This is a genomic window from Dictyoglomus sp. GBS, assembly GCF_055179815.1.
Window position 1 is genome coordinate 1,496,995 of record NZ_CM143687.1, and the last position, 57,671, is coordinate 1,554,665.

Consider the following 57,671-nt stretch of genomic DNA (forward strand, 5'->3'; position numbering starts at 1 on the left):
GCGAAGTTCTATTTGAGAATAATCTAAAGAAACAAAGTAATATCCTTCTTCAGAAATAAAAGCTGATCTAATTTTTCTTCCTTCTTCGCTCTTTACTGGAATATTTTGAAGATTAGGCTCACTACTACTTATTCTACCCGTAGCAGTACCTGTTGGATTAAATTTAGTATGAACCCTACCTGTTATAGGATTAACCAGATTGGGGATAGTATCTATATAAGTGCTTTTTAATTTGTATAATTCTCTATATTCTAAAATTTTCCTCACGATAGGATGAGTATTTATCAAATTCTGGAGAATAGAAGAAGAGGTTGAATATCCTTTCTTACCTTTCTTTCCCGTAGGAAGCTTTAACCTATCAAATAAAACTCCAGAAAGCTGTTTGGGAGAATTAAGATTAAATCTCATTCCTGCCAATGAATAAATATCCTCTTCTATCTTTTTAATTCTCCCACAGAACTCTTCAGAAAGCCTTCTTAAATAATCTATATCAACCTTTATTCCCCATCTTTCCATAGAATGTAAAACGGGAATCAAAGGAATTTCAATTTCATATAACACCTTCTCCAATTCTTCCTCTTCAATTCTTTTTTCAAGGATCCTCTTTAGATCAAATAAATATCCTGCAAATTTTTGAGGGATAAAATTAGTTTTACCAAGATACTCTCCTATAAGAATATCTAAAGAATGATTTTGTCTCTCAGGATTTAAAAGATAAGATGCAATACTCACATCAAAAACATTACCTGATATATTACCTTCAAAAAAATGCAGATCTCTCTGAACATACGAGCCTATTTTTTCTACCTCATTTGATATAAGAACTTTTTCAAATTTAGATCTTATATCATTATTAAAATCAAAAGATGTTATAAAATACCCTTCCCCCTCTCTAAAAGATATGGATATACCTTCTAAAGCTTTTTCCCCAAGACATTTAAAAGCAATTTTCTTCTCTCTTTTAGCAATATCCTCTAAATCAAAATCTATATCCTTAAATTCTATATTCTCTTCATCTTGAAGATCTGGAAATAACTTTTGAATAATACTTTTTAACTCATACTTTTTAAGAAACTCAACTACTTTCTCTTCCCTTTTTATTTCAAAAGGTTTAAGTTCAAAATTTTTACCAATATCTTTAAGAGTAACAAGCTCCATGTTCCTTTCAATAAGTTCCCAATTATCCTCTAATACCCTCCTAATATCGCTATCAATCATAGGTAAATTTATTTTTAGTTCTTCTATATTTGAAATCTTTTCTAAAATTTTTGTGGCCTTTTTAGGTCCTATCCCTGGCAATCCCGGAATATTATCCGATTCATCTCCTACAAGAACTTTATACAAAGGTATTTTATATGGCTCAATTCCATATCTCTCTTTAACTTTTTGAGGATCATATATGATAAATTCTGTTATACCCTTCTGGGGGTGAATAAGATAACAATTATCAGAAATCAACTGAATTAGGTCCAAATCTCCAGATAAAATATATTTCAAAGATCTTTCATTTCTCTTTACAATTGTAGCTATAACATCATCAGCTTCATATCCAGGCTCTTCTAAAATTGGTAGATTATTAATTCTCAAAAATTCTCTAATCCACGGAATTTGTGCTTTCAAATCGTCCTTCATAGGGGGTCTTTTAGCTTTATACTCTTTATAAATAAAATGCCTAAAAGTTGGCTCTGGTCTATCAAAAGCTATACCAATAAGATTTGGCTTAAAATCCTCAACAGCTTTTAAAAGAATCCTTATAAAACCATAGAGAGCATTAGTAATTTCTCCATTTTTTGTTTTTAAAGGAGGTAGAGCATAATAAACCCTATAAATGATACTTGAAGCATCAATTAAAAGAATTCTATCTTCTATGGTTTTTCTCTTATCCTCTTGAAATAGATCCCAAAGAGATTTTTGCTCCATGATATTAGAAATAATTTTTGGCTTTTAAGCTTAAATAGCTATCATTGTATATTATAAGGTGATCTAAAATCTCAAGTCCAATAATTTTTCCCGCCTCAGCAATCCTTTTTGTAAAAATTATATCATCTTCACTGGGAGAAATATCACCAGAGGGATGATTATGAGCTAATATAATTTTGGCCGAATTTTCCTGAAGAGCATATTTTAATATTTCTCTCGGAGTTGCATATACCAAATTCAGATTACCTTTTGCAATCAATATTTTATTAAGACAACGATTTTTAACATCCAAATATGCACAAAAAAGATGCTCCTCTTTTAAATCCCAAAAATCATTTTTAAAGAGATTAAAGGCATCTTCAGGTTTAGTTATACTTTCATTAAAAAAGTTCTTCTTCTCTGAATATATCCTTCTTCCAAGCTCTATACTCGCCTTTATTTGAATAGCCTTTGTAATACCAACTCCAGGATATTTTATTAACTCTCCTATTCCAACCTCTGAAATCTTTTTTAAACTTCCAAAATCAATTAAAAGTTTCTGAGATAGCTCATATACTGTATTATTCTTATCCCCTGTCCTCAATATAATGGCAAGAAGTTCTGCATCCGAAAGAGCTTTCTCGCCATAGTTTAATAACCTTTCTCTCGGTCTTTCCAATGGGGGAAGATCTTTAATCTTTCTTTTCTTCATCTTTTAATGTAGGAATTTTTTCCACATCTTCAGGCTCAAGTTTTTCTTCTTCGGCAATTTTCTTGATTTCCTTTTGCTTCTCAATTATGGTACTTTCAATTTTTTCAACCTCTTTTAAAAGATCCTCAAATTTATCATTTTTAATCTCTTCTCCCTTTTTGTGAAGATCATAAAGTCTTTCCCCAAGCTTTCTAAAAATATCATTCCTATTTAATTCGAGAGAGACTATTTCCGCCTTCAATTTACCAATCTTAGCAAGCTTTGCTGATTCCTTTCCCAGGGTCTTTGCCATATCTGATATTGTATCTCCTGCTTTTTTAGCTACCTCTCCTGCCTTTTGAGCAAGATCTGATATTTGTGGTTTTAAATTTTCCCATAGTTTTTTCCAACGGTCCTCCATCTCAGTTACCCCCTTTTATCACAATTTTATTTGAGAGCAATATAAGCCTCTTTATATTATACCTGTCCCATACCGTTAATGTATAGGCATTTTCCAAAGGATCGTATGTATAGGTAATTCTATAATAGCTGTTGTTTTCATCAGAATAAGGTTGATCATTATAAGGATTTGCTGGAAGATTTCCTCCAGGAAGAAATTTTTTTATTTTTTCTCTTAACTCGTTTAATCCACTTGCCAAAGGATAACTCCCTTCATTTTCCGTAGCATACATTTCTAAGGACATTTGAATTACTTTTAATGCTTGAGTTGCCACACTTTCTCTTGTCTTTTCCAAAGCCCTGTAATAACTTCCTATTCCTACACTAAAAAGTATAGCTATGACAACAATAACTATCATAATCTCAATAAGAGTAAATCCCCTATCTTTTCTCATGATAGTTCTTCACCTCTTTTAAAGTTAAAAAAAGGGGGCAAGATATGATATCTTGCCCCCTTTAAAGATTATATCAGCCAATATTTTTACTTAATTGTACCAGCACTTGAGACTGATATTACAACCTTAGTATTATCTTTACCATATCCTGTGATAGTATAAGCTGTATTATCAGAAGTAACAGAATAAACAATCTTGTATGCAGACTCTCCACTATCATTGCTACTTTCTGTGAAATTATAAGGCTGATTTGTTGCTGGATTGTTTGGGAATTTTCCACCTGGTAAGTAGTTACCTTGTGTTAGAGAGTAAACAAAAGAAGGATAATAACCATTGTTGTCTGTCGCATACATCTCAAGAGCTGTTTGAATAGTTTTTACTGCAGATCTTACTGCAGACTCTCTTGCTCTTTCTGTTGCTCCCATAAAGTTTGGTAATGCTACCGCGGCTAAAATGGCAATGATCACAATAACTACCATCAACTCAATTAATGTAAAACCTCTCTCTTTACGCATAATCTAACCTCCTTTTTAATTAGTCTTTCTAACAAATATTATACCCTAAAAAAATTTTTTTATTCATAAAAAATAAGTTTTTTTAACAATATTTTTAATATTATTACAAATAAAAAATAAAGGGGGAACCATATATAAAGGACTGTTCCCCCTTTGTAATTATTGATTTTTAAACAATTAAGTCTACTTCATAGTACCAGCACTTGAGACTTGTATTACAATCTTAGTATTATTTTTACCATATCCTGTGATAGTATAGGATGTATTATCAGTAGAAACAGAATAAACAATCTTGTATGCAGACTCACCACTATCATTGCTATTTGATGTAAAGCCATAAGGTGCATTTGTTGCTGGATTGTTTGGAAACTTTCCACCTGGTAAGTAATTCCCTTGTGTTAATGAATAAATATAGGCAGGATAATAACCATTGTTGTCTGTTGCATATATTTCAAGAGCTGTTTGAATACTTTTTACTGCAGATCTTACTGCAGACTCCCTTGCTCTTTCTGTTGCTCCCATAAAGTTTGGTAATGCTACCGCGGCTAAAATGGCAATGATCACAATAACCACCATCAACTCAATTAATGTAAAACCTCTCTCTTTACGCATATTAATGTCCTCCTTCCCCCAATTTTACTTTCACTATAGATTATACCCTACTCTATTTATAAATTATGCATAAATTTACTTTAAAAAATTTAAAACATTTCTCTTAATCTTTTTAAAGCTATCTTCAAAAGCCTTGAAACTTGAGACTGAGATATTTTTAAAATCTTTGCTACTTCCATTTGAGTTAAATCTTGATAGAATATAAACTCAATAATTTTTCTTTGTATCTCTGGAAGTTTTGAGAGAGCCTGTTCAAGAGCAATTTTATCCTCTATAGGTAATTTAAAAGATTCTAATTTTTCTGCCCTAATCTTATCCATTTCAATTTCCATATCTTCCAAAGATATGGCCATTATAGATTCTTTTATCCTAAAAAGTTCCTCAACAGCTTCTTTTTTTACATTCAAATACTGAGCTATTTCTTCCGTAGTAGGAGATCTATTTTCCTTTTCCCATACCTCATTTATATACTTATCCATTTTATTGATTAATGTTTTTACGCTCCTTGGAATTTTTACCTTATCTATTTTATCTCTTAAATAATGTCTAATTTCACCCAATACAAAATGGGATATATAGGTAGATAATTCACCTTTTTCTGGATCATAATTCTCTATAGCTTTAAGAAATCCTAAATAGCCTATCTGCACTAAATCCTCTAATGGTTCACCATAAGATACAAACTTAGATGCCCAGTAATAAATGAGATCATCATATAGTTCAAGAAGAGCTTCTAAAGCCTTTTCATCCTTTTCCTTTTTATATCTTTCCCAGAGTATAATAGCAGAATTCTTCATTTTATGTATTGGAACATGGTAAATATAGGTAGATACAAAGCTATAAGCATACCACCTACTATTCCACCTATAACTACCATCATGAGAGGCTCAATTAAAGATGTTAAACTTTCAACAGCAGCAGCAACTTCAGCCTCGTAAAATTCAGCTATCTTATTCAACATAGTCTCTAAGGAACCCGATTCTTCTCCCACTGAGATCATATGTATTACCATTGTTGGAAATACTTTTGTCTCTTTAAGAACAGGAGCTATTCTCTCACCTTCTCTTACCCTTACTCTAACTAAATCAATGGCTTTCCTATAGACACTATTTCCTGCTGTTTGTCCTGCTAATTGAAGAGCTTGTAGTATGGGAACCCCTGTTCTTACTTGGGCAGAGAGGGTAGTTGCAAAATTAGCTATTGCTGTTTTTTGTATTAAACCGCCTAACACAGGTATTTTTAATAATATTTCATCTATTTTTTCTTTTATTTTAGGATTTTTCCATGCCCTAATAGCTGTCAAAACTAAAATCACAGTTGCCAAGAAAATAAGCAAGAAATTTTTCCTTATCATTTGGCTTAATCTAAGTAATACAGCTGTAGGTAAGGGCAACTGTGCACCCATACTTTCAAACATACCAGCAAAAATAGGCACCAAAAAAGTAAGCATTCCAAACCCTGCCCCTATAGCTATTATTAATACAATAACAGGATAGGTCATAGCTGATTTTATCTTTCTTCTTAATTCTTGCTGCTTTTCTAAGGTTATTGCCAATCTTTCTAAGGTCTCATCTAATGTTCCAGCTGATTCTGCAGCTCTTATCATATTTACATAAAGTGGAGAAAATACATTTGGAAAATTCCCAAAGGCATCAGATAAAGAACTTCCTTCGTCTACCATTTTTTGTACTTCTTTTAGTATTTGTCTCAAAGCTTTACTTTCACTTTGTTCTGATAATATATTCAAACAAGTAGAAAGAGAAAGACCTGCATTAATCATGGTAGCAAATTGTCGAGTAAAGATTGTAATATCTTTTAGTTTTACTTTTCCTCCTTTTTTTTCTTTTGGAGAAGTTAGGGAAAGAGTTAAAAAGGAGGATGTTCTTTTTTCTTCAATCCTAATAGGATATAAATTCATTCCTCTCAATTTCATAGCTAATTCTCTCATACTTTCTGCTTCTGATTCTCCAGTTACAAGCTCTCCCTTCATATTTCTTGCATGATAAACATATACCTTTGCCATCTACCCCTCACCTCCTAATTTCTCCCCCCAAAAGACGCATTAATTCCTCTCTATTAACAGCCCTTTCAAAGGCTACTTCTTGAGTTATAAGACCTTTTTTAACAAGATCAGCGAGACTTTGATCCATAGTCATCATTCCATATCTTCCACCTGTTTGTATTACACTATATATTTGAGGAGTTTTTCCTTCTCTAATGAGACTCCTCACTGCAGGGATACCAATAAGTACTTCAGTAGCAACTATTCTTCCAGTACCATCTTTTCTTGGGAGAAGCTGTTGAGAGATAATTCCTTGAATAACTCCAGAAAGTTGAAGCCTTATTTGTTGTTGTTGATGAGAAGGGAACTGGTCAACTATTCTTTCAATACTTTGAACCGCATCAACAGTATGTAAAGTTGCCATAACTAAGTGACCAGTTTCTGCTGCTGTGATAGCTATAGCTGTGGTTTCCAAATCCCTCATCTCACCTACTAATATGACATCTGGATCTTCTCTTAAAGCTGATCTTAAAGCATTAGCAAAGGAATAGGTATCACTTCCTACTTCTCTTTGATTCACAATAGATTTTTTATGAGTATGCAAATACTCTATAGGATCTTCTATTGTTATGATATGCCTGCTGAAATTTGAATTGATATAGTCTATCATAGAAGCAAGATTAGTAGATTTACCACTTCCTGTTGGACCCGTTACAAGTATTAATCCTCTGGGAAGGGCTGCAAGATCTTTTAAAATTAAAGGTAATCTAAGTTCTTCAATAGAAGGAATCTTCCAAGGAATTAATCTAAATACAGCAGCTAAGCTCCCCCTCTGCCAAAAAGCATTTACTCTAAATCTTCCTTCACCACTTATACCAACTGAAAAATCCAACTCTTTGTTTTCTTGAAGCTTCTGCTTTTGTTCTTCTGTTAAAAGACTAAAAACAAGATTATAAGTAAGTTGGGGAGTTAAAACAGGATATTGAGTTTGAGGTATTAAATGCCCCTTAATACGGAAAACAGGTGGTACTCCAGAAGTTATATGTACATCTGAGGCTTCTTTCTGTAAAGCATTTTGTAGTATTTCAATAATAGAAATACTTTCTTTCATTTTTTATTACCTCCCTCTTAATCTGCAGCTGTGACCCTCATAACTTCTTCCACAGTAGTAAAACCTCTAAGAACTTTACGCATTCCATCTTCCCTTAACGTTACCATTCCATATTTTCTTGCAGCCTCTTTTATAGTCTCACGAGAAGCCTTTTTTAATACCAAATCTCTAATTTCATCATTCATAAGCATAATTTCATGAATAGCTGTTCTTCCCTTATAACCTTTGTTGTTACATCTGGGGCAACCCTGACCTTTATAAAAAGTAGCATTAGATAAATCTATGTCTCCTAAGGTTGCTTTTATAGCTTCTATTTCCTCCTTTGTAGGTTCATAAGGAGCCTTACAATAAGGACATACTGTCCTCACCAATCTTTGTGCTACCGCTCCAAGTAAAGAGGAACTAATCAAGAACGGTTCGATACCCATATCAATTAAACGGGTAACAGCCGATGGTGCATCGTTGGTGTGAAGGGTGGATAATACTAAGTGTCCTGTTAGAGCAGCCTGTATAGCAATTCTTGCTGTTTCTTCATCACGAATCTCACCTACGAGCACCACATCTGGGTCTTGACGTAAAATAGATCTCAAGGCACTGGCAAAAGTAAGACCCGCTTTTGGGTTCACCTGCACTTGATGTATCCCTGGAAGCTGATACTCCACTGGATCTTCTACTGTTACTATATTAATATCAGGAGAATTTATCATATTTAAAGATGCATAAAGGGTTGTGGACTTACCACTTCCTGTTGGACCTGTTACAAGTATAATACCATATGGTGTCTTTAACATTTTTAAATATCTTTCGTAATTATCTTCAGAAAAACCTAGACTCTCAAGAGATAAAGATATAGCTCCTCTTCCTAAGATTCTCAATACCACCTTCTCACCAAAAACTCCAGGTAATGTAGAGACACGGAAATCATACACTTCTCCTTTTATATTTGCTTTAATACGTCCATCTTGAGGTATTCTCCTCTCAGAAATATCCATATCACTCATAATCTTTATTCTTGAAACAACAGCTGCCTGAAATCTTTTTTGAATATACATAATTTCATGTAATACACCGTCTATTCTAAATCTTACCCTTACATTTCTTTCCAGAGGCTCTATATGGATATCACTAGCTCCTCTTTTAACTGCATCAACTAAAATACTATTTACGAGCTTTGCTATAGGACCTTCCTCAGATGAAACTTCTTCTAAAGAAACCTCTTGATATTGAGTCTCTTCCTCTTCCTTCTGAACTATAATCTCTTCAAGTACTTTCTCTACCTCTTCACTACCCCAAATCTGATTAATAGCATCAATAAGTTCATTTCGTGGTACTATTACTGGTATAACTTCATTTCTAGTTACCATTTTTAAATCATCGAGGGCTATTATATTTGCTGGATCTACAATTCCTACTATGATCCTCCCATCCTCCTTATAAAGAGGAAGTATTAAATTATCTCTCGCTTTTTTAGCTGTTATAAGTTTTGATAGATCTGGATCAATTTTTATCTCCTTTATTGATTTAAAAGGAATCCCTAATTGTTCACTTAATAACTTTGCAAGATCCATATCACTTAGAAGCTTTAGTTCTAAAAGTGCTTCTCCAAGCCTTATACCCTTTTTAGATGCAAGCATCAAAGCTTCATCTAATTGCTCTTTTGTAATTAAATTCTTTTCTAATAATATCTCACCAAGAGGCTTTCTTTTTGCAGGGGTTGATGTTTTCCTTAATGTTTTTTTCTCAGTAGTGGTTAAACTACTTTTAATACTTTCAATTATCTTATTGGCAAGATCCTTTTCTTTTTTCCTCTCTTCTTTCTCCTCGGTTTTTATCTCCTCTTTAATTTCCTGTTGTATATTTTCTTCTTTAGTCTCTTCTTTGATCTCTTCCACAATTCCTATGCCTTCTAACTCAGAGAGCACATCAGTTATTGATTCTTCTTTAACATTAATCTCTTTAATATCTTCTTTAGGTATTTCTTCCTCAGATTTAGAAGGCATCTCTTCAATAATCTCTTCCTTGACATCCTCTCCCTTTAGCTTCTCTAACAATCCACCTTCAGGAACTAATTCTTCTACAAGCTTAGAAATTTCTATATCATTTATTGTTTCTATACCTATCTTTGATTCTTCCTTTACCTTAGTTTCAGAAACATCAGTTCTAGGAATCATTGACGATGTCAAAATTGAAGTTGTAGAACCTATTTCTTTCTTCTCAAATATATCTTCTGAAGATTCCTTATCCACAACCTTTAAAAGATAAGGTTCTACTGAAAATCCTGTAAGCAATCTTATATCCTCAAGTGCTGTAGCTTTTACTGGTGGGAAGAAACCCACATGAAGCATTCTTTCTTCTAATTTAAGAGGAATAAAATTATGAAATTTCACTAAAAAAGGAGGAATAATCTTTAATGCGTCTTCATCAGGTTTAAATTCTTTTCCTTCAATAATTTTCCACCCTAAAATTTCTGATAATAAATCAGTAAGTTTATCTTTCGATATTAATCCCTCTTCCAAAAGAATTTCTTGTAGTTCTTTACCTTTTACTGAAGAAAGTAAGTTATCTAATAACCCCTTAGGGATAAGATTTCTCTCTCTAATAATCTCTAAAAGTTTCTCATTAATATTAGGAGAATCCATCTTACTCCTCCTTTATTAACTCCTTTTTAGACAACCATCTCTTAATTAAATAATTTTCAATAAGCCTTACAGTCCATCTTTTAATCCACAATTCTTTCTTATTTAAAGGAGATACTAGTATGGTAAACATCCCCAATTTATTACCACCATATATATCTGTTAATATTCTATCACCAATTACCAAAGTTGTCTCGGGGGTAGTACCCATTATCTCTAAAGCTCTTTTAAAAGATCTACTTCTTGGTTTTAATGCATATCCTAATGCAGGAAGCCGTATAAGCTTAGAAAAATGTTTTACCCTTCTCTGAGACCAATTATTTGATAAAATAACAACTTTAAAGCCTAAATTTTTGATATCTTCTATTAATTTTTTTGTTCTCTCATCCAATTTGTTTTCATCCCAAGGAACAATAGTATTATCAAGGTCAAAAATAATACCCCTGTATCCTAATTTATATAATTCTTCAAAATTAATTTTAAATATTGTTCCCACATATCTATTTGGTTTTAAAATTTTGCACATCATAATCACCTTTTATAACCTTGAGCTTTTAAATGCTCTTCATAGGTTTTCGAAAAGGTATGAGTTCCATCATTATTTGAAACAAAAAAAAGATAATCTCCTTTAGGTTGTAATATTGCCTCCAAAGATTTTAAAGATGGAGAACAAATAGGAGTAGGAGGAAGACCATAATATTTATACGTATTATAAGGAGAATCAATCTCCAGATCTTTGTATAAAAGAGGATTTTTCTTAAAATCATATAAATACTCTACTGTAGCACAAGATTGAAGCATATATCCTTTCTTCAAACGATTAATAAAGACACCAGCAATTAAAGGTCTCTCTCTGTCTATCTTGGCTTCTTTTTCCACAATAGATGCCAATATTATCCATTCATTAAAACTTAAACCAATTTTTTTAAGATCTTCTTTATAATCAGGAAAATTAGATAGGATCTGCTTAAAAAATTCTTTCAAAAGAATTTCTATAATCTCTTTCTCTTTAATGTCTTTTGGTAAAAAATAAGTAGAAGGAAATAAATAACCTTCTAATGACATGGGTATTTTACCCCCAAAAAATTCTTTATACTCTTTTAAAAAAGACGAAACATAATTAGAATCAGTACAATATTTAAGAAAAAGATCTTTTGAAATATTTAAGCGTTCTTCAAGAATTGCCCCTATCTCTTTTAAAGATACTCCTTCAGGTATTGTTATCTTTATACTTAAATTTTCTCCATTTACTAATTTATTCACCACATGAACAAGTGAATAGGATGGAGATAATTTATAGTACCCTTTTTTAATGTTCCTCTCTCTCCCAATAAGCTTTGTATACAATATAAATATTTCTTTAGATTTTATAATCCCTTTTTCATATAATATATCAGCTACTTGGGAGAGTGAGGAACCCTCTTGAATATATACTTCTACATCACTATTAGTCTTAAACTTTGGGACGAAAAGTATTACAAAAACAAATAATAAAAATAAAATTAGAGAAAAGGAAAAGAATATAAGAATTTTTTCTAATTTACTATTCCTCTTCTCCTTTTTCTCAATCTTCTTCTTCCAAATCCTCTTCTTCCCAATCTTCGTCTTCCCATTCTTCCTCTTCTTCCAGAGCTTCCACAACTTTTTCAAATTCATCATCATCTTCTATTTCTTCCAAAGCATCTATATAGAGTTCACCATCTTTTTCTGAAAGCCTGCAACGATATACATAAATTTCATCCATATCTTCCGCATCTTTTGGTGTTAGAAGAACATACGTCTTATCATCTACCTCCACAAAATCTCTAATCAAATACTCATAAGTATTTCCATCCTCGTCTTCTAAAATTATAACTTCCTCGTCAAACATTTTATCTGACATTATGAACACCTCTTTTTTAAAATTTAAAGAGGGGCTAAGGATTGGTGCCGGAGGCCGGACTCGAACCGGCACGGGGATTGCTCCCCACTGGATTTTAAGTCCAGTGCGTCTGCCATTCCGCCACTCCGGCGGTAATTCCTCATACCTCTCTTTGGTTAAAAAGTGTATCATAAGTTTTTATATTAGTAAAGTATTGTCTAAAACAAAATTTTTTATTATAATTTAAAGCAAGGAATATCGGCGGTGTAGCTCAGCGGTTAGAGCACACGGTTCATAACCGTGGTGTCCAGGGTTCGAATCCCTGCACCGCCACCATGAAAAGTGAAAGATAAATTTATTGAGAACTTAGAAAAAAAAGTATTAAATTTTATTAACACTGAGTCCCTCATTAATGAGAGGGACTCTATTCTTATATGTATTTCAGGAGGAAGTGATTCTTTTGCATTAGCTGAAGTACTTAGCACTCTCTCACCTCATTATAATTCTAATATTCATCTTTTATATGTTGATCATCATGTAAGACAAAATACAGAAGAAGAAAAGTCGTTAATAAAGGAATATGCAGATAGGAAAAATATTCCTTTTACTATTTTAAATATATATCCTGATAATCTTACAGAAAAAACCTTAAGAGAAGAAAGATACAAAATAATAGAAGAATTTGCTCAAAAAAATGGATTTACCAGAATAGCTCTTGGACATACCTTAGATGATAATATAGAGACAATACTTATGAATTTCCTAAGAGGATATGGGCTTGAAGGACTTATTGGTATACCCCCAAAGAGAGATAAAATAATAAGACCAATTTTGGTTCTTACCAAAAAAGAAACGGCAGAGTATTGTAACAAAAAAGAAATAAAGTACAAAGAAGATTTTACAAATTATTTACCAATTACTCTAAGAAATAGAGTAAGATATCAATTAATTCCATTTTTAAGAGATATCATAGAACAATTTCCTCAAAGTTTAATGAATCAAAAAATAATACTAAATTGGGATCAAGAATTAATAAAAAACATATCAAAGGAGTATTCGAACAAATACATAAAAAGTAATATGGATGGTTTTGAAGTAAATTACAATGACTGGAACAATATTCCAGACGCAATAAAAGTAAGGATTTTAAAAAATATATTTAATAACATGGGTGAGATTATCACAATTGAAGGTTTAATATATTTAATGAATAAACTTTCCAAAATAAGAAAAACAGGTAATATAGCTACAATGAATACTATTAAAATATATAAACACGAGAATACTGTCTATTTTATCAAGAAAACCTTGGAAGAAAACTACGAATATACATTACCTATCCCTGGTTCTTTAAAGCTTCCATCAGGTTACGAAATCATTACTGAAATAATTGAAGATAATAAAGAGTCTATAAATTTTAATGATCTTTGGCATGTATATTTTGACTATGATAAAATAGAAGTAGATAAATTAAAAGTTAGAAACTGGAGAGAAGGAGATAAAATTAAACCATTTGGTCTAAAAGGTAAATCCAAAAAGCTTCAAGATCTATTTATTGATAAAAAAATTCCTAAATGGAAAAGACTTGAAATTCCAATTATTTTTTGGGAAAATGAAATTTTGTGGGTAGTAGGAATAGCAAGAAGTAACATAGCGCCTATTACTGAAAATACAAAAAGAATATTACATATAATGGTAAAGAAGGAGGTTTAAATAATTGAACTTTAAAAATATAATCTCAAGATTAATAATTATTTTCTTTATAGGCTTTCTTATTTTTACATTCCTTAATCCCAATATACTTGATAACTCTGCAAAGGAAAGAGTGATTCCATATTCAGAATTTATAAAATCTGTAGAAAACAAGGAAGTATTTAAAGTAGAAATTGGAGAAAAAGAGATCAATGGTCTATTTCGAGATGGATCAAGATTTAAAACCTATTCACCAACTCAGGATGCTAACTTAATTCCTACTTTAATTAAAAATGATGTTGTGGTAGAAGTAAAACCACCAGATAACACTTCATTATGGATAAGTTTCATCTTAGGATTTGCTCCTTATCTTATACTTATATTTTTCTTTTGGATGATGTTTCGTCAAGTACAAGGAAGTAATAGTCAAGCCTTTTCTTTTGGAAGAAGCAGAGCAAGATTATTCTTAGATAATAAGCCTAAAGTAACCTTTGCTGATGTTGCTGGCGTGGAAGAGGCAAAACAAGAATTAAGAGAAGTAGTAGACTTTTTAAAGAATCCCCAAAAATATAGAAGACTCGGTGCTAAAATTCCAAGAGGAATACTACTAGTAGGACCTCCAGGCACTGGGAAAACTCTTTTGGCAAGAGCTGTTGCAGGAGAAGCAAATGTACCTTTCTTCTCTATAAGTGGATCAGAATTTGTAGAGATGTTTGTAGGTGTAGGAGCAGCAAGGGTTAGAGATCTATTTACTCAAGCAAAAAAACTAAGTCCATCTATAGTTTTTATTGACGAATTAGATGCAGTAGGAAGACATCGTGGGGCAGGGCTTGGTGGGGGCCATGACGAAAGAGAACAAACATTAAACCAGCTTTTAGTAGAGATGGATGGATTTGATGAGAATACTAATGTGATTGTACTTGCTGCTACTAATAGACCTGATATCTTAGATCCAGCATTATTGAGACCAGGAAGATTTGATAGGCGTGTGATTGTAGATAGACCAGATTTTGAGGGAAGAAAAAAGATATTAGAGGTACATCTGAGAGGTAAACCAATTGGTAAAGATGTTAATATAGATATAATCGCCAAAAGTACTCCAGGATTTGTAGGAGCAGATATTGCAAATCTTGTAAATGAAGCTGCTATTTTAGCTGCAAGAAAAAATAAAAACGAGATAAATATGGAGGAATTTGAAGAAGCAATAGAGAAAGTAATTGCAGGACCAGAGAAAAAAAATAGAATACTAAGACCCCAAGAAAAGGAAATGGTAGCTTTTCATGAACTTGGACATGCTTTAGTAGCAAAATTAATTCCTGAAGCAACTCCTGTACATAAAGTGACTATAATCCCAAGGGGACTTGCTTTAGGCTATACCTTGCAACTTCCTGAAGAAGACAGATATTTACTCTCTAAAAAAGAATTAGAAGCTGAAATAGCAGTACTTCTTGGGGGAAGAGCAGCAGAAGAACTTATCTTTGGTCAACCAACATCTGGTGCTGCAGATGATTTAAGAAGAGCCACTGATCTTGCAAGGAAAATGGTGTGTGAATATGGTATGAGTGAAAAATTAAGAAATTTAACTCTTGGAGAAAATCATTCTGAAGTATTTCTTGGAAAAGACCTGATGCAGATCAAAAATTATAGTGAGGACACTGCAAAAATAATAGATGAAGAAATAAAAAATATAGTAGACAAAGCTTATAATAGAGCATTATCATTATTAAAAGATCATGAAGATGTATTAAAAGAATTGTCTAAGATATTAATAGAGAAAGAAACTCTTGATGGTAGTGAAATTGATAAATTCTTACAAAAAACTACAGAAACAGAGGGAATATCATAGTTTCCCTCTGTTTCTTTTAATTTCCCTTTGTTTATTTCTTAATTCTTGGACTCTGTAAAGAATCTGCCAATCCTTAGGATCCTTTTCTCTAAATTTTTCTATCTCTAATTTTGCTTCTTCAAGCTTCCCAGTTTTTATTAAAAGTTCAATTAAATTATCCAAAGCTGCACTATTTTCAGGGTCCTTATTTAACACTTCTCTAAATAAATTTTCTGCTTCTTCATAATTGCCCTTCAAAAACTCAACCCAAGCTAAACCTCTTAAGTATTCGGAGTTATCAGGGTCTAATTTTAGTGCAATCTCAAAATATTTTTCTGCCTTGATTAGATCTCCTCTTCCTATCATTATAAATCCCATATAGTAATAATTAAATGAATCATTAGAATTAGACTCTATATTTTCTAAAATAAGTTTCTCTGCTTTATCAAAATCTTTAACCCAAAAATAAAGATCAGCAAGTGTTAATCTCAACCAATATAAAAGATTTTCATCAATTACTTCATTATAAAGGGTTTCATATAAGGTAATAGCTTTATAAAGTTTACCCCTCTGTTTTAGATCATCTGCTCTTATAAGAATTTCATCTACTCTTAAACTCATAGTTAATTAAGTATAATATAATCATAAGAAAAATTAAAGCTGGAGGAAATAATGATTTTAATAGTAAATCTAAATCCCAGTTTGGATGTTATATTCTATACAGAAAAATTTTTAAAAAACAAAGTTAACAGATCTATCAGAGAATATATTATGCCAGGTGGAAAAGGTATAAACGTAGCTAAAACCCTAAAAATTTTTAATGAAAAATTAAAAGTTATTGGCTTTTGTGGAGGAAATACAGGAATAATACTTAAACAGGAATTAAAGAAAAGAGATATTGATTTCAATTTTGTAGAAGTACAAAATAACACTAGATTCGCTATAGGAATAAAGAATTTATATAAAAAAGAGCTTACTATTCTAAATGGTGCAGGATCAGAAATTCCAGACTATAAAATAGAAGAATTTTTTAAGATATATAGAATCATTATTAAAGATGCAGATACCTTGATAGTTTCAGGAAGTATTCCACCTAATATTCCATATGATATATATTTTAAAATATTTAAAGAAGCAGAAAGAATTAATATAATCAGAGTATTAGATGCTAAAGGAAAAGAATTTATAGAAGCCCTTAAAGCCCAACCTGACATAATAAAACCAAATAAAGAGGAAATGGAAGATATTTTGAATAAAACCATCAAATCAAAAAGAGATATTATAAGAGCCTTTAAGTTTATTGAAAAATTCCAAATAAAATACCCAATAATTTCTCTTGGAAAAAAGGGAGCTGTAATATCTATAGATAGCAAACTATATCATTCCTTTTTACCACCAATAGATGGAATACACTGGGGAGCTGGAGATGCATTTCTTGCAGGTTTTATTTATGGTTTAAGAAAAACTAATGATCCACTATATTCATTGAAAATTGCCTGTGCTACAGGTTATGTAAAAGTCAAAAAAGAAGAACTTAATATGAACGATAAAGAAGAAATTTTAAAATATGTAGATAGAGTAAGTGTTAAAGAAATAAAATAATACCTCTTGACCTTTTAGCATAATTATGCTAATTTTATGGAAAAATTTAGGAGAGTGGCGAAAATGGGGAAGAGAAATTTCTCTAAAAGAGCATCCTACAGAACTTCCGATGCTATGTCAAAATTTGTTTTAGCTCAAGACCCAGAAACTATCTCTTTCGCTGGTGGTCTGCCTGATAATAATCTCTTTCCTGTTGAAGAATTAAAACATGCATATGAAGAGGTTTTAAGAACGGAAGGAAACCTTGCCTTTCAATATACATCAACTTGTGGAGATATAAAACTAAGAGAATTAGTAGGTAAAAATCTTTTCAAGAGATGGGATAAGACAATCCCTGCAGACAATATAGTACTTACCGAAGGCTCTCAACAAGCACTTGATCTCTTAGGAAAGTTATTTCTCGATGATGGTGATATAGCACTAATTGAAGAACCAGGTTATTTAGGTACTATTCAAGCTTGGAGTATGTACTCTGATAATCTAATAGGGATACCTCAAGATGAATATGGAATTGATATAGACTACTTGGAAGAAAAACTAAAAGAGCTGAAAGATTCTGTTAAAGTTCTTTATGTGGTACCAGATTTTTCAAATCCTGCTGGGACATGCCTTGAAATTAAGAGAAGATTGAAACTAGTAGAACTATCTGAAAAATATAATTTTTACATAGTAGAAGATTTAGCCTATAGTCTTCTTTCCTATGATCATGAAACATATCCTCCATTAATTACTTTCTCTGATAGCCACAAAATCATAACTATAGGGAGCTTCTCAAAAATACTTTCTCCAGGACTTAGAACTGGATTCATAATTGCACCAAAGGAAATTACTCAAATGATTATACGGCTTAAAGAAGGCACAGATTTATGTTCTGGTACTTTAAATCAAAAATTAATATATCAATTTTATAGGTTAGGATATTTAGAAAAACATATTGAAAAATTAAAAATTGCATATAGAACTAAAAGAGACTCACTGAAGAAAGCCTTGGATGAAAAATTTAAAGACATTGCAAAGTGGAATTTTCCACAAGGGGGTTTCTTCTTTTTCCTTGTTTTTCCTGAATGGGTAGATGCATATAAGCTTGCAGAAACTGCTTTAGAACAAAAAACCAGTTTTGTCCCTGGAGAAGAATTTTTCGTCTCTAAAAGAGGGAAAAATACTGCAAGAATATCATTTTCACAAGTATCTCCAGAAAAAATGGCAGAGGGAATAAAAAGACTTTATATTGCATGGGAATTATATAAGGAAAAAGAAGAAGTTTTTCTATGATATGGGATTTAGTTATAATTGGTGGAGGTCCTGTAGGAAGTTACGCTGGATATTTATCAGCAAAAAATAATATAAAAACTCTAATCTTAGAAGAACATGACAAAATAGGAGAACCAATACACTGTCTTGGAAAATTAAGTGTCCATGCTTTTGAGGAATTTCATCTACCTAAGGAAACTATAGTAAATAATCTAAAAGGTGGATACTTTTTTTCTCCTTCAGGAGAATATTTAAAACTTAAAAAGGATTCCTCTGATTCTTTTATCTTGGATAGAATCTTATTTGATAAAATAATTGCAGAAAAAGCAGAAAAAAGTGGCTGTTTTTACTCATTCAATTCAAAAGCAATAGGAGTAAATCATTATGAAAATCACTCTACCTTGATAGTAGAAGAAAAAGGTAAAACAAAATATATTAACACGAAGGTTATATTAGTAGCAGAAGGTGCCAAAAGACAATTTCTTAGAAAGATAGGACTTAAAATAAGACCTTACTTAGTATCTTTACAATATGAGATTTCAGGATTAAATCCATTAGATAGAGAATGCGTAGAAGTTTATCTTGGAAGTACTTATTCACAAGGTTTTTTTCTTTGGATTTCACCATTTAAAAACATAGCCAAATTGGGTGTTGCTGTAAATCCTTCATATAATCCTAAAGTATTCCTTGATAATTTTATAAGGAATAAATTAAAGGAAAGATCTGAAAAAATATATATAGAAAAAGCTTATGGGGGAATAATTCCTATTTTTGGACCTTATGAGGAATTTATTCCTCCAAATATCTTAATAGTTGGAGATGCTGCAGGTTACAATAAATCAACAACAGGTGGTGGTATATACTTTGGATTAAAAGGTGCTGAAATAGCAGTTAATCAAATAAAAAAATATCTTGAAGATTATAATAAAGCATATTTATCAGATTATCCAAAATTAACCCATAGATCCTTTGGAAAAGAATTAACTTTTACAAAAGTTGCTAGAAAGTTTTTAAATTCCCTATGTGACGATGATTTTAATCTAATATGGTCAGTTTTAAAAGAAAATGATAAAATTGTAAAGACAATGGAAAAATATGGTGATACCGCTTATCAAACATCTATTATAAAAATATTCCCTAATCTCATTACCTCAAAAAGTTTTGTTAAATTATTGCCATTAATAAAAACACTTATAAAATCTCTTTTATAAATAAAAAAAGGGTGGGGATAATTATCCCCACCCACTGATTCTATTTTTTAGAATGTAATTGTTGTTCCAAAGTTTACACTATCTGGATATGGGTTACTTGTAAATGCTGGTAAGTTAGTTTTTTCAACACCAAGTGTAAGATTTACATTATCTACTGGAACATAGCTTATTCCAAGACTTAATTTAGATACATTATTAATTCCAGAATTGTTAGTAACTGATCCTGATAATGTTAATCTCTCATTAACTTTATATGATCCAAATACTGTTACTGTTACAGTTTTCATACTAATATCTGAGAGATCAGCCATATCAACTGATACACCAGCATCAAAGCCTTTCATCAATGTTGTACTTACTCCTGCATATGCTCCAAATTTTTTATCAACATATTTAGCTTCTAAAGTTACAGATGTATCTTTTAATAATCCATCAAGGGATACACCAGCAAGACCTGCAAAAGATGCGTCATTATAGTAAGCATCTGCAAACACTGTTAACCCTTGTGAAACAGGCATACTTATATCTGCTCCAACTGGACCAAAGTCATATGCTTGAGATTCTATACTCAACATTCCATATACATTCCAATTTATATTACCCATACTTCCAGAAACTTTTCCACCTACAGCATTAGCACCAGCACCCACAGAAACTTTTACTCCTGCAACATTTACACATGCAGATAATGGTGCACCAAATCCTACCAAACCATAGTCATCCATAGCAAAGTATCCAGAATTGTTATATGTCAAAACAAGTTTATTGATACCGAAATCTAAATTGTTCAAAGTTAATACCACTTTACTTATAGATACAGGTGTTGTAGATATGGTCTTATTTACAAAGTCCCATGTTGCCCCAAATGTTAATGTTAATGTGAATGGTTTTACACCTTTGTTCTCAAGATCAGCCACTTTGCTCTCTAAGTCAGAAAGTCTATTTATTGCTTCGTCAAGTCTTGTAGAAACTCCATCATTCAATACATAGAGATCGTCAACACTGGTAGATAATGCATCTATACTGGAATTGATGTTGTCTAAGGATGCCATTAATTCATCTACTCTTGCATTAATATCATCAATTTGAGATTGTAAATCGGATGCAAGAGTATTCAGATCTTCCATAGCTACTGCAAGATCAGAAACCTTAGCATCTAAATCTGTAACAAAACTCTCGATATCTTCTAATTCAGCAGGAACTTCAATACCAGGTATTGCTTCAACCATTTTAATTATTTCATCCAATTTATCTTTTAATGCTAATACTTCTTCTACTCTATCAGAAAGATCTACAAGATTAGCATTAACTTCATCTATAGTGCCCATTAAATCAGATATTGCAAAGTCAAAATCATCAAGTCTTGTCTCTACTGCGGATACTCTATCCTCAAGATCTGATACTCTACCAGTTAATTCCTCAACATCTGGTACGGAAATCTCAGCTATCTTCTCCTCTATCATTGCTTGCACTTCATCAAGAGATGGCTTATCTACTAACGCTGTCTCTACATCTGCTAATCTGCTGTCAAGATCAGTCACAAACCCCTCAAGATCTGATACTCTACTTTCAAGATCTCCAATTTTCTCTTCCACTTTTTCACTAACAGCCTCTTCTAATTTATCTCCAACTACAGCTTCAATCTGCTCTGGAGTAACTTCTACTTTTTCAATAGATAATACAGCTTCTTGTATCATTGCTTCTACATCTTGAACGCTTACTTTCTCTTGCACTGCTGACTCAAGATCTGATATTCTACTCTCTACGTCATCAAGTCTTGAAACAACATCAGAAAGTGATTCTTGTATCATTGCTTCTACATCTTCAACACTTACCTTCTCTTGCACTGCTGACTCAAGATCTGACACTCTTGTATCAAGATCTTGCAATGCAGACACCAAATCTTCAACATTAGCTCCAATAAGATTTAATTCATCTTGAAGCTGACTTACAAGATCTTTTAGCTCTTCAACATCTGCTGTAGGTAATGCTATTTTTCCAGCTTGTAAAGCTTGAATTAATTTATAAAGTAATACTGCAACCTGATACCTTGTAACGTAAAGATCACCACCAAAAGTATCTGGTCTTATACCTGAAATAATCCCCAAATCTGTTAGATACTTTACTGCAGACGCTGCCCAGTGATTACTTGGAACATCTTTAAAATTTGCTGTTTGAGCAAAAGAAACACTTAAAAGTAAAAACAATGTGAGTAATACTGCTAATAACCTCCTACTCATACGACCCTCCCATCATATAATATTTTAGAGAGAGCTTCTTTTATCCCAAAAGGGATAAAAAGCTTCCTCTCTAATTTTCCTAAATCACTCCATAAAAATCTAAATATCATGGTTAAATGGGTTTTCCTCACCACCTCCCTTTCCAAAAAAGCTTCAAATAAGATTATACTTCTTACTAAGAAATATGTCAACCTGACAAGGGAATATTCTAAAACTTCATAGATAAGAAAAGAAAATGTTTTTATATTCTTTCAAGTTTCTTTCTTATATTTTTCTAGTAAGATAATGTGTATAATCAGGCACTAATCTTTTGTATTCTCTATCCATAAGAGGTGAGGAAATCAAAAAATCAGCTGTAGATCTATTTGATGCTATAGGAATATTCCATACTACTGCTATCCTCAAAAGAGCTTTAACATCAGGATCATGAGGCAATGGTTCTAAAGGGTCCCAGAAAAATATAAGAAAATCAATTTCACCTTCTGCAATCTTTGCTCCAATCTGTTGATCACCCCCTAAAGGTCCACTAAAAAATCTTATAATCTTTAAACCCAATTCTTTTTCTAAAATCTCACCAGTCGTTCCTGTAGCATATAATATATGTTTTGATAATGTTCCTTGATTAAATCTTGCCCACTCTAATAATTCTTGTTTCTTATTATCATGGGCAATTAGGGCTATCCTTTTTTGAATCCCAATAGGTATTTCTTTATAATTCATTAAAAAGTTCCTCCTTTCCATTTATAAGATCGTGGATCAAATATATCTCTTAATGCATCTCCAAACAAATTAAAAGCAAGAACAAGAAACATTATGGCAAGACCAGGAAAAATTACAGTCCATGGTGCTGACCTTAAATATTGCCTTGATTCACTTAACATCGCACCCCACTCTGGAATAGGGGGCCTTGCCCCCAATCCAAGAAAAGAAAGACCTGCAGCTTCTAATATAGCGGAAGCTATTCCTAAGGTAGCCTGCACAATAATTGGAGCTAATACATTAGGAAGAATATGTCTAACAATTATCCTAATTTCTCCTATCCCTAAGGCCTTTGCAGAATTTATATAGTCTTTCTCTTTTATAGAAAGAATTGTTGCTCTAACTACTCTTGCAAATTGTGGAATTGAAACAATACCAACAGCTATCATTGCATTTTCAAGTCTTGGACCTAAAACTGCCACGATACCAATAGCAAGAAGAATAGTTGGAAAGGCAAGCATTATATCTATAATTCTCATAATCAGAATATCCCACCATCCCCCAAAATAACCAGAAGAAACCCCTAAAATTGTTCCAAAAATTAAAGCTAATAAAACAGACACAAACCCTATGGTAATAGATATTCTTGTTCCATATATGATCCTACTAAAAATATCTCTTACAGCATAATCAGTACCTAATATATGCTTCCATGATGGTGGTTGCAATCTTTCTGATAAATTTTGAGCAATGGGATCAAATTTTGCAATATATGGTGCAAAAACAGCCGTAATAATATAAATAAGTAATATTAAACCTCCTATTATTCCTGTCTTATGCCTTTTAAATTTTATTAAAGATCTTTTCCATAAACCACGATTATAATTTCTCTCCAAAGACATTCCCTCCTATTCATATCTAATCCTTGGGTCTATAAATGCATATAAAATGTCAACAATTAGATTTATAAATACAAACAACAAAGAAGACAATAAAATACAACCTTGAATCAACGGATAATCCCTTGACATTATTGCATCATAAACTAACCTTCCCATGCCTGGCCATGAAAAAATCGTCTCTGTCATTATTGCTCCTCCAAGAAGGAAACCAAATTCAAGCCCTATTATAGTTATTATTGGAATTAAAGCATTTCTTAAAGCAGATTTCATGATTATCTTCTTCTTAGGCAAACCTTTTGCATATTCAGCTAATATATATTCTTGGTTTAAGACTTCTAACATGCTTGATCTTGTCATTCTTGCAATTGTTGCCATAGGAACAGTGGATAAAGCAAAACCTGGAAGGACTAGATGATACAACGCATCTATAAAAGCTCTAAAGTTAAAAGTTAATAAGCTGTCAATCAAATAAAAATTTGTTATCACCTTAAGATCAATACTTATATCTAATCTTCCCGATGGGGGAAACCAACCAAGAACCAAAGAACCAAACCAAATCAACATTAAACCAAGCCAAAATATTGGTATAGAAACACCTATTAAAGCTAAAAACATAACCAGAGTATCTATTAAGGAGCCTGGTTTAATAGATGCTAATACTCCTAAAAATATACCTAATGAACTTGCTATTAACATTGCAAAAAGTGTCAATTCAATAGTAGCAGGAAACCTTTGCATAATTTCAGAAATAACTTTTTCTCTTGTTATTATAGATCTTCCTAAATCTCCCTTTGTAGCATTACTTAAGAAAATTAGATATTGTAAAATTATAGGTTTATCAAGCCCAAGCTCTTTTCTAATTCTTGTGATTTCTTCTGCAGTAGCTCTTTCACCTAACATAATCCTTGCAGGATCCCCAGGAATCAGTCTAATAAACATAAAAGCAAAAAAGGAAACTCCAATTAATATTGGAATTAAAAGTAATAACCTTCTTACTATATATTTTTTCATTCTTTCCCCTAATTATTTGTTTAATTTAAAGCATATATATTTATATTTTAAAAGGGGGAAAGTGGTATTCTCCTCCCCCTTTGTACTAAATGATAAATTTATTGTTCTTTCCATACACGATACAATGGTTCACTACCAGTTGGATGTGGAATATAATTTTTTACATTCTTCTTTCCTGCAAGAGGTGGCATTGTATGAGCTATTATCACCCATGGAGCATCTCTGTGTACTATTTCACATGCCTTTTCATACAATTTAGCCCTCTCTTTTTGGCCAGATATGGTCTGTGCTTTTATAAGTATCTCATGCAACTCATCAGATCTGTAAAAAGCAATATTTCCAGAACTACCTTTTACAGCATTATCCTTATCTAATAAAACATAGAAGAAATTGTCTGGATCTCCATTATCTCCTGTCCATCCTAAGAAAGCCATATCATGTTCACCATTTTCTGTTTTTTGTAAGTAAGTACCCCAATCATAAGTAACTATTTCTGCATCGATACCCACAGCCTTTAAATAGCTCTGAACAGCTTCTGCTATTTTCATTGGTTGAGGATTATATGGCCTGTTTACTGGCATAGCCCATAATGTGGTTTTAAAGCCATTAGGATATCCTGCCTCAGCTAACAATTTCTTGGCTTTTTCTGGATCATATGGATAATCTTGTATTTTATCATTGTAACCCCATAAGGTGGGTGGTATAGGATTCTTAGCCACGATTGCTAAGCCTTTTGGATAAAAAGCATCCACAATTGCTTTCTTGTCAATTGCGTAATTTATAGCAAGCCTTACTCTTAAATCATTAAAAGGTTTTTTATCCATATTCATAGCAAGATATCCAACATTCAAACTTGGTCTGACAAACAATTGTAAATTTTTATTTAGTTTGACCCTTTCTACATCCTCTGGATTCAAACCATCAATAATATCCACCGTGCCAGCTTCTAATTCCATAAATCTTGCAGAATTATCCGGTATTGATCTAAAAATAATTTTATCAATATAGGGGGCTCCATCCCAGTAATTTTTATTTGCTGAAAGTACTATCTTATCTCCCTTACTCCAAGAAACAAATTTAAAAGGACCAGTACCTACAGGATTTTTAAAGAAATCTTCCTTATATTTCTTAATTGCAGTTGGGCTTGCAATAGCAAAACAAGGCATAGCAAGGTTAGAGAGAAATGGGGCTAAAGGTTTTGTTAAAGTAATTTTTACTGTATATTTATCAACAACAGAGACAGTTTTTACAATTCCTGGAAATCCACCAAACATATACCCCCAATATTCGAATTCGCCACCAATATGATAAGGATTCTTAGGATCCATCCATCGATCAAAGTTAAATTTAACAGCATAAGCATCAAAATCAGTACCATCATGGAATTTAATATTTTTTCTCAATGTAAAAGTCCATGTTTTTTGATCCTTCGAAACTGTCCATTTAATAGCAAGACTTGGCAAAATCTCTGTATTTTCTGGCTTGTACTTAACAAGAGTATCAAATATTTGATGTGTAACTCTTAGAGATTCGCCATCAGTAACATTAATGGGATCCAATTTAACAGAGTCCCCACCTCTTCCAAAAACTAAGGTTCCACCCTTTTTTGGAGTTTGGGAATTAGCAAAATTAACAAATAACATTAAACATAAAAAGAGGACCAAAAACTTACGCATCCTGACACCTCCCATAAAATCTTACTCCCCCTCCCCATTCTCTTTATTCTCTCTTAAGGCATCATTGTCCTAAGTTATTATGATTATATATTATTCTTCTTTAACTTCAAAATCATCTATCCAAGCCCAATTTCCTGAATTTCCCTCAACAATTATACTAATCTTTATTTCACCTGTCGTTACATTTATATCCCTGATGGTAGGATTACTCCATTTCAACCATCCAGTATTTACAATATCTATATACTTTTCTTCTTTTCCGTAACCACTCACTTTAAATCTAAGAAGGTTTTCTCCTCCACCACCATGAATCCAAAAACTCACTCTATACTTACCAGGTTTTAAATCTTTAATCACTAAGTTCATTTCAAATTTAAATGGTCTATCTAACCAGTAATTTATCGCATACTCCCCTGTTTTTGCATTTTGAGGTGGAGTAGCCTTAACAACCTTAACTGCCATCTTATCTCCTTCTACTATCCAAGGATCTATAGTTCCCGATTCAAAGCTCCAATTAGGTACATAATTCTTCTCCCCAGATACTGATATCTGAGCATATATTTCCTTATCTATACCTTCTATCTTTCCCCTCAATTTAAATTCTCCAGGAACACTTAATAGTTTATTATCTATAGCATCCCATGTAACTTTGAAATTCCTTATAGAATCATCATTGAAAAGCACTTTAACCTTTTCTGGAAGTTTAGGAATCTCTCCTGTAGAAATCTTTATTTTTACATCAGATAAAATATCTACTACTTTTACATCTATTTTTTGATGTCCATAAACTAAGTTAAAGACATCAAGAGATGGTAATACATTACCTTTGAAATCAAATAAGGTTTGGTTATCCCATGGATTACCTTCCCCAACTTTCCATCCTGCACTATTTACTGGAATCCAGCAACCTTCCCAATAAAATATGCCCAAACCTTTATTATTTGGAATTTGAGCCACAACCTCCATAATATCTCTTATTGCTGTAGCTTGCCCTTGAACAGTGGGTTTATATCCACCTATCATCCATAAATCTCCACCAAATATATTTGGATGATTATCACCATCTTCAAGAGTCCATGCATAGGCTGTTTCAAAAACAGCAATTTTCTTATTATATCTTACTGCTATATCATTAAGATTTTCCTTTAACTCTTCCAAGGTGCCATGCCAATATGGGTAATAAGATACTCCAATAACATCAAAATCCATCTTCAGGCCAGAAACATTTGCCAAAAACCATTTAAACAGGGAACTATTTCCTCCTTCTGCTAAATGAACAGCCACTTTTATATTCTTATCAATTCTTCTTACAGCACTTGCACCTGCATTAAAAAGTTTAACAAAGGTTTCAAAACCTCCTGCATCATCACCTATAAGCTTACCATCAGGCCATAAAAATCCATTATTAACTTCATTACCAATTTGTACCATATCAGGCAATGCTTTATTGTCTTTCATATGTTTAAGTACATTATATGTAAAGTCAGAAACTGCTTTTATTAATTGGGATCCTTTTAAATTTTTCCATGCCTTTGGTTTCTCCTGTTTACCAGGATCTGCCCAAAAATCACTATAATGGAAATCTACAAGTACTTTTAGTCCAAGAGTTTTAGCTCTTTTAACAAGCTCTGTCATCCTTTTATAATCACAAATACCCCCACCATATGGATTTCCTTTTTCATCATACGGATCATTCCAAATCCTAACTCTAACCCAATTGACCCCATGATCCTTCAAAATCTGTAATGGATCCTTTTGCACTCCATTGTCATAAAATTTCCCACCCTTAGCTTCTACTTCATATAACATGGATATATCAACACCCTTTATAAAATCCTTTGATAATCCCTCTATTGGATTTATAAAAATTTTATCTTCTCCATAACTATCCATGAGAATCATCGTAACCCCCAATAAAATTAAAAGAAATATTATTTTTTTCATTACATCTCACCTCCCAAATTTTATCCTTTAACAGCACCCTTTGTAAGACCACTAACTATATACTTTTGCAATGAAAGGAATAGAATAGTCATAGGAAGCATACCTAATAGGGCAGCAGCTGTAAAAAGACCCCACTCAGTCATATAAGGACCTGAAGAAAAGGTCCAAAGCCCTATTGCATATGTATATTTCTGAGCATCTTGAAGAATAATTCTTGCAAAGATAAATTCGTTAAACACATTCATGAATGTTAGTATTACCACTACTGTAAGTATTGGTCTTGCTAAAGGAAGTATTATCTTATAAAAAGTTTGAAATCTTGTTGCTCCATCTATCATTGCTGATTCTTCTAAAGAGTCAGGAATAGTATCATAGTAACCCTTTATAAGGAACATGTTATAAGCAATATTTCCCAAATAAACGAAAGTCAAACCCGAAAGAGTATCAAGACCTAAAAATGGAATAAATTTTCCAAGAAGATTAAGTAAGCTATATATAGCTATCATATATACAGCACTTGGGAACATCTGTATAAGAAGGAGGGTAAGAATACCATACCTTCTTCCCCAAAATCTCATTCTACTGAATGGATATGCTGCTAAAGCACAAATAAAGGTTGTAATTATAGCTGACACTCCAGAAACTATAATAGAATTTCTTACCCATCTTAAGAAATAATGTTTTGTTTTTTGTTTCCATATTTGATCTATTCGAAATATTTCGTTATCAATTTTCCTTAAATAACCTTTAATCTCTCTGTATGGCATATTATCCATCAATTCTCCAGCTTTTTTCGAGACAATATTGAGATTTGAGCTTACCATATTAACAAAATCAGTTTTACTCAAATTGTATAAATCATCAACTTCGGATAGATAGCTTTTTTCTCCCTTAAAAGATTCTTCAAAAACTTCTTTCCATTTTTTATCAATAGCATAAATAAGAGAATCTGATCTTTCTGTAACAAGATTTAGATTTATTGAAAAAAGATTGAATTTTTCGTAAAAGATTTTAAAATCATTAAGCCACTTTAACTTATCCGCTGTTTGCTCAACATTCATGATCAGATTATCTCGACCAAAATCAATGATATAAGAAGTTGCAAATTCCCTGAATTTATTACTCAAAGGGTATGTTAATTCAAGAAAATTATTAAAACTTTTAGCTCCTTCTATTTTCTCAATATCTTTCTCTAAATCTGATATAAAGATTTTTAACTGTCCATATCTTGTAAAAGGTTTAATATTCTCTTCTTGTTTTTCTAATTCCCCCTGAGTAAGTTCCTTTTCAATCTCTAAAAATTCATTTTCTTGTTTTATAAGGGCAACTTTTCTATTTTTCTCTTGAAGAATCTCTACATTTTTATCAAGTTCTTTAAGAAGCAATTTCAAATTATACAAAATATTATCAATTCTTTTATAATCCGATTTTTTTACTAAGGCTAATTTTGCACTAACGTTATCTAATGCTCTTTTAACTTCATACAAATCAGGATACTTAGAGATATTTTCTGTAACTTGTTTTATGTCTGTAATTGTATGATTTATAGAATGTTTATATGCCACATTAACATATGATAAATGATTGTCTTCAACTATTTTTTCTAGTTCTTTATCAAAAGTTAAAATCTCTTTGAGAATATCATTTGTTATCTTATTGTTAATGTTTAGAACCCTGTCTTGCAAATATGTATATTCACTAAGCAATCTATCATACCTTTCTTGATTTAAACCAATAATCCTATCCAGCTCTCTTAACTTAATATTACTTTTTTCTATTTTTTGCTTGTAGTATTTTCCTAAGAGAGAGGTTATCTTTTTAATATCTTCTTCTGAGGAGATTTTTAAACCAAAAAGCTTCTCCAAATCATCTTTAAAAATTAATATTGTATCTTTATCAAAATCTTTTTTATAAAGGATTGTAGCGATAGCCAATTTAAAATTTTCATTTTTTGATTCCTCTTTTGGAAGATTTTTTTCTAAATATCCTCTTAGATCTTCCAAAATTGCAATAATATCATGTTTTAGTTTCTCATTTTTTGATGCCATATAATCTCTAATTTTATAAAATGCTTCTGATGCATTCTTTTGCCTATCTTTTGTCTCTTTCACATATACTTTCAAATAAGATATATCTTTTTGAATTTCTTTTTCTATTTTGTTTTTATCCCATTTGTCATAAGGTGGGGTAACCATAATTAAATTCTGTAACTCTTGAGCTAAAACAGGCATATTTTTTTCAGGGATAAGTAAATCCTTATAATTTTGAATGGAAATTCTGGAGGAAAAAAGCCTTGTAGAAAAAGCAGCCTCATCTCTTCTTAAAGATGTTGATACAATCCATACTACAGGAAAAAGTATTATGGGAATAAGAATCCACAGTATAATATGGGTAATAATATGCCCCCTCTTTACTATCATTCTCATTCACCTCTTACTTCCTCAAAAGCTCCTGATATTTTAAAATTAACCAAGCTTATACCAGCCACTAAGAAGAAAATCAAAATGGAAATTGCGCTCGCAAAACCAAATTCCTGACCTCTTCCCTCAAATGCTAATTTATATACATAAGATATTAGAATATCTGTATGACCTGCCGGAGTAGTTGAACCTACCATTGGTGGTCCGCCCCCAGTTAATAAATATACAAGAGTGAAGTTATTAAAAGTATATGCAAAACTACTTATTAAAAGTGGAGCAATAATAGAAAGTAACAAAGGAAAAGTTACATATCTAAACCTACTTAATTTTCCTGCTCCATCTATAGCAGCTGCTTCATACAAATCATCTGGAATAGATTGTAGCGCTCCTAAGGATATGGTCATCATATATGGAAAGGTTAGCCAAGTGTTAACAACAATACAAATCACTTTAGCCCAAAAAGGATCATTAAACCATTTTATCGGATTAAGCCCCAAGTAAGGTAAAATAATTTTATTCAATATGCCATATGTTTCATTAAATATTCCATTTTTCCATGTTAAGACTGATATGAAATAAGGAATAGCCCAAGGAATTATTAAAAGAGTTCTATATATGTTTCTTCCTTTAAGTTTTCTATTATTTAAAACTAAAGCAAAGGCAAGACCAATTGAAAAAGAAAATAAAACTGTAAAAAGAGACCATTCTACAGTCCATAAAAATATCTTAAAGAAAGGACTAGATATCCTTTCATCGGTAAAAATTCTTGAAAAATTTTTAAACCCTACACAAGCAGTATAACCAACAAGAAATATCTTATTACCATTTTCATCTACATCATAGAAAGATCCTTCCTCCTCAATTAAAGGCTTATTTGTTTTTGTGTTTATAATTACCATTTTTGTAATCTTTTTGCCGTTTTCTTCTACATCTTCATAAGTCAATCTATAAAGTCGTTCTATAGTAAAAAATTTCCATTTTCCATCCTCATCAACTTTCACACTAATTATCTTTCCTTCTGGGGTTATATATTCTGCATTAGCAAGAAACTTTTGTATAAGCAAAGTAAAATAATAAGAACTCTTTTCTAAATTATTATCATTTAGAGAATATAATGGTTTGTATATTTTATTAGTAGAAATAATTTTTTCTATTTTAGAAAATGATGGTTCAGGAATGAATTCATAAACATTACCATTAATATTGATTTTTGATGTCGATAATTTATAGAGTTTACCTTCTCTTAAAAGTATTTCTCTCCCTCTTTGCTTAACAGGTACAGGAACAGTACCTATAAAGGTTTCATTATTAATATTAAAAAGTAGAACAAAATCTTCTGTAGGTTTAAAATTATCATAAGTAGTAAATATTTTAAAGTTTATAGGCTTTTTATCCACAACATAAGTATAATTTGGATCATATAAAATTTTCTCTAAAGATTCTTGCCTTGTAAATATATGACCTGTCCCATAGTTTGTAAAGGCAGTTTTTATAGTAAAGTATATAGGGTACAAAACGAGAAGAAACAGAAAAATTAGAGCTGGGATAGTATATCTATAAGGATAGCACTTTGGGTTAAAAATAAAAAAATCAATTAATAAAAGAGCTGATATAATAATAACTCCAAGTTCAAAATAATAATTTTGAATTAAATAAACACCACCCCAAAAAAGGATACCATTAACTATAGCAATAACTAACCATAAAAAAATTTTTAAAAAGCCCCTCAAAATCATCCCTCCTATAAAAAAGGAGCCTAAGAACATAATCCTTAGGCCCCTTTTAAAAGTTTACTACTTCTTAATTTGAGCCTTTATAGCTTTGACAGCATTTTCTAAAGCTTCTTCTGGGGTAGCCTTGTTATTAATTATAAGATTCAATGCATCATTCATTGCACTCCATACAGAGGCCATCTCAGGTACATTGGGCATTGGAATTCCATTAGCAGCACTCTTAGTGAATCCAACAATATCTGGATTATCTTTTACTAATGAAAGAACATCTTTTCTTGCAGGAAGTCTTGGATCTGCCAAATAAATCTTATACATTGTATCTTTAGTTGCCACATAATTTATAAGGAAATCACGAGCAAGAATCTTATTAGGTGATTTAGCATTAATCATAAATCCTTGTACACCTACAAAGGGTTTTGCTACGATTCCTTTTTCAAGTGCTGGTATTACGGTTACTCCATAGTTTACACCGGCATCTTTATAAGCTTTTACTGCCCATGGCCCATTAATAATCATTGCAGCTTTACCTTCTTTAAACATTGAATCCATTATCTGATAGTTATCTCCAGGTGTTAAAATGCCCTCATCTACAAGTTTCTTCCATAACTTTGCCCCTTTAATAGCACCAGGATTTGCAAGACCAATATCTGTTACATCAAGACCCTTTGGTGTTTCTTTAAATACATACCCACCATATCCAAAAATTACAGGAGAAACATAATAAAATTCTGCAGCACTTGTTATAAATCCTCTAACCTTTCCTTTATAAGCGGTATTTATTCTCTTAGCTGTGCTTATTAAAGCTTCAAAAGTAGAAGGTGGTAGTTTTACATAATCTTTATTATAAATAAGAGCTATAGCTTCCATTGCATATGGTAATCCATATAATTTACCACCATAAGAGAAAGCGTTAAGAGCAGTTTTATAAAATTGATTCTGATCTTTAAATTGAGGAATTGGTTCTAATAAACCATTAACCACCAATTCACCAACCCAATCATGGGCTCCCACAATTATATCTGCACCTTTACCTTGAGGAGCTGCCGTAAGAAAATTAGGCTTTATAGAACCAAATTCTACATATTGAACATCAACACTGACACCATATTTTGCTTTAAACTCTTCTCCCAATCTTTGAAGAATATCCACTTGTTTTTCTGAACACCAAATAGTAATCTTATTTGCTTGAGCTCCAGTTAAACTAATAGCTAAGAACAAAAACAGTACAACTAATAGGAAACTACTCAGTTTTTTCATAATGAACCCCCTTTCTTAATAATTTTTAGGTTAATCCCCAAAAATTTTTTGCTTTACCTATCCTTACTTATTAATTATAAGCCAATTTAAAACCATTTTGATACCAATTTATTATTATAAATGATTACTCATATTTGTCAATTACAATCTCAAAGAATCCCTATATATAACTTGAGCAGGTATTAGTACCCTCTTTTGAGTTATATTCTTGCCATGATTAATATCAATAATTATATTCAATATCTCTTTGACTATCTTCTCTACGTCCCATTTAAAAGTAGTTAATGAAGGCTTAATTTCAGTAGAAAGAGAAATATTATCACAACCTATTATACCAATTTCTTTACCAATATTTAATCTCTTCTCTTTTAACCTTTGTATTAAACCAATTCCCATCCAATCATTTGCAGTAAAAATACCTATAGGCTCTCTAATTTTATTGTATATACTATAAATTTCATCGCCAATCATATACCCTGATGTATAATTCATTTTTGATTCTATAACCCTATAATTTATTCTAGTAGAACTTTTCACTCTATCTAAAAACCCAATTTTTCTAAGATAAGATGCGGTATATCTTTCTGGCCCTGCTAAATGTATTAAAAATAAATATCCAGACTTAATTAGAATTTCAGCAGCCATCCATCCTATCCTATAATCATCTACAGAAACTTGTATAATCTCGTCATGATTCATATACTGTTCTATGGTCAAAATATACTTATAACTTCTCTTAACTTTTTCTATTAATTCATCATTTAAAAGACCTATCATAACGATAGGGATATCTTTATTTTTTTTACTTTCATTAGTAAGACTTTCTACATTTACAAAAAGGATCTTAAAACCATTAAGAGTAAAAATATTAGTTAGCTCCACAAAAAACCTTGCATAAAAAGGATCATCGCTTTTTATGTCAGGAGAGGATAAAATATGCACAATTTTATCTCGAGTCTTAGGTACAATATATGTGCCTTTCCCTTGAAATTGAATAAGTAATCCATAATTAATTAACTCTTTTATTACAGAACGTATAGTAGTACGACTAACCTGAAAAGTTTCAGAAAGGTCTCTTTCTGAGGGTATTTTTACATAATCATACCCTCTATTCTCTTCTATCAGTTTTAATATTTCTTCTTTAACTTTTTCTTTAACTAATGGTTTAAACTTCATTTTTAAACACAATACCATTTAAATACCACTTTAAATATAAAGGTATCATATTAGAAAAAAAAGTCAATTATTTTTAAGATTGACTATGTGTAAGTTTAAATTTAATATCTTAACTATAAACATATTTAAAGGGGTGACAAAATATGAGAGCTTTTAAAAAAGCTAACACCCAGAAAAATGAAATAATAATTATCAATCTGGATCCTGAAGAATTTCTCATTGAAAGTATAGTTGATTATCTTAAAAACAATAATATTAAAAATGCTTGCGTGATTAGTGGAATTGGCACCTTAAAAAAATTAACATATCATCGTGTTCTTTCCACATCCATTTATCCCGAAAACGAATATCTATCTTTAGAAGGACCTTTTGAACTATCTTCTCTTCAAGGAATGATAATAAACTATGAACCACATCTCCATTTCGTAGCTTCAGACTTAAAAAATACATATTCAGGCCATATTGAGTTTAATTCTCAAGTATTGTATCTAGCAGAAATTGTCTTATTAACATTGAATAACTTTTCTCTTAAAAGAAGGCTCAATGAAAAAAATATAAACATTATCGAGGAGGAATAACCAAAATGGTTTTCAATGATAAAGAAAATCAAGAACTTTTGAAACTTTTTGAGGGATTAAGAGTGGCAGATGTAAGAGATGGACTTGATTATCTTTTGTTACATCATAATTATAGTATTCCCTATACTATAAAACCTCTATTTCGTACAAGAATTGTTGGTATTGCAAAAACTGTTAGATATCTTCCTTATAAAGGAGAAATACCCAGAATGTCACCAAAAGAATATGCTGAATGGATGGGTTATTATTATAACAATATATGTACATATCCATGGTTAGATACAATTAAAAAAGGAGATTTTATAGTAATAGATCAAAGTTGTGTAGACGCAGGATTAATGGGATCAAACAACTCTCTATTAGGTTTCACTAAAGGAGTAGTTGGATATTTAACCAACGGAGGTCCAAGAGATTCTGATGAATTAATATTACAAAAGATTCCTTTTTGGTGTAAATTTATATCTCAGAAAACAGTAATTGGAAGGTTGCAGTTTGATGCAATGAATATTCCTGTTAATATAGAAGGCGTAATTGTTAATCCAGGTGATATTGTAGTAGCAGATGGGGATGGAGTAGTCATAGTACCCCGTGAAAAAGCTTTTGAGGTAGCTATGTATGCCAGAAAAGAATTAGAAATGGATAAAGAGGGAAGAAGAAAACTATATGACATAATGGGCTGGAACTATGATGAAACAGTAAAATAAAGAGGGAGGAGAAAAATCTCCTCCCTCTTTATCTATTTTACTATTACATCACTTGAAAATTTTCTTTTCTCAGTTATTACTTTTGTCTCTTTAATCTGGAAATTACCTTTAAGTTTGATGTCTTCAGATGAAGACCCAATCATTACCTCAAAATTTCCTCTTTCTACCACAAACCTCATAAACTCATCATAGAAAGCAAGTTGCTCAGGATACAAAATAAACTTAATAGTCTTTTCTTCTCCAGGATTTAAATAAATCTTTTTGAACCCCTTCAATTCTTTAACTGGCCTTTCTAAGCTTGCTATTTCATCATGTATATAAAGTTGTACAACTTCTTCTCCAGCTAGTTTTCCTACATTTTTTATTTTAAAAGTTATTTCAACAGATTCCAAGGAATTAACTATTTGAGGTTTTATCTCTAAATTGGAATATTCAAAATTTGTATAAGATAGACCATGACCAAAAGGATATAGGGCTTTAGCTTTAGCATCAACATAATCAGTAAAGGCAGAAGGCTTTCTATTATAATATACCGGTATTTGACCTGTTACAGCCGGAAAAGATATAGGAAGTTTTCCTGAAGGATTGTAATCACCAAATATAACATCAGCTACTGCATTTCCTCCTTCTTCTCCTGGATACCAAGCAGTTAAAATAGCATCCATATTTTCATCTTCCCATTTCAAAGCCAATGGTCTTCCATGGATAAGAACAAGTATAATAGGTTTACCTAACTTCTTAAGCTCTTTGAGCAATTTCCTTTGGATCTCAGGAAGTTCTAATTCTGATCTATCATTACCTTCTCCAGATATACCTCTATGGAAAAGACCACTCTCTTCTCCCATAACAGCAATTATAACTTCTGACTTCTTAGCTTCTTCTAAGGCATTTCTTATATCTTCATCAGAACCATCCACTATATCACATCCTTTAGCATAATGAATATCTGTATTCTTAGAAACTTTATTTCTTATTCCCTCAAGTATACTTACTGTTGGTACAGCACATACTTCTTCTATCTTCTGGCCTTCTAATGTTTCAGAAACAGATGGAATATGTACAGTATAACTATAATCACCATGTAGATTTCTTGGATTATCAGCATTAGGACCTATAACTGCAATAGATTTTATATCTTTTGGAAGAGGAAGAATTCCATTATTCTTAAGTAAGACAATTGATCTTCTAGCAACATCTCTTGCCAGTTCACGATGTTCAGGAAGATCAAAAGTTTCATATACTTTCTTAGGCTCTTTCTCTTCTTCTTCGAATAAGCCTAAAAGGAATTTTGCTCTCAATACTCTCTCCACAGAAGTATCTATAACTTCCTCTGAAATTAATCCTTCTTTTACTGCTTGAATGAGAGGTTCACCATAACAATCAATTTCGGGTAACTCAATATCAATTCCTGCTTCAAGGGCTAAAACTGCAGCCTCTTTAGCATCCTTTGCCACTCTATGAAAATTTTCTAACATCCTAATAGCAACATAATCAGAAACCACAAACCCTTTAAAGCCCCATTCCCATCTTAATATTTTAGTTAACAAAAATTTAGATGAAGCACAAGGTACACCATCTATTTCATGGTATGCATTCATTAAAGAACCAGCTTGAGCCTCTTTTACAGCCACTTCAAATGGGAAAAGAAATACTTCTCTAAGTTCCCTTTCTCCAATTTTAGCTGGTCCTAAATTTCTCGCACCTTCAGAAATACCATAAGCAGTGAAATGCTTAATTGTAGCAACTATTCCTTCTTTCCAGTCCTCACCTTGAAGTCCTTTCACGTAAGCTGAAGCCATTCTTGAAACCAGATACGGGTCCTCTCCAAAAGTTTCTTCTGTTCTTCCCCATCTTGGATCTCTTGGGATATCAAGAACTGGAGCTAATCCTTGGTGAACGCCTACAGCCCTCATTTGTTGCCTAATAACATCAGTAACCTTCTGAATAAGATCTGGTTCAAAGGTGCTTGCCATACCAATCGCTTGTGGAAAAGTAGTAGCACCCTTTGCTAAATATCCGCTAAGACATTCCTCATGAATAATGGCAGGAATTCCAAGTCTTGTTTTTTCTTTAAGAAACTTTTGAATCTTGTTTCTCAAAATAACTGCTTTCTCAGGTTCTACACCCTTATCACCAGCCAATCTTGTAATTTGACCAATTCCGTATTTCAAATATTTTTGAGCTTTTTCCTCAGAAAATTCCCCATTATCATCTACTAAATTTTTAGCAAATACTGCTTGCAATTGTGCAATCTTCTCTTCGAGAGTCATCTTTTTAATTAATTCTTTAACCTTTTTACTTAACTCTTTTTCTTCCATGATAATACCTCCTTATAAGCAAACGTTTTTATCTTAAATTATAAACTAATAGGATAAAAAAATCAAAAAAGAATTACTAATCAAAATAATATATGTTATTATTATTTAAGACTACTTTGTTATGGAGGTAACTATGGATAAGAATATAAAATTTAAAGTGGTAACAGACACTACGTCTGATATACCTACTGAGATAGGAAAAGGGCTTAATATTAATATAATTCCTTACTATATTCATATGGATGGAAAATCTTATGAAGAAAATGTTGATATTCAGCCTGAAGATGTTTGGGAATATCTAAAAAAGGCTCCAGAAAATAACCTTCCTAAAACAGCATGTCCTGGTGTAGGAGAATATTATGAGGTATTTAAAAAAATTTTAGAAGAAGGCTTATCTGTCTTAAGCATACATTTAACATCATGGGGAAGCGGTGCTTTTCAATCAGCCAGTACAGCAAAATCTATACTAAAAGAGGAAAATCCAAATTATGAAATAGAAGTTATAGATTCTAAAAGTGTTTCGTTAGGAACTGGGTTTATGGCTATAGAAGCTGCTCGAGCTGCACTAAAAGGATTATCTCTAAAAGAAGTAGTAGAACATATCCAAAAAATAAGAGAAAACTTATTTCATGCTTTTACTAATGAAACATTAAAATATCTTGCAGCTGGTGGAAGGATAGGTAAAGCAAAGTATCTTTTAGCTGAAATATTAAATATCAATCCCATAATTTCAATTGATAAAGAGGGAGTCCTTTTTGCTTTAGATAAAGCAAGAGGAAGGCTTAATTCCTATCAAAAAATTATATTTCATATGCATGATTTTTTTAAAGAAAAAATCAGTTTGAATATAGGATTACTTCATGCAAATGCATGGGAAGAGGTACAGAAATTAAAAGAAGAAATTGCTAAATATTTTGAAATAAAAGAAGTACTTATTAATAAATTATCAGCGGCTCTAAGTGTTCATTCTGGACCTGGCACTGTAGGTGTGATTGCCTATCCATCATCCCTTTCCATAGAGTAAATTTGACAAAAACCATAATTTAATTTAAAATTATCGGCAAGGTATTACCTTCGGGGCAGGGTGAGGGAAGAGATAAAGCTCTTCCCAATTCCCGACCGGCAGTGATGGTATCTCTACAAGAGATACCTAAGCCTGCGAGCAAGTCTTTTGGCTTGCAGACCTGGTGAGAATCCAGGGCCGACGGTATAGTCCGGATGGGAGAAGGTAATTTATTTATTTGTAAAAAAAGCCCTGGGGGTAAATACCCCCAGGGCTTTTTTAATTCTAAAAAAGGAGGTTGATAGCATGACCACTAAAAAGCTTACAACAATTTCTATCTTAACAGCCTTATCTATCATCTTATCAATAACAATCTATTTCCCCATTCTCCCCCAAGCCCCCTATTTATTGTATGATCCAGGAGATATTCCTTTATTATTAATAGCTTTGTATTATGGTATTTCGGAGGGTATCATTGCAACTCTTATTGTGGCAATTTTGATGGCCATATTCACAGGCCAAGGTGGACCTATAGGAGCTCTTATGCATTTTATAGCCACAGGCACCTTAATAACAGTAGCTGGCATATTATACAGAAAAACAAAAAATAGAATTCTATCTCTATTTTTTGGAACAATAAGTATGGCTATAACAATGGCAATTGCAAATTTAATACTCACTCCCATCTACTTAGGAGTACCAAGAAGTAGTATTATTCCATTAATTATTCCAGTGATAATTCCATTTAATTTAATTAAGGCTGGTGTCAATTCAATTATTGCTTATCTTATTTCCTCCATAAATACATTAACTAATTATCTATTGGAGAAGAAGGAATAGAAATGAACAAAGCTAAGAGTATAAGAAAAGCTCCAATAAACTGAATAAAAGATAATGATTCTTTTAATATAAAAAAGGCAAAAACAGTAGCAAAAACTGGTTCTAAGTTATATATTAAGGCTGATTTCGTAGGAGTAAGGTACTTTTGACCTATAAGTTGAAGTGTCAGAGTTAAAGAAGTAGCAATAGTACCTAAGTAAAAAACAGGAAGAAAAGATATAAAAATACTTTTTAAAGGGAGACTTCCTGTTTCAAAAAAATATGGAACAATAATGCTAAAAGAGCTGTTAAAAAGAGTTCAGAAAAAGCAAGATCTAAAACTTCTTTTTTATGAACTACATATGCAATATAGACAATCTGGATAGCATAGAGTAATGCGCAAATAAAAACCAGGAAGTCTCCCCAATTTACATAACCAATCTGCTTAAAATCGACAGTAAGCATAGTTAATCCTAAGAAGGCTATAGAAACCGAAAACCATAATCTAACACCAATTTTACTTCCCAAAAATATTCTTTCAAAAAATGGTACCATTAAAACAGAAAGCCCAGTTATAAAAGCACCTTTAGTAGCAGTTGTAGATCTTAATCCAAAAGTTTGAAAAGCTATAGCTGAAAAATTAATAATTCCTAAAATTGATCCTGCCCAATTTATTGTTAAAGGATCCCTTTTAGCTATGAAATAAATACTTAAAGATAGACTTCCCAAAAAGAATCTTACAAATAAAAGAAAAAAAGGAGTAAGATATTTTAAAGATATCTTCGTCAAAGAAAATGTACTTCCCCATATTAAAGTTACAAAAATTAAAATTAATGTACCTTTAATTTCCAATTTTCTCATCATATAGCAGAATTATATCACAACGATTTACAAATAAGCATATTTGGGTTAAGATATGATAAAAGGTCAATCAAAAGAGGTGAAATATCATGATGGTTGAGGTTTATATAGCAGGGCTAAGTTTAGATCCTCAAACCAATCAGTTTGTTGTTCTTTTAAGAGAAAAGCCAGAAGGAAAAAGATTCCTCCCAATATGGATAGGTCCTTTTGAAGCAAATGCTATTGCTATTGCTTTGGAAAAAATAGATATAGGGAGACCTCTTACCCATGACCTTCTAAAAAATATAATTGAATCTTTAAATGCAAAGGTAGATAAAGTTTATATACACTCCCTAAAAGAAAATACTTTTTATGCGACAATCTTCTTAAATGTAAGCGATAAAACATTAGAAATCGACTCCAGACCTTCTGATGCTATGGCCCTTGCTTTAAGAACTCAATCTCCCATTTATGTAGATTCCCAAGTATTGGAAGAAGCTGGTTTTGTAGAGGAATATAATGCAGAAGAAGAATTAACAAAACTATTAAGAGATTTAAATCCTGAAGAATTCAAAAAACAATAAGAAGGAGGTTATATACTAATGCCTTTCTCTCTTATTAGTGTTTATGACAAGACCGGAATTGAGAATCTTTGCCTTGAATTAATCAACCATGGATATCATATTATTGCGACTTCTTCTACTGCTAAATATCTAAGGGAGAAAGGATTTGAAGTAAAAGAAGTATCTGAATATACAGATTTCAAAGAATTAATTGGTGGAAGAGTTAAAACACTTCATCCCAAAATATTTGCAGGAATTTTGGCTAGAAGAGATAAAAAAGAAGACATAGAAGACATACAGAAAAAAAACATCCCTTTAATAGATATTGTTGTTTGCAACCTTTATCCTTTTGCAAAAGTTATTTCTAAAAAAGATGTATCTTTAGAAGAAGCATTAGAAAACATCGATATCGGAGGTGTAAGCCTTTTAAGAGCAGCTGCAAAAAACTTTCCATATGTTCTTGTAGTCCCATCCCCTGAAGATTACGAGAAAGTAATTCAATATTTAAGAGAAAATAGTAATGATATTGAATTTAGAAGAGAGATGGCTATTAAAGCCTTTTCTATTACCTCCATATATGATCAAACTATATCCTCCTATTTATCTCAAGAATTTTATGAAAATATAAATCTTAATTTAAGCAAGAAAATAGATTTAAGGTATGGAGAAAATCCTCAGCAAAAAGCAGGATTTTATACTTTACCTTATCAAGAAATACCTTTTGAGAAACTTCAAGGAAAAGAATTATCCTATAATAATCTCTTAGATATGGATTCAGCTTGGAATTTAGTTAAAGAATTTACAGAGCCCACTGTAGCAATTATCAAGCATAACAATCCTTGCGGTGTAGCTTCTGACAATAACCCCACTAAAGCCTTTTTAAAAGCCCTTGAAAGTGATCCTGTATCAGCATATGGTGGAATTATAGCATGCAATTTTATTTTAGACGAAAATACAGCAAAAGAGATAACAAAATCTTTTTTTGAGATTGTAGTAGTACCAGGTATTACAGAAGAAGCTAAAAATATTCTTTCTACTAAAAAGAACTTAAGAGTTTTAATATATAAAGAAAATATTCCAGAGAATCCTTTTGAGATAAGATCTTTAAGGAGAGGATTCTTAATTCAAACCTTCAATAATGTAATGATGAAAAGCTATGAAGTAAAAACATCTATAAAACCTGATGAAAAGGATATAGAAGAATTACTTTTTGCTTTAAAAGTTGTAAAACATGTTAAATCAAATGCTATTGTGGTTAGTAAAAACAAACAAACCTTAGGAATTGGAGCTGGACAAATGAATAGAGTGAATTCAGTAAAAATAGCACTAGAACAAGCAGGAGAAAAAGCAAAAGGGGCTTATCTTGCATCTGACGCTTTCTTTCCTTTTCCAGATTCCATAACTCTTGCAGCCCAATACGGAATAAAGGCTGTAATTCAACCATCAGGGTCCATAAGAGATGAGGAAGTAATAAAAGAAGCAGAGAAAAATGGAATCATATTAGTCATGATAGATACCAGACATTTTAGACATTGAACCAAATAGAAGAGATTTTTAAAATTCTTTTTGATAGATATGGTCCTCAATATTGGTGGCCTGCTGAAACTCCTTTTGAAGTAATAGTAGGAGCTATTCTTACTCAGGCCACAAGTTGGAATAATGTGGAAAAGGCAATTAATAATTTAAAAAAACATAATCTTCTTGATCCTTATAGTATTTACAACATCTCTGAAAAGGATTTGTCAAATCTTATTAAACCATGTGGATTTTACAAGATAAAAGCAAAAAGACTTAAAAGTTTTATAGAGTTTTTTATTAATAAATTTGAAGGAAACATATCCAAGATGAACGTTTATCCCACATCATATCTAAGAAAAGAACTTTTAAACATAAATGGCATAGGTATGGAAACCGCAGATTCCATTTTATTATATGCATTAAATAGACCTGTTTTTGTAATTGACAACTATACCAAAAGATTATTTCACTGCCTTGGACTTTTTGACTACAAATTACCTTATGAGAAATGGCAACAAATTTTTCACAACTCTTTATTCCCAATTTACCAACTATATCAAGAATATCACGCACTGATTATAGAACATGGTAAAAGAAAATGTAGAAGATGCAATGATAAATGTTTTCTTAAAAAGACTTTATATTTAAACCCTACTTTTGGATAAAAGCTTTTTCTAAAGGTTCCTTTTTTATTTCTCTTATGGATAATTCTTTCATTACTTTTATAAAAATTGTTTCTACATAATTATCAGGAATATCACCCACGAGAAGATAATATTTATTATCTTTCTTCCAAACTATAGATTTCCACAGAATATTAGATGCAAAAAATACCTGAGTACCATCAATAATAATAAGCTGTCCAGTAGGTCTGAAAGGAATATTGCCCTCAAAAAGGGATAAATCAGAAACTCCATCTGAATACTTATAATAATGGGTTATTTTATCATTATCTTCTAATATAGAATAAAATTTAATAAGCATATATCCTAAAGGAAGCTCAAAAGGTACTTTTGCATTATTAATTTTTTCCTCGACTAATTTACTCTCCTCTATTTTCGTATTCTTATTTCTTATAAAGTCAAGATTAAAAAGATTCTCAGAGAACTTAGGATTAAAATTGATCTCTATAAACATCGTTCTTCCCACAATTTTTCCATTACTATTATACTTATCCGTTCTCAAAGATATATATTTTTCACTATCTATCCACATTTTACTTATGAGTTTCTTAGTATATTTAGAAACGAATAGAATAACATATACCCTCCTGCCTAAAAATACCTCTTCATTTTCTATAGTAACAATATAATTTTTCCTTATTAATCTTATTTGTCTTTCTATCTCATCTTTAGTTCTTATGATAAAAGATGAAGGAGAAATTCTTACCACATTAATTTTAGGGTCAAAATCATATTGATATCTTCCATTATCTATAACTACTCTACCCAAAAGGAAGGGTGGAGATAAATAATCTTTTCTAAAAAGATAATTACCATTAGAGTAAACCTTAGCAATACTTGTTTTCTCAAAATTAGGATCATCAAATAATATAGAAACCTCTATGCCTGAAAATGGTACTATACCATTATTTTTTTCATAATTTCTAATAATTTCGAAAGGATCTTCAGCAAAAACAGTTGTAATGTAAAAGAGACTTATAAACAGTACAAATATCCTTTTCATTACTCATTTTCCACTATACTGATAAAGTACAAGATCGACCAAAGTATTTTCATTTATTGAAGTACTCATTTTTCCGTGAAAGTTATAATAACTGTATATGTTTTTATCAAAACTCTGAGATTTAAAATAATTCTGGGCAAGAAAGATAATTGCACCGAAGAAAGCAATAAAACCAAGAATTAAAAGGAATTTTCTGAACGGGTTCTTTAAAAATTCATCTTTCTCTAAGGTATATTTTACCCAGATTTTATCTGACAATTCTTCGTAAGGTTCAATTTCAGGAAGTTCATGGATTAATTTCACTATTTTCTCCATCATTTCTAATTCCCTTCTACAATAAGGACAAGTTAAAAGATGAGCTTCTAACTCTCTCCTTTTATCTGGAGAGATTTCACCATCAATATATGACGATATCAATCTTTTGGCCTCTTTACATTGCATAATTTACATCTTCCTTTAAAAGTTTCTCTTTCAATTCTTTTCTTGCTCTAAAAAGTCTTGATTCTACAGTACCCACAGGACAATTTAGTATTTTAGCTATCTCCCCGTATGACAATCCTTCATATTCCCTAAGTATTAAAACTTCCTGATATTCCTTAGGAAGCTCCTTTATTAATCTACGTACTTTACTTTTCACATCTTCCTTTTCTACTATATCTAAAGGATCCTTTGTATCTCCCGCTATTATACTTTCAAATGTATTATCATCTTCTTCATTTATTGAATTATCTAAGGAATATACTTCTTTATTTTTTCTTCTATAATCATGAGCAATATTAATCGTTATTCTATAGAGCCATGTAGAAAACTTTGAATCTCCTCTAAAACTATTAATACTTTTAAAGGCCTTTATAAATACTTCTTGTACAAGATCCTCCAAATCTGGAATATTTCCAAGTTGAAGATAAAGAATATTCAAGATTTTCTTTTCGTATCTTTTCACAAGGATAGAGAAGGCCTCTCTATCTCCACCTTTGATATAAGAGAGAAGAGCATGATCAGATAACTTGCCTTTTTCCTCCTCAGAAAGGGAGGAAAAAGGCTTTAATTCATTATCAGATATAGTTTTCTTTCCTTTAATCACACTAACTAATTCTCTATACATAATATTTTCTTCCCTTCAGTTTAAAATTTAGGAGCCTTTCTATTATATATCATTAACAAGTATCTTAACCTTGCCACATCCCCTTTATCTAAAACATTGCTTATCTCTTTCCACATTTCTTTCTTCGTATCCTTTTCTTTTATCCTTAGTTCTCTAATCTCTTTTTTCAATTGTTCTAATTTTTCCTTATCTTGACTTCCAAGAGCTCTTGCTTGTAAAGTCTTTTCTCTTATTTGTAATCTTAATTCCTTTAAAGCATCAAAATACTTATCCAAAATAGCCTTAACTTTTACCTTCTGTTCTTCTTTAAGCTTTAAACTCTTATCAAGGAAAGACAGTAAATTCTTCTTCCATTCTTCATATATCTTGTTATTCAAAATTTTTAATTCTTTAATATTTTGCTGTAATTTTTCAGAATCAATCTTTTCTTCTCTTAAAAGTAACTGAATCTCAGCTTGTATTCTATTTCTTTCTCTTAAAAGATTCTGTAAATCTTGAGAAACAAGAACTCCCAGCCCAAAGGTATATCTGTTTCTGTCTAATATCATAACTTTTTCTCTATAAAGCATCGGACCTTTATGATTTGGAGTAGCAAAAATAATATTTGAAATAAGGAAAAGTATTATTAAGATTCCTACAACATACTTCAGACTTTTCATATTCTCACCCCTTTCTAAATACCTTTTTACATAATTTATGACGAAAATTACTATTTTTTATTCCCAATTTTTAGCTCTTCTAACAGCTTCTTTCCATTTCTTTAAAAGCTCTCCCCTTTTCTCCTCTGAGAGACAGGGCTCAAAAATTTTCTCTTCTCTCCATAAATGCTTGAGTTCATCAGTACTTTTCCATAAACCTACTCCAAGGCCTGCCAAAAATGCTGCACCTAAGGATGTTGTTTCAGTAATAAGAGGTCTTATAACTCTTATATTAGAAATATCAGACTGAAATTGCATAAGAAAATTGTTAGCAGAAGCACCACCATCAACTCTTAATTCTCTAATTTTTATACCAGTCTCTTCACTCATGAGTTCTAAAACATCTTGGGTTTGATATGCTATAGCTTCCAAAGCTGCTCTTATAATGTGTCCTTTCTGAGTTCCGCGGGTTATTCCTATAATTAGTCCCCTCGCAAACATATCCCAGTAAGGCGCTCCCAGCCCTACAAATGCAGGTACAAAAAACACTCCTCCGTTATCATCAACACTCTTTGCAAGAATTTCGCTTTCTAAAGAATTCTTTATAATTCCTAAATTATCCCTAAGCCATTGTATCACTGCTCCTGCAATAAAAACACTACCTTCTAAGGCATAATAGATCTCATCTCCTACCCCATAAGCTATAGTAGTAATAAGACCTTTAGATGAATATTTAATATTTTTGCCCGTATTCAGTAAAATAAAACAACCAGTACCATATGTATTTTTTACTATGCCTTCTTCAAAACCACATTGCCCAAAAAGGGCAGCTTGTTGGTCTCCTGCATCCCCAGATATGGGAATCTCAAAATTGTCAATAATATGGCATGTCCCATATACACAACTTGAAGGGAGAACCTTAGGCATCATAACTCTCGGAATATTCATTATCTCTAAGAGCTCATCATCCCAATCTAAGGTTTTTAAGTTAAAAAGCATAGTTCTTGAAGCATTAGAATAATCTGTAACGTGGACTTTACCTCCCGTAAGATTCCATATTAACCAAGTATCCACTGTACCAAAAAGGAGCTTACCTTCTTCAGCCTTTCTTCTTGCGTTAGGTATATTGTCTAATATCCATTTAATCTTGGGCCCTGAAAAGTATGCATCAATTACAAGACCAGTTTTCTCCTTTATTAATTCAGAAAGACCTTCTTTCTTTAATTCTTCACAATAATTTGCTGTTCTTCTACACTGCCAAACAATTGCATTGTATATTGGTTCTCCTGTTTCTTTGTCCCACACAATAGTTGTTTCTCTCTGATTAGTAACTCCTATAGCAGAAATCTCTTTTGGTGATATGCCTGATTTATAAACAGCCTCTATCATTACTTCTTTTTGAGAATTCCAAATATCCCAAGGATTATGCTCTACCCATCCTGGTTTTGGGAAAATTTGAGGAAATTCTTTTTGAGCCATACTAATAATATTACCTAAGGAATCAAAAACTATTGCTCTTGAGCTCGTAGTTCCCTGATCTAATGCAAGAATATACATATTTACCTCCCCCTCTTTCCTAAATTTTTTTATTTTTTCCTCAAATAGTCTATCAAATCGTTCAACTGCTTTTTATACATAGTTACGTGATAAAAAGGATTTAATGGTTGTCCTTTACTCCATGCTTCCATAAATTTTTGAAATTCCTGTCTCTCTTTCTCAGAAACATTTTGTGGTCCTCTCCATTGAGGATTAACTTGCCCCTGACTTATCTGTGAACCTTGAGGATTTTGTTGCAACTTTTGCCTTATTTCTTCAAATCTTTTTTGCCTTTCTATTTGTAATTTGTCAAGATAGGTTATTTGCTCATCAGTTAAAACAGTCTCAATCCTTGATATAAATTTATCAGCCTCCTTCTTGGGAAGCATATTTGTTTTAAGAAGCTCCTGTAGGATAGGAATAAGTTTTTGAGCCTGGTTTTTTGTAATAGCCACCTTCTTATCTTTATCAAGCTCTCTTAAATCCCTTATTAATCTTATAAGATATTGAACTTCTTGAGACATAAAATTTCTTCTTTGTTGTTGAGTTTGGGTTTGAGGATATACTAAGGTTATTAGTAATATAACGAACAACATTAAAGTAATTAGTCTCTTCATGGCATTTACCTCCTTATTATTCATACCTCAAAGCCTCTATAGGATTCAATTTAGAAGCTCTTCTTGCAGGATAATAACCAAAAAATATACCAACCAATGCAGATACTGTAAACGATAAGATTATAGGATTTAATGTTACAACAGCAGAAAGACCAGAAAATGATTTTATAATTTGTGCTAAGAAAATACCTAATAAAATACCCACTATCCCACCTACTACTGACACAATTACTGATTCTAAGAGAAATTGCAAAAGAATATATCCAGATTTTGCTCCTACAGCTTTTCTTATACCTATTTCTTTTATTCTTTCTGTAACGTTGACCAACATTATATTCATAATACCTATTCCACCAACTAAAAGGGAAATAGCCGCTATTCCTGCAAGAAAGAGAGTTAATGTTTGCATTGACTGATTCAAAGAAGAAAGAATAGTTAATTGATTCTGTACTACAAAATCATCTTCATCGGGATTTGTTATCTTATGCTTTTTTCTTATTATTTCCTCAATCCGGGTTTGAAGATCATCCATGACATCAGGACTTACAGCAGAAATATATATATTGTTTAAAAAATTTCCTCCTTGAATTTTACGCTGAAAGGTAGTTAAAGGTATAAATATCATATCATCCAAGTTAGCAAATCCGCCTAATTGTCCTTGAGGTTCAAGAATTCCTATAACTTTAAATGTTATTCCAGCTATTTTTATACTTTGACCCACAGGGTCCTCATTCCCAAAAAGAGTTTCGGCAACAGAAGATCCCAATACTGCTACTTTTTTACTCCCCCTATAATCCTCTTCACTGAAGAAATCTCCTTCCTTTAACTTTATCTCTCTCACCCTCATATAATCAGCAGAAGTACCAATAACTTGAGTATTAGAATTTGATGCCTTATACTTTACCTGAACATTTCTGTTTGCATAAGGTACTATAGCTACTACTTTTGAACTGTCCAACTCTTCTTTAAGAGCTTCATAGTCATCATTAGTAATAGAACTTCGAGGTGCTCCTCTTACAAGCCCAACTCCTCTACCAAATCGTGGAAAAACAGTAAGAAGGTTAGACCCAAGAGATGTAAACTGCTTTTCAATAGAATATTTAGTACCCTCTCCTAAGGATACTAAAGTTACTACAGCTGCGACTCCTATTATTATCCCAAGAGTTGTAAGAAATGTTCTTAATTTATTTGACGAAAAGCTATAAAGGGCCATCTTTAGTATCTCTACAATCATCATAGTTATTACACCTACCTTAAAGGAACCCCTGGAATTCTTATTTGCATTTGCTGGTTTGTAGATCTTGATGTACTGCTTGATGATGATAAAACAATAACATCACCTTCTTTAAGACCACTTTCCACAATCACATTTGTACCATCGTCTTCTCCCAAAGTGACCCTAACAAGTTCAGTGTTTCCGTTTCCTTTAAGGATTTCTACATAACTTCTTCTTTCTGTCTTTTTTATAGCTCTAAGGGGTATTAATAAAACATTCTTCTTCTCTAAAAGAATAATATCCCCATCAGCACTCATCCCTACTTTTAATTTTAAACCAGGATTAGGTATTTTAACCCTTACCTTAAATATAGGTATATTATTTGAAATAGTTGCAACAGGAGATATCCTAATTACTTTTCCCTCAAATTCTTCATCAGGAAAAGCATCTAAAGTAACTCTTACAGGTAGACCCAAAGAAACTTTTCCTATATCTGTCTCATCTACTTCTAAACTTAATTCCACATTATCTGTATCCAGTAGCGTCATTAGAACAGTATTATTTGAAATTATTTGGCCATTTACTACTTTCACATTAGACACAATTCCAGAAAAGGGTGCTTTTATAATAGTATTTTCTAAGTTTTTTTTCGCATTTTGTAAATCCAATTTTGCCTTTTCAAAAGAAAGTCTACTTGTTTCAAGATCTTTTTGTAAATTTTTAAGTTGATTATCATAATTACTTTTCACGGTCTTTAAATTTGTTTCTGCTTGCATATATGAATTCTTTGCTTTTTCCGAAGTTAGTCTAGCATTATCCAAATCACTCTGTGAAGCAAACCCCTTTTCAAAAAGTCCTTTAATCCTTTCTAAATTCTTCTCAGCATTTTTATATTCCAAAAATGCATTATCTCTACTTATTTGAGCATCACTTAAGTTTTTATCTAAATTTCTTTTTTGTGTTTCATAATTAAGTTTTGCTTGTTCATAGGAGTTTTCAGCATTTTTATAAGAAATTAATGCTTGATTATAGGATATTTGATAATCTGTAGGATCAACTTTTACAAGAATATCTCCTGCTTTCACTTTTTTACCTTCTTCTATCACATATATGACTGTCCCTGATACTTTACTGACAATATCAAGACTTCTCTCAGCCTCGAGCATTCCACTGCCAGATACCGTTACTAAAAGATCTCCTCTTTGTACAGTATATGTGGTAATTGTAGTTTTATTTGAAGAAGTTCTTGAATTTCTACCAAAAATACTCCATGATCCTATAATTACAACTAAAATAGCTATAACAATGATTAATATACTTTTCTTTTTCATTTTTTAACTTCTCCTCCTTCGAAAAGTACTTTTCCTACAGAGATAGAAAGATTGTCTAAATTTTTAAAATATGTGTGCAAAGAAGAATAATAATTGTTTTCAGCCTTTATTAAATTTATTTCAGCATTCATTAGATCTAATTTCGTTATTAATCCAGCTTCAAATCGCGTTTTTGTAATATTGTAATTCTCTTTAGCAAGATCCAAATTAATCTTTTGTAATTCTACTTCCTTCAAACTTGCATACAATTGGTCTAACCTTTGAGCTATAGTTAATTTTGTACTATTCAATACCTGTTCTAAATTCATCTTTGCACTTTCCAATGAATTTTGGGATGACAAAAGAGTTGCTTTTGGTGTATATTCATTATTATAAAGCTTTACTTGTAAATTATAGAGTTCAACATTATTACTTGCCTGTACAATATTTGTTAAATTCTCTTTTGCAAGATTAAAAAGATTATCCAACGTAAAGTTAAAAACTACAAGATCTGGCTCTTTGAGGGTTATATTTTCCATAGGAGAGACCCCCAAGGTTTGCCAAAACTGACTCCAAGTTATAGCGAGATTATTCTCTGCTGATTTTAACATATTTTGAGCAGACAAATAATTTATTTCTGCCTGTTTAACATCAGTGGCAGTTGCATTACCTAACTGAAATTTTAGCTTTACTGCATTCAGATTTTCAAGATAATATTCTACTTGTTTTTTATATAATTTAACTTGTGCTTGTGCTTCTAAGACAGAAAAATAAGCATTTCTAACACTTTGAATTACTTGAATTCTTGTATTATTATATTTTACCTGTTCAAGCTTTACATTTAATTCTGCTTGCTTTAAAGAGAGTATTAAAGTAGTTGGATCTTTCTTTTTATTTTCATAATCAAAAACTGCATTATCCAAATTTATTTTCGCTACCAAAATATCTTTATTATTTTTTAAAGCAATATTTACTGCTTCATCAAAAGTTAATATCTTTAATTCTTGAGAATAGCCTAACGTAAGAACCAAAAATGTTAAAACTAAAAAAGCCAATACTTTTCTCATAGTAGATTACCCCCTAAATTTCCAAGAAGATTAGTTAATTGGACTCTTAAAAGATTATAATTTAAAATAGCATCTTCAAGATCATACTTGGCCTGTATAAATTCTATTTCATAACTCTTTAAATCCAAATCTGTAATTAAGCCCAAACTATACCTTATCTTTTGAGCCTCAAAATTTAGTCTCTTTTGTTCTAAGGCAATCTCTTTCTGTTTTATAACGGATTGAGCTTGAATTAGATTATAATAGGTCTTCCAGAAATTAAGTTCTACCTCTTTCTTAGTTTTCTCAAAATTAATCCGCGTTTGTTTCAAGGAAAGTTCTGCTTGTGTTTTATTTATATTACTACTTCCTCCATCCAAGATAGGAATACTAAACTGAATCTTGATATTCCATGACTCTTTACTCGAACTTATTGTATCTCCAAAAGTTTGATCTGTATTAAATGATAAAAGATAGTTTTTTGTATTAAAGGAGGCATTATAAGATGCATTTCCAGTATTGTAATTTCCACTAAATGAGATACCCCAAGATGGAAGATATGCTTTATCTAAATTAAGCTTACTTTTTTCTAATTCTAAGCTCGCATTTTTTACACTTAAATTATTAGTATAAAGTTTACTCAAAAGATCTTCAGGTTTGTCTTCTATTTCATCATATTTAATATCAATTTTTACCGGAACTCTTGGTAAGGTTGTTCCTAAAAGATTTTCAAGGGACTTATATGCTAATTCTAAATTACTTTTTGCTGAGTTATAATTAGTCTCTGCCAATTTTTCCCTTTGTTTATAATCCAATAAATTTATTTCATTTATAACCTTATTCTCAAATTGTTTCTCCGCTACTTCCCTTTGCTTTACTGCTAAACTATAACTTTCTTCATATATCTTCAATTTTTCCTGAGCTAAATAAAGATTATATATGGATTGTAAAAATTGAAGAAATAGATCATTATAATTAATTTGAAAATTATTTTTTGCCTGCTCTAAACTTAGCTCAGCTAATTTTAGATTTATTCCCGCTTCTCCGAAAGGAAGAATAATCTGAGAATAACTTAAGGATAGAACTGTGTTTTGAGTTGTATTAATAGTAGTAGATGATCCTATTATAGTCTTTGTTTCTCCCAGATTATATGATGCCTGAAATGTAATATTAGGCTTTAAATTTGCTTGAGATAAATAATAATTCTGTAAGGAATTTTCGTATTGAATTTTATATACGCTATAGAGGGGTGACTTTTGTAAAAGAGGTAAAAGAGAGTCTATAGTTATGTAATCTTCGCTATAAGATATATTTAAAAAAACAAAGAAGATGATCATAACCAAAAGAAGTTTCTTATACATGGCTTATCTCCCTTTTCCTATCCTCTATATCTACGATTTTTCCGTCTTGCATCCTTACAATTTTTTCAGCATAAGAAGCAATATCTTGTTCATGGGTTACTAAAACAATAGTAAGATTTTCTTCTTTATGAAGCCTACTAATTAAATTCATAATCTCATGACTGGATTTAGTATCTAAGTTTCCTGTTGGTTCATCAGCAAGCAAAACTAAAGGATCCACTACAAGTGCTCTTGCAATAGCAACTCTCTGCTGTTGACCACCTGAAAGTTGAGTAGGTCTATGAAATAACCTATCACTAAGACCCATTCTTTCTAAAATTGCTTTAGCTTTTTCTCTTCTCTCTTTTGGTGAAATTCCTTGGTATATTAAAGGAAGTTCTACATTTTGGAGTGCATTATAACGGGGAAGTAAATAAAAACTCTGAAATACAAAACCAATTTTCTTATTTCTTATCTCAGCTAATTCATCATCAGTAAGTTTAGAAACATCCTTTCCTTCAAAATATATTTTACCAGATGTTGGTCTATCAAGACATCCTATAAGGTGCATCATAGTAGATTTACCAGATCCGGAAGGGCCCATTATTGCTATAAATTCCCCTCTCTTAACCCTTAATGAGACTCCATTTAATGCAGTAGTCTCTACTCCATCCATTTTATAAATCTTAATCACATCTTCCAAAACAATAATGTCTTCCATCTTGACTCTCACACCCTTTCTTTAATAGTTTATCCAATTAAATTAGACATTTTAAATGATATCGTTATTCCATGAAATTAAATTAAAACAATTTGACAAAAACCTTTTGTTTTGATTAAACTTAAAAAGGTTTAAATAAGGTGGGGGCGTAGCTCAGCGGGAGAGCGCTTGCTTCGCATGCAAGAGGCCGTGGGTTCAAATCCCATCGCCTCCACCAAAACAGGAGAAATAGTTTATATCAATATCTTCGCCATTTTAGTTATTTTATTAAACAACCTTTATTGTCTTAATTTTTAAAGAAAGCAAACATATTATGAAAAACCAGTTAAAAAGCTGAGGTTTGCCTATCTTTATCTTTTAGCTTTTTGGATCTATATTAATTTTTAATCAAGATGTATAAGAGCCATATTGTTCCTATGAATTACCTCTTCGTAAGAGTTATCCCCTAAAATAGCTTTTATTTCTTCAGAGTTTTTTCCAATTATGTTTTGAATTTCATTGCTGTCATAATTAACAATTCCTTTACCTATTTCATTTCCTTCTTCATCCAATATAGATACTGTATCCCCCCTTACAAAATCACCTTCAATCTTTTTTATCCCAACTGGAAGTAAACTCTTACCTTTTTTAAGAATAGCTTCTTTAGCACCATTATCTACATAAATCTTCCCTTCACTTTTCGCCACAAATAACATCCAGTGCTTTTTTCTACTTAGATGTTTCTCAGGAGGATAGAAAAAAGTTCCAATTTTTTCATTTTTTAAGATAAGTCTTTCCAAAATATTTTCAATATCTGTTTTTGTTAGAATCATAGGTATCCCAGCCTCTGTAACTATCTTGGCTGCCATTAACTTTGTATACATACCCCCAGTTCCCTTACCAGGGCCTGCATATTTTTCAATATTTTCATTTATCTCATAAACTTCCTTTATCAATTTAGCATCATTAGATTTATTGGGATCTTCTGTATATAGACCATATACATCAGACAATATAACTAAAACGTCAGCATCTACAGCACATGCTACTTTTGCTGATAATGTATCATTATCCCCAATCTTTATTTCTTCAACTGCTACTGTATCATTTTCATTTACAATAGGAATAATCTTCTCTTCTAAAAGAGTCTCAAAGGTCTGAGATATATTTAAATACCTCTTTCTATCATAAATATCTTCTGCTGTAATAAGTATTTGGGCTATAGGTTGTTTAAAAATAGAGAAAATTTGTGCATAGTATTGCATTAACCTTACTTGTCCCACAGCAGATAATGCCTGCTTGGCAGGAAGATCCTTTCTCTTAGAGAGACGAGTTATAATTTCTCTTCCTGAAGCAATAGCTCCGGAGGATACCAATATAACTTCTTTACCAGATCTTATAAGTTTTACGCATTCTCTTGCTAAGGAAAGGATCTTCTCTGCCGATGGATTTCCCTTCTCATCAGTAATACTTGAAGTACCAACCTTTACAACAATTCTTTTCCAGTTATTCATCCTCTTTTATTTCTACCTTTCCCACTTTTTTTGCCTTTCTTTTTATATCGATCCTTGGTAGCATAACTATATGACCACATTTTTCACATTTTAATTTAATATCAACACCAGAATAAAGCACAATCCATCTATTTCCACCACAAGGATGTTTCTTAGGTAGTTCTAATATATCACCTACTTCAATTTTCTCTATCATTCCTCTTCTTCTTCTGCTCTTGGTTTTGCCTTAGCTATAATCTCCTCTTGTATCTTTGCTGGTACCTCTTCATAATGTGAAAATTTCATAGAATAAGATCCTCTACCTTGAGTAATAGATTTAAGAACAGATGAGTATCTAAGCATTTCAGCCAAAGGTACAAGAGCCTTTACCACTTGTAGTTTACCCAAGGAATCTATCTGGGTTACTCTCCCTCTTCTACTATTAAGGTCACTTATAATATCACCTGTATACTCACTTGGTGCTGTAACTTCTACACTCATTATTGGTTCAAGAAGTACAGGTTTTGCCTCCATAAAACCTTTTTTGAATGCTTTAGCAGCTGCTATCTTAAAGGCCATATCTGAAGAGTCTACTTCATGATAAGATCCATCGAATAAAGTAACTCTAACATCTACTACGGGGAATCCAGCTAATACTCCTTTTTCCATTGTTTCTCTAACACCTTTCTCAACTGCAGGTATATAGTTCTTAGGAACAACTCCACCAACAATCTTGTCTACAAATTCATATCCAGCACCTCGAGGTAGAGGCTCTAACTCAAGCCATACATGACCATATTGCCCTCTACCACCTGTCTGCTTTTTAACTTTACCTTCAGCTTTGACAGTAGCTCTAATAGTTTCTCTATAAGCTACTTGTGGTGTACCTAAGGTCACATTTACCCCAAATTTTCTTTGCATTCTCTCTACTACTACTTCTAAATGAGAATCTCCTAACCCATAAATTAATGTTTCATTGGTTTCCAGATTTCTTTGCACCCTTAAAGTTGGATCCTCCTCTAAAATTCTTGCAATTGCAGAACTCATCCTATCTTCATCAGCTCTGGTCTTTGGAACTACTGCAACTGCAAAAACAGGTTCGGGAAATTCCACTGGAACTACCTTTATTGAATTATCTTTATCACTCAAAGTCTCATTTGTGCTTGTTTCTTTCAATTTTGTTATGACACCTATATCTCCAGTATTGATCTCTGTTGCAACTTCCTGATTCTTACCTCTTTGATAGAAAAGTCCACCTATCTTTTCCTGTACTCCTTTATTTACATTGAATAATGGAGAATCTGGCTTTAACACTCCTGATAAAACCCTAATGTAACTTATCTTACCAACAAAAGGATCTGCAGAGGTTTTAAAAACAAAAGCCAAAAGGCCATTCTTTTCTCCTATTCGTACAGCTTTTGTTTCCCCCTTTTTAAGATCTTCAACAGGTATAGCTGGTCTTTCTAAAGGATTTGGGAAGAAAGCAACTATTGCATCAAGTAACTTTGATACTCCTACATTTTTAAAAGAGGATACAGGAAAGATTGGGAATAATTCTCTTCCTATAAAAGCCTCCTTTAAAGTTTTAGCTATTAATGCACTTTCTATCTCTTCTCCTTCTAAATATTTTTGAAGCAACTCCTCATCAAACTCAATAATAGTTTCAATTAACTGTTGTCTATATTTTTCATAATCCGACTTAAGCTCTACTGGAATATCAGACTCTACTGGTTCACCCTTCTCATCTTTATAAATATATGCTTTACCCTCTAAAAGATCTATAATACCATTAAAATTACCTTCTTTACCAATGGGTAAATA

53 protein-coding genes, 3 tRNA genes and 1 riboswitch (2 of these 57 only partly in view) are annotated in these 57,671 nt (G+C 31.7%); of the genes, 14 read left to right on the forward strand and 42 right to left on the reverse strand.

The annotated features are described in order from the left end of the window. The 14 genes from polA to ACY3IT_RS07610 form a co-directional block, all read right to left on the reverse strand. Positions 1-1,920: the 5' portion of a DNA polymerase I gene (gene polA / locus ACY3IT_RS07545; protein WP_463082340.1), read on the reverse strand. It extends 651 nt beyond the left edge of the window; 1,920 of the gene's 2,571 nt are visible here — the first part of the coding sequence; it begins with the start codon at positions 1,918-1,920; its stop codon lies beyond the left edge, outside the window. 4 nt (positions 1,921-1,924) lie between these two features. Next, positions 1,925-2,611, reverse strand: coding sequence for a RadC family protein (radC, locus tag ACY3IT_RS07550; protein WP_463082341.1), 687 nt, complete (start codon positions 2,609-2,611; stop codon positions 1,925-1,927). Next, a complete protein-coding gene (locus tag ACY3IT_RS07555; protein WP_463082342.1) occupies positions 2,592-3,011 on the reverse strand; it encodes a DUF47 family protein in 420 nt (139 codons plus the stop codon). The genes radC and ACY3IT_RS07555 overlap by 20 nt, the downstream gene beginning before the upstream one ends. Position 3,012: 1 nt before the next feature. Then, a complete protein-coding gene (locus ACY3IT_RS07560) occupies positions 3,013-3,444 on the reverse strand; it encodes a prepilin-type N-terminal cleavage/methylation domain-containing protein (RefSeq protein ID WP_463082343.1) in 432 nt (143 codons plus the stop codon). An 86-nt stretch (positions 3,445-3,530) separates the two neighbouring features. Continuing rightward, on the reverse strand, positions 3,531-3,959 hold the full coding sequence (locus ACY3IT_RS07565; RefSeq protein ID WP_463082344.1) for a type II secretion system protein: 429 nt from the start codon (positions 3,957-3,959) through the stop codon (positions 3,531-3,533). Between the two features lie 183 nt (positions 3,960-4,142). Further along, positions 4,143-4,571 (reverse strand): type II secretion system protein, encoded by a 429-nt coding sequence (locus ACY3IT_RS07570; protein WP_463082345.1) that lies wholly within the window; start codon positions 4,569-4,571, stop codon positions 4,143-4,145. Between the two features lie 89 nt (positions 4,572-4,660). Continuing rightward, positions 4,661-5,368 (reverse strand): sigma-70 family RNA polymerase sigma factor, encoded by a 708-nt coding sequence (locus ACY3IT_RS07575; RefSeq protein WP_463082346.1) that lies wholly within the window; start codon positions 5,366-5,368, stop codon positions 4,661-4,663. Next, the gene (locus ACY3IT_RS07580) at positions 5,365-6,594 is read right to left on the reverse strand and encodes a type II secretion system F family protein (protein WP_463082347.1); all 1,230 of its coding nucleotides are present in this window, start codon (positions 6,592-6,594) and stop codon (positions 5,365-5,367) included. The genes ACY3IT_RS07575 and ACY3IT_RS07580 overlap by 4 nt, the downstream gene beginning before the upstream one ends. Before the next feature lie 7 nt (positions 6,595-6,601). Then, entirely contained in the window at positions 6,602-7,672 is a 1,071-nt protein-coding gene (locus ACY3IT_RS07585) for a type IV pilus twitching motility protein PilT (protein ID WP_463083636.1), read from the reverse strand. A gap of 29 nt (positions 7,673-7,701) precedes the next feature. After that, entirely contained in the window at positions 7,702-10,323 is a 2,622-nt protein-coding gene (gspE, locus tag ACY3IT_RS07590) for a type II secretion system ATPase GspE (RefSeq protein ID WP_463082348.1), read from the reverse strand. Between the two features lies 1 nt (position 10,324). Continuing rightward, positions 10,325-10,849 carry a YqeG family HAD IIIA-type phosphatase gene (locus ACY3IT_RS07595; RefSeq protein WP_463082349.1) on the reverse strand — a complete coding sequence of 175 codons (525 nt, stop codon included), beginning with the start codon at positions 10,847-10,849 and terminating at the stop codon, positions 10,325-10,327. A 2-nt stretch (positions 10,850-10,851) separates the two neighbouring features. Beyond that, positions 10,852-11,970 carry an endolytic transglycosylase MltG gene (gene mltG / locus ACY3IT_RS07600; RefSeq protein WP_463082350.1) on the reverse strand — a complete coding sequence of 373 codons (1,119 nt, stop codon included), beginning with the start codon at positions 11,968-11,970 and terminating at the stop codon, positions 10,852-10,854. Beyond that, positions 11,885-12,202 (reverse strand): DUF1292 domain-containing protein, encoded by a 318-nt coding sequence (locus ACY3IT_RS07605; RefSeq protein ID WP_463082351.1) that lies wholly within the window; start codon positions 12,200-12,202, stop codon positions 11,885-11,887. Before ACY3IT_RS07605 ends, mltG begins: the two co-directional genes overlap by 86 nt. Before the next feature lie 42 nt (positions 12,203-12,244). Then, a tRNA-Leu gene (locus ACY3IT_RS07610) sits at positions 12,245-12,332 on the reverse strand. Between the two features lie 109 nt (positions 12,333-12,441). Between ACY3IT_RS07610 and ACY3IT_RS07615 the strand changes: the two genes are divergently transcribed. The 3 genes from ACY3IT_RS07615 to ftsH all read left to right on the forward strand — a co-directional run bounded on the left by ACY3IT_RS07615 (position 12,442) and on the right by ftsH (position 15,719). After that, positions 12,442-12,517, forward strand: a tRNA-Met gene (locus tag ACY3IT_RS07615). 6 nt (positions 12,518-12,523) lie between these two features. Continuing rightward, positions 12,524-13,894, forward strand: a complete 1,371-nt coding sequence (gene tilS / locus ACY3IT_RS07620; protein WP_463082352.1) for a tRNA lysidine(34) synthetase TilS — start codon at positions 12,524-12,526, stop codon at positions 13,892-13,894. Positions 13,895-13,898: 4 nt separating this feature from the next. Then, the gene (gene ftsH / locus ACY3IT_RS07625; RefSeq protein WP_463082353.1) at positions 13,899-15,719 is read left to right on the forward strand and encodes an ATP-dependent zinc metalloprotease FtsH; all 1,821 of its coding nucleotides are present in this window, start codon (positions 13,899-13,901) and stop codon (positions 15,717-15,719) included. Here ftsH and ACY3IT_RS07630 read toward each other — a convergent pair. Then, positions 15,714-16,319, reverse strand: coding sequence for a tetratricopeptide repeat protein (locus ACY3IT_RS07630; RefSeq protein WP_463082354.1), 606 nt, complete (start codon positions 16,317-16,319; stop codon positions 15,714-15,716). The genes ftsH and ACY3IT_RS07630 overlap by 6 nt on opposite strands. Positions 16,320-16,370: 51 nt before the next feature. Here ACY3IT_RS07630 and ACY3IT_RS07635 point away from each other — a divergent pair, with 51 nt between their 5' ends. The 3 genes from ACY3IT_RS07635 (at position 16,371) to ACY3IT_RS07645 (ending at position 19,762) form a co-directional block, all read left to right on the forward strand. Beyond that, positions 16,371-17,300 (forward strand): 1-phosphofructokinase family hexose kinase, encoded by a 930-nt coding sequence (locus ACY3IT_RS07635; protein ID WP_463082355.1) that lies wholly within the window; start codon positions 16,371-16,373, stop codon positions 17,298-17,300. 63 nt (positions 17,301-17,363) lie between these two features. Beyond that, complete coding sequence (locus ACY3IT_RS07640) at positions 17,364-18,572, forward strand: aminotransferase-like domain-containing protein (protein ID WP_463082356.1); 1,209 nt, start codon at positions 17,364-17,366, stop codon at positions 18,570-18,572. Next, positions 18,569-19,762, forward strand: a complete 1,194-nt coding sequence (locus ACY3IT_RS07645) for a geranylgeranyl reductase family protein (protein WP_463082357.1) — start codon at positions 18,569-18,571, stop codon at positions 19,760-19,762. The genes ACY3IT_RS07640 and ACY3IT_RS07645 overlap by 4 nt, the downstream gene beginning before the upstream one ends. Positions 19,763-19,809: 47 nt before the next feature. On the opposite strand, the gene ACY3IT_RS07650 is transcribed toward ACY3IT_RS07645, so the two are convergent. The 10 genes from ACY3IT_RS07650 to ACY3IT_RS07695 form a co-directional block, all read right to left on the reverse strand. After that, positions 19,810-22,002, reverse strand: a complete 2,193-nt coding sequence (locus ACY3IT_RS07650; RefSeq protein WP_463082358.1) for an S-layer homology domain-containing protein — start codon at positions 22,000-22,002, stop codon at positions 19,810-19,812. Positions 22,003-22,266: 264 nt separating this feature from the next. After that, positions 22,267-22,722 carry a methylglyoxal synthase gene (locus ACY3IT_RS07655; RefSeq protein WP_463082359.1) on the reverse strand — a complete coding sequence of 152 codons (456 nt, stop codon included), beginning with the start codon at positions 22,720-22,722 and terminating at the stop codon, positions 22,267-22,269. After that, the gene (gene nikC / locus ACY3IT_RS07660) at positions 22,722-23,603 is read right to left on the reverse strand and encodes a nickel transporter permease (RefSeq protein WP_463082360.1); all 882 of its coding nucleotides are present in this window, start codon (positions 23,601-23,603) and stop codon (positions 22,722-22,724) included. Before nikC ends, ACY3IT_RS07655 begins: the two co-directional genes overlap by 1 nt. Before the next feature lie 6 nt (positions 23,604-23,609). After that, positions 23,610-24,614: an ABC transporter permease gene (locus ACY3IT_RS07665; RefSeq protein WP_463082361.1), complete on the reverse strand. Its 1,005-nt coding sequence runs from the start codon at positions 24,612-24,614 to the stop codon at positions 23,610-23,612. Between the two features lie 98 nt (positions 24,615-24,712). Continuing rightward, the gene (locus tag ACY3IT_RS07670) at positions 24,713-26,290 is read right to left on the reverse strand and encodes an ABC transporter substrate-binding protein (RefSeq protein WP_463082362.1); all 1,578 of its coding nucleotides are present in this window, start codon (positions 26,288-26,290) and stop codon (positions 24,713-24,715) included. Positions 26,291-26,380: 90 nt separating this feature from the next. Further along, positions 26,381-28,234 (reverse strand): glycosyl hydrolase 53 family protein, encoded by a 1,854-nt coding sequence (locus tag ACY3IT_RS07675; RefSeq protein WP_463082363.1) that lies wholly within the window; start codon positions 28,232-28,234, stop codon positions 26,381-26,383. Positions 28,235-28,254: 20 nt separating this feature from the next. After that, complete coding sequence (locus tag ACY3IT_RS07680) at positions 28,255-30,654, reverse strand: sugar ABC transporter permease (protein WP_463082364.1); 2,400 nt, start codon at positions 30,652-30,654, stop codon at positions 28,255-28,257. A gap of 2 nt (positions 30,655-30,656) precedes the next feature. Further along, positions 30,657-32,384, reverse strand: coding sequence for an ABC transporter permease subunit (locus ACY3IT_RS07685; RefSeq protein ID WP_463082365.1), 1,728 nt, complete (start codon positions 32,382-32,384; stop codon positions 30,657-30,659). 63 nt (positions 32,385-32,447) lie between these two features. Beyond that, positions 32,448-33,644, reverse strand: coding sequence for a maltose/maltodextrin ABC transporter substrate-binding protein MalE (malE, locus tag ACY3IT_RS07690; protein ID WP_463082366.1), 1,197 nt, complete (start codon positions 33,642-33,644; stop codon positions 32,448-32,450). 141 nt (positions 33,645-33,785) lie between these two features. Beyond that, positions 33,786-34,820: a substrate-binding domain-containing protein gene (locus tag ACY3IT_RS07695; protein ID WP_463082367.1), complete on the reverse strand. Its 1,035-nt coding sequence runs from the start codon at positions 34,818-34,820 to the stop codon at positions 33,786-33,788. Positions 34,821-34,963: 143 nt separating this feature from the next. Between ACY3IT_RS07695 and ACY3IT_RS07700 the strand changes: the two genes are divergently transcribed. Both ACY3IT_RS07700 and ACY3IT_RS07705 read left to right on the forward strand, forming a co-directional pair. After that, positions 34,964-35,398, forward strand: a complete 435-nt coding sequence (locus tag ACY3IT_RS07700) for a PPC domain-containing DNA-binding protein (RefSeq protein ID WP_463082368.1) — start codon at positions 34,964-34,966, stop codon at positions 35,396-35,398. A gap of 5 nt (positions 35,399-35,403) precedes the next feature. Beyond that, positions 35,404-36,102 carry an RraA family protein gene (locus ACY3IT_RS07705; protein ID WP_463082369.1) on the forward strand — a complete coding sequence of 233 codons (699 nt, stop codon included), beginning with the start codon at positions 35,404-35,406 and terminating at the stop codon, positions 36,100-36,102. A 32-nt stretch (positions 36,103-36,134) separates the two neighbouring features. On the opposite strand, the gene ACY3IT_RS07710 is transcribed toward ACY3IT_RS07705, so the two are convergent. Continuing rightward, the gene (locus tag ACY3IT_RS07710; RefSeq protein ID WP_463082370.1) at positions 36,135-38,420 is read right to left on the reverse strand and encodes a glycoside hydrolase family 3 N-terminal domain-containing protein; all 2,286 of its coding nucleotides are present in this window, start codon (positions 38,418-38,420) and stop codon (positions 36,135-36,137) included. A 133-nt stretch (positions 38,421-38,553) separates the two neighbouring features. Between ACY3IT_RS07710 and ACY3IT_RS07715 the strand changes: the two genes are divergently transcribed. Together ACY3IT_RS07715 and ACY3IT_RS07720 are read left to right on the forward strand one after the other, a co-directional pair. Then, positions 38,554-39,444 (forward strand): DegV family protein, encoded by an 891-nt coding sequence (locus ACY3IT_RS07715; protein ID WP_463082371.1) that lies wholly within the window; start codon positions 38,554-38,556, stop codon positions 39,442-39,444. A 42-nt stretch (positions 39,445-39,486) separates the two neighbouring features. Next, a riboswitch (FMN riboswitch) is annotated at positions 39,487-39,654 on the forward strand. 75 nt (positions 39,655-39,729) lie between these two features. Beyond that, positions 39,730-40,263, forward strand: coding sequence for an ECF transporter S component (locus ACY3IT_RS07720; RefSeq protein WP_463082372.1), 534 nt, complete (start codon positions 39,730-39,732; stop codon positions 40,261-40,263). Here the strand turns inward: ACY3IT_RS07720 and ACY3IT_RS07725 are convergent. Together ACY3IT_RS07725 and ACY3IT_RS07730 are read right to left on the reverse strand one after the other, a co-directional pair. Continuing rightward, entirely contained in the window at positions 40,235-40,537 is a 303-nt protein-coding gene (locus tag ACY3IT_RS07725; RefSeq protein ID WP_463083637.1) for an EamA family transporter, read from the reverse strand. The genes ACY3IT_RS07720 and ACY3IT_RS07725 overlap by 29 nt on opposite strands. After that, entirely contained in the window at positions 40,495-41,106 is a 612-nt protein-coding gene (locus ACY3IT_RS07730) for a DMT family transporter (protein ID WP_463082373.1), read from the reverse strand. Before ACY3IT_RS07730 ends, ACY3IT_RS07725 begins: the two co-directional genes overlap by 43 nt. 86 nt (positions 41,107-41,192) lie before the next feature. On the opposite strand from ACY3IT_RS07730, the gene ACY3IT_RS07735 reads away from it, so the two are divergent. Genes ACY3IT_RS07735 through ACY3IT_RS07745 form a run of 3 tightly spaced genes read left to right on the forward strand, consistent with a single transcriptional unit; the run spans position 41,193 to position 43,828 of the window. Continuing rightward, complete coding sequence (locus ACY3IT_RS07735) at positions 41,193-41,666, forward strand: bifunctional nuclease family protein (RefSeq protein ID WP_463082374.1); 474 nt, start codon at positions 41,193-41,195, stop codon at positions 41,664-41,666. A gap of 18 nt (positions 41,667-41,684) precedes the next feature. Next, positions 41,685-43,181: a bifunctional phosphoribosylaminoimidazolecarboxamide formyltransferase/IMP cyclohydrolase gene (purH, locus tag ACY3IT_RS07740; RefSeq protein ID WP_463082375.1), complete on the forward strand. Its 1,497-nt coding sequence runs from the start codon at positions 41,685-41,687 to the stop codon at positions 43,179-43,181. Beyond that, a complete protein-coding gene (locus tag ACY3IT_RS07745) occupies positions 43,178-43,828 on the forward strand; it encodes an endonuclease (RefSeq protein WP_463082376.1) in 651 nt (216 codons plus the stop codon). Before purH ends, ACY3IT_RS07745 begins: the two co-directional genes overlap by 4 nt. Here ACY3IT_RS07745 and ACY3IT_RS07750 read toward each other — a convergent pair. The 11 genes from ACY3IT_RS07750 to ACY3IT_RS07800 are packed head-to-tail and all read right to left on the reverse strand — an operon-like array spanning position 43,815 to position 54,378. Continuing rightward, positions 43,815-44,849, reverse strand: coding sequence for a LolA family protein (locus ACY3IT_RS07750; protein WP_463082377.1), 1,035 nt, complete (start codon positions 44,847-44,849; stop codon positions 43,815-43,817). The two genes, ACY3IT_RS07745 and ACY3IT_RS07750, sit on opposite strands and share 14 nt — an antisense overlap. Before the next feature lie 3 nt (positions 44,850-44,852). Then, the gene (locus ACY3IT_RS07755) at positions 44,853-45,290 is read right to left on the reverse strand and encodes an anti-sigma factor family protein (protein ID WP_463082378.1); all 438 of its coding nucleotides are present in this window, start codon (positions 45,288-45,290) and stop codon (positions 44,853-44,855) included. After that, on the reverse strand, positions 45,280-45,954 hold the full coding sequence (locus tag ACY3IT_RS07760) for an RNA polymerase sigma factor (protein ID WP_463082379.1): 675 nt from the start codon (positions 45,952-45,954) through the stop codon (positions 45,280-45,282). The genes ACY3IT_RS07755 and ACY3IT_RS07760 overlap by 11 nt, the downstream gene beginning before the upstream one ends. 20 nt (positions 45,955-45,974) lie before the next feature. Then, the gene (locus ACY3IT_RS07765) at positions 45,975-46,613 is read right to left on the reverse strand and encodes a Spy/CpxP family protein refolding chaperone (protein WP_463082380.1); all 639 of its coding nucleotides are present in this window, start codon (positions 46,611-46,613) and stop codon (positions 45,975-45,977) included. A 57-nt stretch (positions 46,614-46,670) separates the two neighbouring features. Further along, the gene (gene glpK, locus ACY3IT_RS07770; RefSeq protein WP_463082381.1) at positions 46,671-48,149 is read right to left on the reverse strand and encodes a glycerol kinase GlpK; all 1,479 of its coding nucleotides are present in this window, start codon (positions 48,147-48,149) and stop codon (positions 46,671-46,673) included. Positions 48,150-48,178: 29 nt separating this feature from the next. Continuing rightward, positions 48,179-48,745, reverse strand: a complete 567-nt coding sequence (locus ACY3IT_RS07775; protein WP_463082382.1) for a hypothetical protein — start codon at positions 48,743-48,745, stop codon at positions 48,179-48,181. A 16-nt stretch (positions 48,746-48,761) separates the two neighbouring features. Beyond that, a complete protein-coding gene (locus tag ACY3IT_RS07780) occupies positions 48,762-49,982 on the reverse strand; it encodes an ABC transporter permease (protein WP_463082383.1) in 1,221 nt (406 codons plus the stop codon). Positions 49,983-49,993: 11 nt separating this feature from the next. Next, entirely contained in the window at positions 49,994-51,292 is a 1,299-nt protein-coding gene (locus tag ACY3IT_RS07785; protein ID WP_463082384.1) for an efflux RND transporter periplasmic adaptor subunit, read from the reverse strand. Continuing rightward, a complete protein-coding gene (locus ACY3IT_RS07790) occupies positions 51,289-52,338 on the reverse strand; it encodes a TolC family protein (protein WP_463082385.1) in 1,050 nt (349 codons plus the stop codon). Before ACY3IT_RS07790 ends, ACY3IT_RS07785 begins: the two co-directional genes overlap by 4 nt. Further along, a complete protein-coding gene (locus ACY3IT_RS07795) occupies positions 52,335-53,678 on the reverse strand; it encodes a TolC family protein (RefSeq protein WP_463082386.1) in 1,344 nt (447 codons plus the stop codon). The genes ACY3IT_RS07790 and ACY3IT_RS07795 overlap by 4 nt, the downstream gene beginning before the upstream one ends. Continuing rightward, positions 53,671-54,378, reverse strand: coding sequence for an ABC transporter ATP-binding protein (locus ACY3IT_RS07800; RefSeq protein WP_463082387.1), 708 nt, complete (start codon positions 54,376-54,378; stop codon positions 53,671-53,673). Before ACY3IT_RS07800 ends, ACY3IT_RS07795 begins: the two co-directional genes overlap by 8 nt. 142 nt (positions 54,379-54,520) lie before the next feature. Between ACY3IT_RS07800 and ACY3IT_RS07805 the strand changes: the two genes are divergently transcribed. Beyond that, positions 54,521-54,595, forward strand: a tRNA-Ala gene (locus ACY3IT_RS07805). A 166-nt stretch (positions 54,596-54,761) separates the two neighbouring features. Here ACY3IT_RS07805 and proB read toward each other — a convergent pair. The 3 genes in view from proB to fusA are tightly spaced (each overlapping or abutting the next) and all read right to left on the reverse strand, a layout consistent with a single transcriptional unit that may run on beyond the window. Further along, entirely contained in the window at positions 54,762-55,871 is a 1,110-nt protein-coding gene (proB, locus tag ACY3IT_RS07810) for a glutamate 5-kinase (protein ID WP_463082388.1), read from the reverse strand. Next, positions 55,864-56,067, reverse strand: a complete 204-nt coding sequence (locus tag ACY3IT_RS07815) for a DUF951 domain-containing protein (protein ID WP_463082389.1) — start codon at positions 56,065-56,067, stop codon at positions 55,864-55,866. The genes proB and ACY3IT_RS07815 overlap by 8 nt, the downstream gene beginning before the upstream one ends. After that, positions 56,064-57,671, reverse strand: the 3' portion of a protein-coding gene (gene fusA / locus ACY3IT_RS07820; RefSeq protein ID WP_463082390.1) for an elongation factor G. It continues 480 nt past the right edge of the window; 1,608 of the gene's 2,088 nt are visible here — the last part of the coding sequence; its start codon lies beyond the right edge, outside the window; it ends in the stop codon at positions 56,064-56,066. The genes ACY3IT_RS07815 and fusA overlap by 4 nt, the downstream gene beginning before the upstream one ends.

Excerpts from the sequence above, each read along its gene's own strand:
- radC (WP_463082341.1), bottom strand. The coding sequence starts at position 2,611 with ATGAAGAAAAGAAAGATTAAAGATCTTCCCCCATTGGAAAGACCGAGA.
- ACY3IT_RS07555 (WP_463082342.1), bottom strand. The coding sequence starts at position 3,011 with ATGGAGGACCGTTGGAAAAAACTATGGGAAAATTTAAAACCACAAATA.
- ACY3IT_RS07560 (WP_463082343.1), bottom strand. The coding sequence starts at position 3,444 with ATGAGAAAAGATAGGGGATTTACTCTTATTGAGATTATGATAGTTATT.
- ACY3IT_RS07565 (WP_463082344.1), bottom strand. The coding sequence starts at position 3,959 with ATGCGTAAAGAGAGAGGTTTTACATTAATTGAGTTGATGGTAGTTATT.
- ACY3IT_RS07570 (WP_463082345.1), bottom strand. The coding sequence starts at position 4,571 with ATGCGTAAAGAGAGAGGTTTTACATTAATTGAGTTGATGGTGGTTATT.
- ACY3IT_RS07575 (WP_463082346.1), bottom strand. The coding sequence starts at position 5,368 with ATGAAGAATTCTGCTATTATACTCTGGGAAAGATATAAAAAGGAAAAG.
- ACY3IT_RS07580 (WP_463082347.1), bottom strand. The coding sequence starts at position 6,594 with ATGGCAAAGGTATATGTTTATCATGCAAGAAATATGAAGGGAGAGCTT.
- gspE (WP_463082348.1), bottom strand. The coding sequence starts at position 10,323 with ATGGATTCTCCTAATATTAATGAGAAACTTTTAGAGATTATTAGAGAG.
- ACY3IT_RS07595 (WP_463082349.1), bottom strand. The coding sequence starts at position 10,849 with ATGATGTGCAAAATTTTAAAACCAAATAGATATGTGGGAACAATATTT.
- ACY3IT_RS07605 (WP_463082351.1), bottom strand. The coding sequence starts at position 12,202 with ATGTCAGATAAAATGTTTGACGAGGAAGTTATAATTTTAGAAGACGAG.
- ACY3IT_RS07630 (WP_463082354.1), bottom strand. The coding sequence starts at position 16,319 with ATGAGTTTAAGAGTAGATGAAATTCTTATAAGAGCAGATGATCTAAAA.
- ACY3IT_RS07635 (WP_463082355.1), top strand. The coding sequence starts at position 16,371 with ATGATTTTAATAGTAAATCTAAATCCCAGTTTGGATGTTATATTCTAT.
- ACY3IT_RS07640 (WP_463082356.1), top strand. The coding sequence starts at position 17,364 with ATGGGGAAGAGAAATTTCTCTAAAAGAGCATCCTACAGAACTTCCGAT.
- ACY3IT_RS07645 (WP_463082357.1), top strand. The coding sequence starts at position 18,569 with ATGATATGGGATTTAGTTATAATTGGTGGAGGTCCTGTAGGAAGTTAC.
- ACY3IT_RS07650 (WP_463082358.1), bottom strand. The coding sequence starts at position 22,002 with ATGAGTAGGAGGTTATTAGCAGTATTACTCACATTGTTTTTACTTTTA.
- ACY3IT_RS07655 (WP_463082359.1), bottom strand. The coding sequence starts at position 22,722 with ATGAATTATAAAGAAATACCTATTGGGATTCAAAAAAGGATAGCCCTA.
- nikC (WP_463082360.1), bottom strand. The coding sequence starts at position 23,603 with ATGTCTTTGGAGAGAAATTATAATCGTGGTTTATGGAAAAGATCTTTA.
- ACY3IT_RS07665 (WP_463082361.1), bottom strand. The coding sequence starts at position 24,614 with ATGAAAAAATATATAGTAAGAAGGTTATTACTTTTAATTCCAATATTA.
- ACY3IT_RS07670 (WP_463082362.1), bottom strand. The coding sequence starts at position 26,290 with ATGCGTAAGTTTTTGGTCCTCTTTTTATGTTTAATGTTATTTGTTAAT.
- ACY3IT_RS07675 (WP_463082363.1), bottom strand. The coding sequence starts at position 28,234 with ATGAAAAAAATAATATTTCTTTTAATTTTATTGGGGGTTACGATGATT.
- ACY3IT_RS07680 (WP_463082364.1), bottom strand. The coding sequence starts at position 30,654 with ATGATAGTAAAGAGGGGGCATATTATTACCCATATTATACTGTGGATT.
- malE (WP_463082366.1), bottom strand. The coding sequence starts at position 33,644 with ATGAAAAAACTGAGTAGTTTCCTATTAGTTGTACTGTTTTTGTTCTTA.
- ACY3IT_RS07695 (WP_463082367.1), bottom strand. The coding sequence starts at position 34,820 with ATGAAGTTTAAACCATTAGTTAAAGAAAAAGTTAAAGAAGAAATATTA.
- ACY3IT_RS07700 (WP_463082368.1), top strand. The coding sequence starts at position 34,964 with ATGAGAGCTTTTAAAAAAGCTAACACCCAGAAAAATGAAATAATAATT.
- ACY3IT_RS07705 (WP_463082369.1), top strand. The coding sequence starts at position 35,404 with ATGGTTTTCAATGATAAAGAAAATCAAGAACTTTTGAAACTTTTTGAG.
- ACY3IT_RS07710 (WP_463082370.1), bottom strand. The coding sequence starts at position 38,420 with ATGGAAGAAAAAGAGTTAAGTAAAAAGGTTAAAGAATTAATTAAAAAG.
- ACY3IT_RS07715 (WP_463082371.1), top strand. The coding sequence starts at position 38,554 with ATGGATAAGAATATAAAATTTAAAGTGGTAACAGACACTACGTCTGAT.
- ACY3IT_RS07720 (WP_463082372.1), top strand. The coding sequence starts at position 39,730 with ATGACCACTAAAAAGCTTACAACAATTTCTATCTTAACAGCCTTATCT.
- ACY3IT_RS07730 (WP_463082373.1), bottom strand. The coding sequence starts at position 41,106 with ATGATGAGAAAATTGGAAATTAAAGGTACATTAATTTTAATTTTTGTA.
- ACY3IT_RS07735 (WP_463082374.1), top strand. The coding sequence starts at position 41,193 with ATGATGGTTGAGGTTTATATAGCAGGGCTAAGTTTAGATCCTCAAACC.
- purH (WP_463082375.1), top strand. The coding sequence starts at position 41,685 with ATGCCTTTCTCTCTTATTAGTGTTTATGACAAGACCGGAATTGAGAAT.
- ACY3IT_RS07750 (WP_463082377.1), bottom strand. The coding sequence starts at position 44,849 with ATGAAAAGGATATTTGTACTGTTTATAAGTCTCTTTTACATTACAACT.
- ACY3IT_RS07755 (WP_463082378.1), bottom strand. The coding sequence starts at position 45,290 with ATGCAATGTAAAGAGGCCAAAAGATTGATATCGTCATATATTGATGGT.
- ACY3IT_RS07760 (WP_463082379.1), bottom strand. The coding sequence starts at position 45,954 with ATGTATAGAGAATTAGTTAGTGTGATTAAAGGAAAGAAAACTATATCT.
- ACY3IT_RS07765 (WP_463082380.1), bottom strand. The coding sequence starts at position 46,613 with ATGAAAAGTCTGAAGTATGTTGTAGGAATCTTAATAATACTTTTCCTT.
- glpK (WP_463082381.1), bottom strand. The coding sequence starts at position 48,149 with ATGTATATTCTTGCATTAGATCAGGGAACTACGAGCTCAAGAGCAATA.
- ACY3IT_RS07775 (WP_463082382.1), bottom strand. The coding sequence starts at position 48,745 with ATGAAGAGACTAATTACTTTAATGTTGTTCGTTATATTACTAATAACC.
- ACY3IT_RS07780 (WP_463082383.1), bottom strand. The coding sequence starts at position 49,982 with ATGATGATTGTAGAGATACTAAAGATGGCCCTTTATAGCTTTTCGTCA.
- ACY3IT_RS07785 (WP_463082384.1), bottom strand. The coding sequence starts at position 51,292 with ATGAAAAAGAAAAGTATATTAATCATTGTTATAGCTATTTTAGTTGTA.
- ACY3IT_RS07790 (WP_463082385.1), bottom strand. The coding sequence starts at position 52,338 with ATGAGAAAAGTATTGGCTTTTTTAGTTTTAACATTTTTGGTTCTTACG.
- ACY3IT_RS07795 (WP_463082386.1), bottom strand. The coding sequence starts at position 53,678 with ATGTATAAGAAACTTCTTTTGGTTATGATCATCTTCTTTGTTTTTTTA.
- ACY3IT_RS07800 (WP_463082387.1), bottom strand. The coding sequence starts at position 54,378 with ATGGAAGACATTATTGTTTTGGAAGATGTGATTAAGATTTATAAAATG.
- proB (WP_463082388.1), bottom strand. The coding sequence starts at position 55,871 with ATGAATAACTGGAAAAGAATTGTTGTAAAGGTTGGTACTTCAAGTATT.
- ACY3IT_RS07815 (WP_463082389.1), bottom strand. The coding sequence starts at position 56,067 with ATGATAGAGAAAATTGAAGTAGGTGATATATTAGAACTACCTAAGAAA.